Origin of the sequence: Acinetobacter sp. Ac_3412 (assembly GCF_013072675.1) — a bacterium.
In the GTDB taxonomy this organism is placed as follows: domain Bacteria; phylum Pseudomonadota; class Gammaproteobacteria; order Pseudomonadales; family Moraxellaceae; genus Acinetobacter; species Acinetobacter higginsii.
The window spans coordinates 1-57,671 of record NZ_LXUJ01000011.1; the positions used below are offsets into that span (position 1 = coordinate 1).

At 43.7% G+C, this 57,671-nt stretch carries 53 protein-coding genes (1 of these 53 running past the window's edge); 29 read left to right on the forward strand and 24 right to left on the reverse strand.

Annotated elements, in window-relative coordinates; all coding sequences use genetic code 11:
* The first annotated feature begins 87 nt into the window (after positions 1-87).
* The 4 genes from A7P54_RS12765 to A7P54_RS12780 are packed head-to-tail and all read left to right on the forward strand — an operon-like array spanning position 88 to position 1,862.
* Positions 88-552: a GNAT family N-acetyltransferase gene (locus A7P54_RS12765; RefSeq protein ID WP_005201751.1), complete on the forward strand. Its 465-nt coding sequence runs from the start codon at positions 88-90 to the stop codon at positions 550-552.
* A gap of 34 nt (positions 553-586) precedes the next feature.
* Positions 587-988 (forward strand): cytidine deaminase, encoded by a 402-nt coding sequence (locus A7P54_RS12770; RefSeq protein ID WP_004656887.1) that lies wholly within the window; start codon positions 587-589, stop codon positions 986-988.
* A 51-nt stretch (positions 989-1,039) separates the two neighbouring features.
* Positions 1,040-1,540, forward strand: a complete 501-nt coding sequence (locus A7P54_RS12775) for a GNAT family N-acetyltransferase (protein WP_033134192.1) — start codon at positions 1,040-1,042, stop codon at positions 1,538-1,540.
* 10 nt (positions 1,541-1,550) lie between these two features.
* Positions 1,551-1,862 (forward strand): ankyrin repeat domain-containing protein, encoded by a 312-nt coding sequence (locus A7P54_RS12780; protein ID WP_005201748.1) that lies wholly within the window; start codon positions 1,551-1,553, stop codon positions 1,860-1,862.
* Positions 1,863-2,151: 289 nt separating this feature from the next.
* Here the strand turns inward: A7P54_RS12780 and A7P54_RS12785 are convergent, their stop codons facing one another.
* Positions 2,152-2,847 carry a TIGR04219 family outer membrane beta-barrel protein gene (locus A7P54_RS12785; RefSeq protein ID WP_004803376.1) on the reverse strand — a complete coding sequence of 232 codons (696 nt, stop codon included), beginning with the start codon at positions 2,845-2,847 and terminating at the stop codon, positions 2,152-2,154.
* A gap of 132 nt (positions 2,848-2,979) precedes the next feature.
* Here A7P54_RS12785 and A7P54_RS12790 point away from each other — a divergent pair, with 132 nt between their 5' ends.
* The 3 genes from A7P54_RS12790 to A7P54_RS12800 all read left to right on the forward strand — a co-directional run bounded on the left by A7P54_RS12790 (position 2,980) and on the right by A7P54_RS12800 (position 6,432).
* Positions 2,980-4,422, forward strand: a complete 1,443-nt coding sequence (locus tag A7P54_RS12790) for an aldehyde dehydrogenase family protein (RefSeq protein ID WP_171549817.1) — start codon at positions 2,980-2,982, stop codon at positions 4,420-4,422.
* A 377-nt stretch (positions 4,423-4,799) separates the two neighbouring features.
* Positions 4,800-6,278: a sodium-dependent transporter gene (locus A7P54_RS12795; protein WP_005201740.1), complete on the forward strand. Its 1,479-nt coding sequence runs from the start codon at positions 4,800-4,802 to the stop codon at positions 6,276-6,278.
* A 10-nt stretch (positions 6,279-6,288) separates the two neighbouring features.
* On the forward strand, positions 6,289-6,432 hold the full coding sequence (locus A7P54_RS12800) for a methionine/alanine import family NSS transporter small subunit (protein WP_005201738.1): 144 nt from the start codon (positions 6,289-6,291) through the stop codon (positions 6,430-6,432).
* 42 nt (positions 6,433-6,474) lie between these two features.
* On the opposite strand, the gene rsmB is transcribed toward A7P54_RS12800, so the two are convergent.
* Positions 6,475-7,782, reverse strand: coding sequence for a 16S rRNA (cytosine(967)-C(5))-methyltransferase RsmB (gene rsmB, locus A7P54_RS12805; RefSeq protein WP_171549818.1), 1,308 nt, complete (start codon positions 7,780-7,782; stop codon positions 6,475-6,477).
* Positions 7,779-8,741 carry a methionyl-tRNA formyltransferase gene (gene fmt / locus A7P54_RS12810; protein ID WP_171549819.1) on the reverse strand — a complete coding sequence of 321 codons (963 nt, stop codon included), beginning with the start codon at positions 8,739-8,741 and terminating at the stop codon, positions 7,779-7,781. Before fmt ends, rsmB begins: the two co-directional genes overlap by 4 nt.
* A 209-nt stretch (positions 8,742-8,950) precedes the next feature.
* Between fmt and ilvD the strand changes: the two genes are divergently transcribed.
* The 3 genes from ilvD (at position 8,951) to A7P54_RS12825 (ending at position 13,025) form a co-directional block, all read left to right on the forward strand.
* Positions 8,951-10,780 carry a dihydroxy-acid dehydratase gene (gene ilvD / locus A7P54_RS12815; RefSeq protein ID WP_171549820.1) on the forward strand — a complete coding sequence of 610 codons (1,830 nt, stop codon included), beginning with the start codon at positions 8,951-8,953 and terminating at the stop codon, positions 10,778-10,780.
* A gap of 143 nt (positions 10,781-10,923) precedes the next feature.
* Complete coding sequence (locus A7P54_RS12820; protein WP_171549821.1) at positions 10,924-12,213, forward strand: hypothetical protein; 1,290 nt, start codon at positions 10,924-10,926, stop codon at positions 12,211-12,213.
* 80 nt (positions 12,214-12,293) lie between these two features.
* Positions 12,294-13,025 (forward strand): sulfite exporter TauE/SafE family protein, encoded by a 732-nt coding sequence (locus A7P54_RS12825; RefSeq protein WP_354667340.1) that lies wholly within the window; start codon positions 12,294-12,296, stop codon positions 13,023-13,025.
* Between the two features lie 12 nt (positions 13,026-13,037).
* On the opposite strand, the gene A7P54_RS12830 is transcribed toward A7P54_RS12825, so the two are convergent.
* Together A7P54_RS12830 and A7P54_RS12835 are read right to left on the reverse strand one after the other, a co-directional pair.
* Positions 13,038-13,928 carry a LysR family transcriptional regulator gene (locus tag A7P54_RS12830; protein WP_171549822.1) on the reverse strand — a complete coding sequence of 297 codons (891 nt, stop codon included), beginning with the start codon at positions 13,926-13,928 and terminating at the stop codon, positions 13,038-13,040.
* Between the two features lie 106 nt (positions 13,929-14,034).
* Positions 14,035-14,937: a LysR family transcriptional regulator gene (locus A7P54_RS12835; protein WP_171549823.1), complete on the reverse strand. Its 903-nt coding sequence runs from the start codon at positions 14,935-14,937 to the stop codon at positions 14,035-14,037.
* A gap of 123 nt (positions 14,938-15,060) precedes the next feature.
* Here A7P54_RS12835 and A7P54_RS12840 point away from each other — a divergent pair, with 123 nt between their 5' ends.
* Positions 15,061-15,807, forward strand: coding sequence for an SDR family oxidoreductase (locus A7P54_RS12840; RefSeq protein WP_171549824.1), 747 nt, complete (start codon positions 15,061-15,063; stop codon positions 15,805-15,807).
* A 52-nt stretch (positions 15,808-15,859) separates the two neighbouring features.
* Here A7P54_RS12840 and A7P54_RS12845 read toward each other — a convergent pair whose 3' ends face one another.
* The 3 genes from A7P54_RS12845 to A7P54_RS12855 form a co-directional block, all read right to left on the reverse strand.
* Positions 15,860-17,155, reverse strand: coding sequence for a solute carrier family 23 protein (locus A7P54_RS12845; RefSeq protein WP_004803411.1), 1,296 nt, complete (start codon positions 17,153-17,155; stop codon positions 15,860-15,862).
* Positions 17,156-17,465: 310 nt separating this feature from the next.
* Positions 17,466-20,147: a phosphoenolpyruvate carboxylase gene (gene ppc / locus A7P54_RS12850; protein ID WP_171549825.1), complete on the reverse strand. Its 2,682-nt coding sequence runs from the start codon at positions 20,145-20,147 to the stop codon at positions 17,466-17,468.
* An 84-nt stretch (positions 20,148-20,231) separates the two neighbouring features.
* Positions 20,232-20,855, reverse strand: a complete 624-nt coding sequence (locus tag A7P54_RS12855) for a TetR family transcriptional regulator (RefSeq protein WP_171549826.1) — start codon at positions 20,853-20,855, stop codon at positions 20,232-20,234.
* 151 nt (positions 20,856-21,006) lie between these two features.
* Between A7P54_RS12855 and A7P54_RS12860 the strand changes: the two genes are divergently transcribed.
* The 6 genes from A7P54_RS12860 (at position 21,007) to A7P54_RS12885 (ending at position 28,690) form a co-directional block, all read left to right on the forward strand.
* On the forward strand, positions 21,007-22,107 hold the full coding sequence (locus tag A7P54_RS12860; RefSeq protein ID WP_005209642.1) for an efflux RND transporter periplasmic adaptor subunit: 1,101 nt from the start codon (positions 21,007-21,009) through the stop codon (positions 22,105-22,107).
* A gap of 2 nt (positions 22,108-22,109) precedes the next feature.
* Entirely contained in the window at positions 22,110-25,238 is a 3,129-nt protein-coding gene (locus A7P54_RS12865) for an efflux RND transporter permease subunit (protein ID WP_171549827.1), read from the forward strand.
* Between the two features lie 132 nt (positions 25,239-25,370).
* Entirely contained in the window at positions 25,371-25,748 is a 378-nt protein-coding gene (locus tag A7P54_RS12870; protein WP_016162512.1) for a hypothetical protein, read from the forward strand.
* A gap of 145 nt (positions 25,749-25,893) precedes the next feature.
* Positions 25,894-27,006 (forward strand): molecular chaperone DnaJ, encoded by a 1,113-nt coding sequence (gene dnaJ, locus A7P54_RS12875; protein ID WP_004803417.1) that lies wholly within the window; start codon positions 25,894-25,896, stop codon positions 27,004-27,006.
* 115 nt (positions 27,007-27,121) lie between these two features.
* Entirely contained in the window at positions 27,122-27,943 is an 822-nt protein-coding gene (gene dapB, locus A7P54_RS12880) for a 4-hydroxy-tetrahydrodipicolinate reductase (protein ID WP_005201708.1), read from the forward strand.
* Between the two features lie 96 nt (positions 27,944-28,039).
* The gene (locus A7P54_RS12885) at positions 28,040-28,690 is read left to right on the forward strand and encodes an START domain-containing protein (protein WP_004803420.1); all 651 of its coding nucleotides are present in this window, start codon (positions 28,040-28,042) and stop codon (positions 28,688-28,690) included.
* Positions 28,691-28,729: 39 nt separating this feature from the next.
* Here the strand turns inward: A7P54_RS12885 and A7P54_RS12890 are convergent, their stop codons facing one another.
* Positions 28,730-29,917 carry an MFS transporter gene (locus tag A7P54_RS12890; protein WP_004803422.1) on the reverse strand — a complete coding sequence of 396 codons (1,188 nt, stop codon included), beginning with the start codon at positions 29,915-29,917 and terminating at the stop codon, positions 28,730-28,732.
* 1 nt (position 29,918) lies between these two features.
* Positions 29,919-30,725 (reverse strand): 2,5-didehydrogluconate reductase DkgB, encoded by an 807-nt coding sequence (dkgB, locus tag A7P54_RS12895; RefSeq protein ID WP_171549828.1) that lies wholly within the window; start codon positions 30,723-30,725, stop codon positions 29,919-29,921.
* 138 nt (positions 30,726-30,863) lie between these two features.
* On the opposite strand from dkgB, the gene A7P54_RS12900 reads away from it, so the two are divergent.
* On the forward strand, positions 30,864-31,766 hold the full coding sequence (locus A7P54_RS12900) for a LysR family transcriptional regulator (protein ID WP_005186146.1): 903 nt from the start codon (positions 30,864-30,866) through the stop codon (positions 31,764-31,766).
* Here A7P54_RS12900 and A7P54_RS12905 read toward each other — a convergent pair.
* Complete coding sequence (locus tag A7P54_RS12905; RefSeq protein WP_171549829.1) at positions 31,714-32,124, reverse strand: hypothetical protein; 411 nt, start codon at positions 32,122-32,124, stop codon at positions 31,714-31,716. The genes A7P54_RS12900 and A7P54_RS12905 overlap by 53 nt on opposite strands.
* Before the next feature lie 90 nt (positions 32,125-32,214).
* Between A7P54_RS12905 and A7P54_RS12910 the strand changes: the two genes are divergently transcribed.
* Positions 32,215-33,630, forward strand: a complete 1,416-nt coding sequence (locus A7P54_RS12910; RefSeq protein ID WP_171549830.1) for a PLP-dependent aminotransferase family protein — start codon at positions 32,215-32,217, stop codon at positions 33,628-33,630.
* On the opposite strand, the gene A7P54_RS12915 is transcribed toward A7P54_RS12910, so the two are convergent.
* The 7 genes from A7P54_RS12915 to A7P54_RS12945 form a co-directional block, all read right to left on the reverse strand.
* Complete coding sequence (locus A7P54_RS12915) at positions 33,627-34,652, reverse strand: NAD(P)-dependent alcohol dehydrogenase (RefSeq protein WP_004803430.1); 1,026 nt, start codon at positions 34,650-34,652, stop codon at positions 33,627-33,629. The genes A7P54_RS12910 and A7P54_RS12915 overlap by 4 nt on opposite strands.
* A 36-nt stretch (positions 34,653-34,688) precedes the next feature.
* The gene (locus A7P54_RS12920; RefSeq protein ID WP_005317146.1) at positions 34,689-35,243 is read right to left on the reverse strand and encodes a DNA-3-methyladenine glycosylase I; all 555 of its coding nucleotides are present in this window, start codon (positions 35,241-35,243) and stop codon (positions 34,689-34,691) included.
* Between the two features lie 36 nt (positions 35,244-35,279).
* Complete coding sequence (locus tag A7P54_RS12925; RefSeq protein ID WP_005317147.1) at positions 35,280-35,525, reverse strand: hypothetical protein; 246 nt, start codon at positions 35,523-35,525, stop codon at positions 35,280-35,282.
* A 9-nt stretch (positions 35,526-35,534) separates the two neighbouring features.
* Complete coding sequence (locus A7P54_RS12930) at positions 35,535-36,071, reverse strand: M23 family metallopeptidase (RefSeq protein ID WP_005317148.1); 537 nt, start codon at positions 36,069-36,071, stop codon at positions 35,535-35,537.
* A 37-nt stretch (positions 36,072-36,108) separates the two neighbouring features.
* Positions 36,109-37,146 carry an A/G-specific adenine glycosylase gene (mutY, locus tag A7P54_RS12935; RefSeq protein ID WP_005317149.1) on the reverse strand — a complete coding sequence of 346 codons (1,038 nt, stop codon included), beginning with the start codon at positions 37,144-37,146 and terminating at the stop codon, positions 36,109-36,111.
* Between the two features lie 217 nt (positions 37,147-37,363).
* Positions 37,364-38,101 (reverse strand): dienelactone hydrolase family protein, encoded by a 738-nt coding sequence (locus A7P54_RS12940; RefSeq protein ID WP_171549831.1) that lies wholly within the window; start codon positions 38,099-38,101, stop codon positions 37,364-37,366.
* Between the two features lie 165 nt (positions 38,102-38,266).
* Positions 38,267-38,425 (reverse strand): DUF1328 domain-containing protein, encoded by a 159-nt coding sequence (locus tag A7P54_RS12945; RefSeq protein WP_004656956.1) that lies wholly within the window; start codon positions 38,423-38,425, stop codon positions 38,267-38,269.
* 186 nt (positions 38,426-38,611) lie between these two features.
* Between A7P54_RS12945 and A7P54_RS12950 the strand changes: the two genes are divergently transcribed.
* From A7P54_RS12950 to A7P54_RS12980, 7 genes are all read left to right on the forward strand, one after another.
* Positions 38,612-39,064 (forward strand): YcgN family cysteine cluster protein, encoded by a 453-nt coding sequence (locus A7P54_RS12950; protein WP_004803439.1) that lies wholly within the window; start codon positions 38,612-38,614, stop codon positions 39,062-39,064.
* 107 nt (positions 39,065-39,171) lie between these two features.
* Complete coding sequence (locus A7P54_RS12955; protein WP_171549832.1) at positions 39,172-40,335, forward strand: PQQ-dependent sugar dehydrogenase; 1,164 nt, start codon at positions 39,172-39,174, stop codon at positions 40,333-40,335.
* Positions 40,336-40,360: 25 nt separating this feature from the next.
* Positions 40,361-41,548 carry a class C beta-lactamase gene (gene ampC, locus A7P54_RS12960; protein WP_171549833.1) on the forward strand — a complete coding sequence of 396 codons (1,188 nt, stop codon included), beginning with the start codon at positions 40,361-40,363 and terminating at the stop codon, positions 41,546-41,548.
* A gap of 82 nt (positions 41,549-41,630) precedes the next feature.
* The gene (locus A7P54_RS12965) at positions 41,631-42,905 is read left to right on the forward strand and encodes a replication-associated recombination protein A (protein WP_032857357.1); all 1,275 of its coding nucleotides are present in this window, start codon (positions 41,631-41,633) and stop codon (positions 42,903-42,905) included.
* Positions 42,906-43,009: 104 nt separating this feature from the next.
* Positions 43,010-43,894: an aromatic amino acid DMT transporter YddG gene (gene yddG / locus A7P54_RS12970; protein ID WP_171549834.1), complete on the forward strand. Its 885-nt coding sequence runs from the start codon at positions 43,010-43,012 to the stop codon at positions 43,892-43,894.
* Between the two features lie 127 nt (positions 43,895-44,021).
* Entirely contained in the window at positions 44,022-45,140 is a 1,119-nt protein-coding gene (locus A7P54_RS12975; protein WP_171549835.1) for an acyltransferase, read from the forward strand.
* Between the two features lie 147 nt (positions 45,141-45,287).
* On the forward strand, positions 45,288-47,027 hold the full coding sequence (locus tag A7P54_RS12980; RefSeq protein WP_171549836.1) for an amidohydrolase: 1,740 nt from the start codon (positions 45,288-45,290) through the stop codon (positions 47,025-47,027).
* Positions 47,028-47,063: 36 nt separating this feature from the next.
* On the opposite strand, the gene A7P54_RS12985 is transcribed toward A7P54_RS12980, so the two are convergent.
* From A7P54_RS12985 to dapA, 4 genes are all read right to left on the reverse strand, one after another.
* Positions 47,064-49,472, reverse strand: coding sequence for a TonB-dependent receptor (locus tag A7P54_RS12985; protein WP_171549837.1), 2,409 nt, complete (start codon positions 49,470-49,472; stop codon positions 47,064-47,066).
* 241 nt (positions 49,473-49,713) lie between these two features.
* Positions 49,714-50,433 (reverse strand): phosphoribosylaminoimidazolesuccinocarboxamide synthase, encoded by a 720-nt coding sequence (purC, locus tag A7P54_RS12990; protein ID WP_005201682.1) that lies wholly within the window; start codon positions 50,431-50,433, stop codon positions 49,714-49,716.
* A gap of 35 nt (positions 50,434-50,468) precedes the next feature.
* Entirely contained in the window at positions 50,469-51,071 is a 603-nt protein-coding gene (locus A7P54_RS12995; protein WP_005201681.1) for a hypothetical protein, read from the reverse strand.
* A 15-nt stretch (positions 51,072-51,086) separates the two neighbouring features.
* On the reverse strand, positions 51,087-51,980 hold the full coding sequence (dapA, locus tag A7P54_RS13000) for a 4-hydroxy-tetrahydrodipicolinate synthase (RefSeq protein WP_005317184.1): 894 nt from the start codon (positions 51,978-51,980) through the stop codon (positions 51,087-51,089).
* Positions 51,981-52,271: 291 nt separating this feature from the next.
* Here dapA and pncA point away from each other — a divergent pair, with 291 nt between their 5' ends.
* The 3 genes from pncA (at position 52,272) to A7P54_RS13015 (ending at position 54,318) form a co-directional block, all read left to right on the forward strand.
* A complete protein-coding gene (gene pncA / locus A7P54_RS13005) occupies positions 52,272-52,904 on the forward strand; it encodes a bifunctional nicotinamidase/pyrazinamidase (protein ID WP_171549838.1) in 633 nt (210 codons plus the stop codon).
* Positions 52,905-52,995: 91 nt separating this feature from the next.
* Positions 52,996-53,460 (forward strand): Lrp/AsnC family transcriptional regulator, encoded by a 465-nt coding sequence (locus A7P54_RS13010; RefSeq protein WP_004803451.1) that lies wholly within the window; start codon positions 52,996-52,998, stop codon positions 53,458-53,460.
* 219 nt (positions 53,461-53,679) lie between these two features.
* A complete protein-coding gene (locus tag A7P54_RS13015) occupies positions 53,680-54,318 on the forward strand; it encodes a YitT family protein (protein ID WP_004656984.1) in 639 nt (212 codons plus the stop codon).
* Positions 54,319-54,516: 198 nt separating this feature from the next.
* On the opposite strand, the gene glmS is transcribed toward A7P54_RS13015, so the two are convergent.
* Both glmS and glmU read right to left on the reverse strand, forming a co-directional pair.
* On the reverse strand, positions 54,517-56,355 hold the full coding sequence (gene glmS, locus A7P54_RS13020; RefSeq protein ID WP_171549839.1) for a glutamine--fructose-6-phosphate transaminase (isomerizing): 1,839 nt from the start codon (positions 56,353-56,355) through the stop codon (positions 54,517-54,519).
* 12 nt (positions 56,356-56,367) lie between these two features.
* Positions 56,368-57,671, reverse strand: the 3' portion of a protein-coding gene (gene glmU, locus A7P54_RS13025) for a bifunctional UDP-N-acetylglucosamine diphosphorylase/glucosamine-1-phosphate N-acetyltransferase GlmU (RefSeq protein WP_171549840.1). It continues 61 nt past the right edge of the window; only the last 1,304 of its 1,365 coding nucleotides appear in the window; its start codon lies beyond the right edge, outside the window; the stop codon is at positions 56,368-56,370.

Sequence of the window (57,671 nt, forward strand, 5' to 3'; positions counted from 1 at the left end):
AGGTTGGGGTGTTTTTTATTGCGTGAAGGAAATAAGTAGAAGAAATCGGCTAAAATCGGTTAAATCACTCTCAAAATTAACAATATAATGAAAATTTCTTTGCTCGTAGATCACCCAGAAGCGATTGGAAAAATTGCAAAGTGGTACTATAACGAATGGGCTTATCTCTCTTTACAGATTACCGAAGAAATGATGCATCAAAAGGTGCTGGAAAAATCAGCTAATCGTGATGTTATTCCTTTAGCAATCGTAGCTCATCATGAAAATGAATTGATCGGTGCCTTAGAACTGAAGCTACGAGAGAATAAAAACTATCCAGAATATGAGCATTGGATCGGTGGGATTTTTGTTGATCCTTTATGGCGAGGGCAAGGTGTTGCCAGCCAAATGATTACGATGGCACAAGAAAAAGCCAGAGAATTAGGCGTAACCATGCTGTATTTACAATGTGAAAGTCATAATATTTCACTATACCAAAGACATGGTTTTAAAGTGCTACATCAAGCCAATCACCATACGGTAGAAGCAACTATTATGAGATATCAACAATAAGAATTGCGAAGTTATGACTTTGTTTGGAGATACGATGGAACAAAAGTTATTTCAAGCTGCGAAAGTTTTTATGGAGAGCCGTTATCCTAAAGGCTGGGGTGGTGTTGCTGCACTCGCCACTGAGAGTGGCAAAATTTTGATTAGTGTTGCGCCTGAAACACGAAATGATGCTTTATCACTTTGTATGGAAGTCGGGGCATGCTTGGAGGCACATAAAATCAATGAAAAAATTACACATTCCCTCTGTATATGTAGAGCGTCGGAACATTCAAATATTCTAATTTTAACACCTTGTGGAATCTGCCAAGAGCGTCTTTCCTATTGGGGAGGAGATGTTCTAGTGGCAGTGAGTACAGCTGAGAACAAATTATTATTTAAATCCTTAAGAGAATTGATGCCCTACCATTGGTCGATGGTGAATGGAGTACAGCTTTGATGCGGTATAAGCAAAAGTTGTCCGTATTTAAAGAATTAGGATAGTAAGTATATGCTGAGTTATCGTCTTCTCTGCTCTGATAGTGAAACTGATATAGCCAGTATTCAAGCTGTATTTGAGGCTAGTCCAAATTATTTTAAACTTATTCAAGGATATAGTGCAGAGAAAAATGCTGCTCGAAACGATCTAAAAGCTGTACCGAGTGGACATCCATTTACTGCAAAGTTTTTTTACGCGATTTATCATAAAGAACAGATAATTGGTTGTATTGATCTTCTGCGAGGTTATCCCGAGTCATCAATAGTATTTATTGGACTGCTATTATTTATAGAGTCTCATCAATGTTTAGGCTATGGCCCGCAAGCAGTCCATTTTATTTCGGGTCTTGCGAATACTTGGGGATGTGATCGGTTGAGAATTGCAGTGGTTCAATCAAATGAACCTGCATTTGCATTTTGGTCAAAGGAAGGTTTTGTAGAACTTTATCGTAAAGAACTCAGTGAATATGTTGCTCCCGTCATTGTTATGGAGAAACTGCTAACTTTTAAATGAGAGGAACTAAATGAAACTCAACTCTTTTTCACCACTGCCTGAAGATGATGCAGAATTACATCTTCCTGAGCTGGTGTATTGGGCATCCCTTGGTGATTTGGAACAAGTAGAGCAACTATTGGCCGAGGGGATAGATCCAAACCAAACCGATGATGACGGTTATAGTGCATTACAGGCTGCTGCAGAGAACGATTATTTGGCGGTGGTGAAGCTACTCGTGAGTAAGGGTGCAAATGTGGCGTATAAAAGCGAATATACGGCCCTACAGCTTGCTGAAATGGCAGAGCATAGCGAAGTGGTTGCGTATCTTAAAAGTCTTTAAATCACCTATAAACATGATAGATAAAAAGAAGCCCCATCATCCTGACGGGGCTTCTTCATATTCAGTTTATGTCGTTGATATCCTATTAACGACCACGTCCTGTGCGTTTTATTATTCTCAATGAGACTTCCTGTCTCTCTATGATTTATATGATAGGCGAAGAGTTTGTATTGGGGTATTCGCCAATCACTGCGATTGTTGTAGGTTTTGGCTTACATTAAGGAGGAGAGCTTAGTGATTGGATATAAAAAACGGAATCTAAAGATTCCGTTTCTCACTTTATTACGATTTAGAAATGGATATCTAAGCCGATATAAGGACCTTTAAAGTTAAATTTAAGGTCATTTTTTTCGTAATCATCTAGTTTGACATCGAGGATACGATAGCCTGCTTTTAAGCCAACATCGACCAAGAGATTATCAATAAAGTTGTATTGTAGTTCGGCTTGGGCATCGGTGATTTTAGCGTCGTTAAAGTTGCTATATAGCAATTCAGCTTTAGCGCTTAAGCCTGTGAAAGGTAGTTTTACCCCAGCTGATCCATAAATGACAGGAACCGTTTTATCGATATCAGTTTTGCTTAGGCCTAGTGTTTTTACATCACCGTTCAGGTTAGTGGCACCTAGACCAACATCTGCATTTACGATGGTGTCTAAGATTTCATAATACAAAATGAAGTCGGTATGATCGATATTCAGATCATAAACAGGCTGACCTGCAACTTCATTTTCAGTTTGTGATTTTAAATTTACATAGCGAATTTTTGCATTTGGAATCAGTGGAATCGGGTGTTCAAATGCAAGCGAGACTTGTGCAGAACCTTTACGATCAAGGTCTTGATCTGGTGCAGAAGTTTGCGCAGCCATATTGGCTTCACCATTGTAATTCCAATAGCTAAGATCGCCTTTTACACCAATCATATCCGCTTGCGCCAGACCACAAAAGCTTGTCCCTAAAGCAAGCATTGATATTTTTAATATTTTCATTGCATTGTCCTAATCAGTATCAAAAACCGTAATGAATTGTTGTGAATTCATCAGCGAATGGGCGAATCATATAGTGATCTTGGAAAATATGCAGTAGTCTAATTTTAAATTTTTATAACGGGATCAAGAATAATGACAGATACAACAAGCGTGCGGGATTATCCACTGTATGTCGCGGGAAAAGCGGTAAGCACGGGGCAATGGCTTGAAGTACATGATAAGTATCGAAATACCGTCTATGCTCGTGTTGCTCTGGCCGATGCCAAAGTACTTGAAAAAGCCATTTCTGCTTCAGTAAAAGCAGAACAGGAAATGGCAGCATTAAAGCCCTTTCAAAAACAACAGATCTTATTGCATTGTGTAAAGCGCTTTAATGAACTGCGTGAAGAATTGACTGAAATCCTGATTGCCGAAGGGGGCAAGCCGCGAGGTGCAGCAAGTGCAGAAGTTGAACGTCTGATTAATACCTTCCAATTGGCAGCAGATGCAGTGACGCAGCTGGACGATGGCCGCATGTTGCCCTTGGCGGTGACACCTGCAGCAGCCCGTTTTCGAGGTATGGTTAAACATGTGCCAATTGGTGCGATTTCCTTAATCAGTCCGTTTAATTTCCCTCTGAATCTGGTGGCACATAAGATTGCGCCTGCGATTGCAGCAGGCTGTCCTTTTGTTTTAAAACCTGCCAGTTTGACTCCAATCAGTGCATTAATGATCGCCAAGGTATTAGCTGAAACAGATCTACCGAAAGGTTCATGGTCGATCTTGCCGTGTGACCGTCAAGCAGCAGATATTTTGGTGACCGATGATCGCTTTAAATTACTCAGCTTTACAGGTTCAGATCAAGTCGGTTGGGATATGAAAGCACGTGCAGGTCGCAAGAAAGTCACCTTAGAACTAGGCGGTAATGCTGCGGTTCTGATCGATGCAGATACCGTGATTGATGAGGCACTTATAGATCGTTTGATTAGTGCCGCTTACGGGCATGCGGGGCAGGTCTGTATCAGTGTGCAGCGGATTTTAGTTCATGCTGATATTTATGCAGAAGTGAAAAAGAAACTGGTCGCAAAATTGAAAAAAATCAAAGTGGATGATCCTGGTTTAGCAACGACATTGGTTGGGCCAATGATTAAGGAAGCTGAGGCTGTTCGCCTAAAAAAATGGCTGGATAAAGCCGAGAAAAAAGGAGCAAAAATACTCACAGGAGGAAGTTTACAAGGCATGTTGTTTGAACCTGCTTTGCTGGAAAATGTAGATGCCAAGCTGGAAATCTATAAAGATGAAGCCTTTGGTCCTGTGGCGATCCTCGAAAAATTTAAGGATTTTGAGCAGGGTATTGCCACCATTAATCAAAGTCGTTTTGGTTTACAGGCGGGTGTATATACGCAGAATCTGAATAAGATGCTGTATGCATGGGATCATTTACATGTCGGAGGTGTGATTATTAACGATGTCCCAACTTTCCGTGTCGATAATATGCCTTATGGCGGCGTGAAGGATTCTGGCCTTGGTCGGGAAGGGATTCATTCTGCAATTCGGGATATGCAAGAGGAAAGGTTATTAGCCATCAAACAATAAAAAAGATTGTGGCCCAAGCGGAGTTTTAGCTTCGCTTGATTGTTTTATGTACTTGATTTTTATAAGTTGACTGCAAGGTCAAAATTACAGTCTGTTGAAAAATAATCAGTTGTTTAAAAAAGATGACTTTTTCTTTCAGAATTTACAGTAAAAAGAAATAAAAACAGGTATTGTTCGGCTATTAAAAGCAGAAAAACAAAGCCCAATCTTTAAGGAAGATGGTTTGGTTTTTGCTTTGTTTGTCCATGTAAACGGAGACCCACAAGGTTGAAATTTCATGCAAGCAAAACAAGATTTTTTATGGCACTTTTCATGTCTGTTGGATAATAAAAACCTAACACAGCATGGAATAGCCAGCAGGACAACTTAGGTGTTTTATGGCAGATTCTCGTGAAAACTGGACATCACGATCTGGTTTTATTATTGCAGCTGTTGGTTCAGCTGTAGGTTTAGGTAACATTTGGCGTTTCCCTTATGTTGCTTATGAAAATGGCGGCGGGGCGTTTCTTATCCCTTATTTACTGGCGTTGATTACCGCTGGTTTACCTCTTTTATTCTTGGATTATGCAACAGGTCATCGTGCGCGTAATTCACCACCAAAAGCATATCGTGCGCTATTTAAAGGCGGTGAGACACTCGGTTGGTGGCAAGTCTGTGTCTGTATCATCATTGGTTTGTACTATGCCAGCGTACTGACTTGGGCAGGTAGTTATGTCTACTTCTCAATTGGTCAGGCGTGGGGCAGTGACCCAGAAAGCTTCTTCTTCAATACGTATTTGCAGACCTCGAAAGCAACTGGCTTCGATCTACAATTTGTGAGTCATTTGTTCTGGCCAATCGTTGGTATTTGGGCACTGACTTTAATCATTTTGTATGGCGGTGTGAAGAAGGGTGTTGAATTATCGAATAAGATTTTCATGCCGTTGTTATTCGTCTTGTTTACGGTTCTTGTGATTCAGTCATTACGTTTACCTGGTGCGGTAGAAGGCTTAAATGCATTCTTTACTCCGAACTGGTCAGCGATGATGAATTATAAAGTTTGGTTAGCTGCCTATGGTCATACTTTCTTCTCGTTGTCTGTTGGCTTCGGGATCATGGTGACCTATGCCTCTTACTTAAAACCTAAAACTAACTTAACTGGTTCAGGCTTGATCGTTGGTTTTGCCAATGCATCAACAGAGATTTTGGCGGGTATTGGTATTTTTGCGGCATTGGGCTTTATGGCACATGCGGCAGGTAAAGAAGTACACGATGTTGTGAGTGGTGGTATTGGTCTAGCATTCATCGCATTCCCTAAAATCATTTCAAGTTTAGGGGCGGGTGCAGATTTATTTGGTTTCTTATTCTTCTCTTCGCTATTTGTTGCGGGTATCTCTTCCATGGTCAGTATTTTGGAAGTGCCAATCGCGGCAATGCAGGACAAGTTGAAATGGGGCCGTACCAAAGCTGTAACCATTATTGGTGGTGGTAGTGCACTTGTTTCAGTGATCTTATTCTCAAGTGTAAATGCGATTAAACTGGTGGATATCGTCGATCACTTCATCAATAACATCGGTATTATTGGTGGTGCATTGATCTCGATCATTAGTATTGCTTGGTTTAAACGTTCTGCCTTGCGTGAACTACGTGATCATGTGAATCGTATTTCGACGATTCAATTGGGCAAAGGTTGGGATTTCACTTTAACGGTGATCACATCGTTGATTTTATTAACCACCTTAAGCATGACCGTATTTAACTTGGTGAAAAACGGTTACGATAGTTATAGCATGAGCTTACAAGGCATTTTTGGATGGGGCAGCGTGATTTTCTGTGCTGTCGTTGCAATTGTACTCAGCCGAATCAAAGATCGCTAGGAGAACAAATATGAATACTTCAGCAATCGTAATGATGGTGATTTCAATGGTGTTTTTATGGGGTGGTTTAGCATTGTCTATTCTGCACTTATCCAAAAACCCAGAAGAACTCGATGAGGTTCTGGAAGAAGTCAAAGATCAGCATACGCTTTAAAAATAGATTTAAAAAAAGCAGGCCTAAAGCCTGCTTTTTTTATTATGCCAATTTTTTAATCAGGCAATAATAGAAACCATCACCAGCATGTGCAGAAGGGAACAGCTGACGACCATGGGTCTGTTCAAGGCCCCAATCGGCTTCGATTTTAATTTCTTCTGCATCCGCATGCTCTGCAAAGAATGCCGCCATTTGCTGCTCATTTTCAGCTTTTAGAATCGAGCAAGTGATATATAGCAAAGTGCCGTCGACTTTAAGCTGTTGCCACATCTGCTGCAAAATCTGTTGTTGTAACGCAACGGTTTGCGCGATATCGGTCGACTGTCTAAGCAGACGAATATCGGGGTGGCGACGAATCACACCGGTTGCAGAACAAGGCGCATCCAGCACGATACAATCGACGGGTTCTGGTGCCTGCCAAGTCGTTGCATCAGCGGTAATAATCTCAACAATGTTCTGATCTAGAGCAAGACGTTCTAAATTTTCAGAAACACGCAGTAAACGTTTGGCATCATGATCAAGCGCAATCAATTTTTTAGGGTTAAAGCGCTCAAGAATATGCGCAGTTTTACCCCCCGGTGCAGCACAGGCATCGACAACAACTTGGTCATCTAAGTTTGGTAAAAGCGTCGCACACAATTGTGCATGTTCATCTTGAACAGAAAAACCGCCTTCTTCGAAACCGGGTAAATGGGTAATATTGCCCGTTTGTTCCAGAACAATACCCACATCTGAAAGCGTGCAAGGACGAGCGTCAATCTGTTCTTCGTCCAAAATTTCTAGATATTCGTCGCGACTGACTTGGCGTTCATTAATACGCAGGGTCAGTGGCGCGACTTGTTTTAAGGCTTGGCATAGCGGCTCTACTTGCTCAGGCCAATCTTTTTTGAGTCGTTTGAATAACCAGCTTGGTAAACCATGGGTATTATTCAACGCGGTTTGAAACTCATCTGTTTCACGTGAAACACGACGCAGAATCGCATTGACCAAACCACTCATTGGCTCGAAACCGAGTTGCTTAGCCGCATTTACAGTTTCTGAAATCGCAGCATGTACTGGAATACGCGTACATAAAATTTGATATAAACCCAGATATAAACAACTTTCTAGTGCTTCATTGTCTAATGGTTTTGTGAGCAAGGGTAAGGTAATGGCTTTTAACGAATACCATTGGCGTAAACAACCTAAAGTAAGCTCGTGATATAAACCACGGTCACGTTCAGAAACGATATTGATATGTTGATTCAAAACAGAAGACAAAGATTGCCCATTTTGAACCGCCAAAAGTGTTTTGATCACCTGCGCACGCAGATTCAAATTTTTTGCAGATGATTGATTCGATTGGTTCATGGGAGAATTTGTCCAAGATGTAATTTTTGAGTTTGGGCAATTTGAACTGGATTGAGGGCTTTAGCACCTGGCCATTGCAAACTGGTTAAGCACACTGCGCTATTGTCGCCACAGGCAACATGCACGCCTTGTTTATCGATCGCAAGGATTTCACCGACTTGTGCATCGGCTTTGCTGAGCTGCGAAAGTGTAGAACCCCAAACACGTAAGGCATTGTTTTCATCGAGCTGAATAAAAGCGACTGGCCAAGGATTGAAGGCACGGATATTACGGTCGATTTGCACTGCGCTTTGCTTCCAGTCAATACGCGCTTCTGCTTTGACTAACTTATGCGCATAGACTGTCAGTGCCTCATCTTGCACTTCACGTTTTTCAATAAAATCCTGCAAGCTTTGTTCTGATTCAAGCACGGTACAAATCGCTTCAGCACCTTGAACAGCCAATTTGTCATGCAAGCTGGCGGTGGTATCTTCCGCAGTAATTGGGCAATAGGTTTTATACATCATATCGCCAGTATCTAAGCCAGCTGCCATTTGCATGATGGTAATCCCTGTTTCAGTATCCCCTGTGGCAATGGCACGTTGAATCGGGGCAGCACCACGCCAGCGGGGTAGCAATGAACCATGAATATTTAAACAACCGTATTTCGGGGTATCCAAAACCGCTTGCGGTAAAATCAAACCGTAGGCTGCGACCACCATCACATCTGCGCCAAGTGCAGCAAGCTCTTGTCGGGCTGCTAAGCCTTCTTCTGTAGACGCTTTAAAATTCAAAGGTTGATAAACAGCTAAACCGTGCTCAAGTGCTAATTGTTTAACAGGAGAAGGTGTTAATTTTTGCCCGCGTCCTGATTTACGGTCAGGTTGGGTATAAACCGCAATGATCTGGTGGGATGTTTTTAATAATGCCGCCAATGCGGTTGCCGCAAATTCAGGCGTACCAGCAAAAATGATTTTCACAAATGGAATCCAAATAAAACTTATCTCAAATTATAAGCGAAAAAGCCACGAGCCCCTAATTCACGGACTGAATTGCTTTTGTGCAAAAAAGATAGGCCTGTTGGTCATCTGTTAAACGATAACTTGTAGTATGATGCAAAGAGCTCAGTATCATTTCGCCAGAGAGAAAGTCTTATTTTTCTCGAGCACACACTTGTTGGGAATACAAAATGCCTGATTATCGTTCGAAAACATCAACACATGGAAGAAATATGGCGGGCGCGCGTGGTTTATGGCGTGCGACTGGTATGAAAGATGAAGATTTTGGCAAGCCAATTATTGCGGTGGTCAACTCATTTACCCAGTTTGTTCCCGGTCACGTGCATCTTAAAGATTTAGGTCAACTTGTTGCGAGAGAAATTGAAGCTTCTGGTGGTGTGGCAAAAGAATTTAATACCATTGCTGTCGATGACGGCATTGCCATGGGCCATGACGGGATGCTGTATTCACTGCCATCACGTGATTTGATTGCCGATTCTGTGGAATACATGGTCAATGCCCATTGTGCCGATGCCATGGTGTGTATCTCGAACTGTGACAAGATCACACCGGGAATGCTGATGGCTGCGATGCGCTTGAACATCCCAGTGGTGTTCGTGTCTGGTGGTCCAATGGAAGCGGGTAAAGTCAAATTCCGCGGTGATGAAAAGGCGATTGACCTGGTTGATGCCATGGTGGTTGCAGCAGACGAAAGCTATACCGATGAAGAAGTTGCGGCATTTGAACGCTCGGCATGTCCGACGTGTGGTTCATGTTCAGGGATGTTCACGGCTAACTCAATGAACTGCTTAACCGAAGCTTTAGGTTTGTCTCTACCGGGTAATGGTTCGATCGTTGCGACGCATGCCAACCGTGAAAAATTGTTCTTAAGAGCAGGTCGTTTAGTGGTTGAACTGGCGAAACGTTATTATGAACAGAATGATGACAGCATTTTGCCACGCTCAATCGCAACCAAAGCCGCATTTGAAAATGCCATGACCTTGGATATCGCAATGGGTGGTTCAACCAATACCGTATTGCATTTGCTTGCGGCTGCACATGAAGCAGAAGTTGATTTCACAATGGATGATATCGACCGACTGTCTCGTCAAGTACCGGTATTGTCAAAAGTTGCACCTGCAAAACAAGACGTACATATGGAAGATGTGCACCGTGCCGGTGGCATCATGGCGATCTTGGGCGAACTGGATCGTGCGAATTTACTGAATACCTCTTGCCCAACTGTGCATGAGCCTACGCTGAAAGATGCATTAGACAAGTGGGATATTATCCGTACTGAAGATGCGGACGTTTATGAATTCTATCGTTCGTCTCCGGGTGGTATTCCAACGCAAGTGGCATTCTCGCAAAACCGTTATTATTCAACTTTAGATGGCGACCGTGAGAAAGGCGTAATTCGTAATGCTGAACATGCGTTCTCTCAAGATGGTGGTTTAGCCGTTCTTTACGGCAACATCGCTCTAGATGGCTGTATCGTAAAAACAGCGGGTGTGGATGAGTCGATTCTTAAATTTACCGGTACAGCACGCGTTTTTGAAAGCCAAGATGCAGCGGTTGAAGCGATTTTGGATCATAAAATCGTTGCGGGCGATATCGTAGTGATTCGTTACGAAGGACCACGTGGTGGACCAGGGATGCAGGAAATGTTGTATCCAACCAGTTACTTGAAGTCGAAAGGTTTAGGTAAAGACTGTGCCTTGATTACCGATGGTCGTTTCTCGGGCGGATCATCTGGTTTGTCGATTGGTCACGTGTCTCCTGAAGCAGCAGAAGGTGGTGCCATTGGTCTGGTTGAAGATGGTGATACCATTCAAATCGATATCCCGAATCGTACCATTCATCTTGATATCGACGATGCAACCATGGCGCATCGCCGTACCGTGCAAGAAGCCAAAGGTTGGCATCCAGCAGAAGAACGTAAACGTAAAGTGTCTAAGTCATTGAAGATTTACGCAATGCATTCGACCAGCGCAGCCAAAGGCGCAGTACGAGTTTTGTAATCCCGTTTAGTCCCTCTTTCAATTAAGGGGGACTTTTTTGTTATTTTATAAGATACTGAACAGACTTATTGACTCACTTGTTCCAACCCAAGTTTGAGTATATCGATTCCTATTTCACTTTATGACCATTAGAGGCTATCGACATGTCTTTGTTACGTCGTTGGTTTGATCCCCTCCGATCGAGTTGGTTCTATCAGAAACCTTCACGTCAGGCGGTGTTACCCACGGAACAGGGTTTAAGCATTTACCTGCGTCTAGACGATGTTTATAGCTATCTTGCGGTACAACAACTGGATCAGCTCAATGAAATCCTGAGTGATGAGTTGAAACCTCTAAAAGTGATTATTTCAAGGCAGGACGCAGAGCCTCCGAATGGCATGTCCATGCAGGAATGGCTCAGTTACTGTTTAAATGATGCCAAGATTCTTGCCAAGCAACATCGTTTTGGCTTTGATGACACCCCAGAAATCCCCAGCGCAGAAGCATTACAACAAGCTGAAACCATTCTTCGAAACACCCCCTTACGTGAACAGAACTTCTTACATTTACTGGAAGATGTGTTCCATATGCTGTGGCAACAACAATACGGCAAATTACGTACCCTGTATGCCATGGCCAGTCGGCACCAAAGCCCTCAAGATTATCCTGAATGCATTTTTAAAGATGTGCCCGTTGCCGCCAGCTATTTCGAATTTGGTGAGCGGAAATATCAAGCGGTCGATGATTTATTGCGTTTAACCCGCCGTCTAAAACAGCAAAAATTGCTGACGGGAAATCCTATTTTTCTGATCAATCATATCGAATGGCGCGAGCATTTGATTAATGATGGTGAGGCGCTCAATGAAGTGCAGGCCATGCATCCCGAGCTAGATTTATATATCGCGCTTGAAGATCCAATGAGCTGGTTATTATTGGCCTATATCAAAGAAGAACTGGCCAATTATTATAATATCCAGTTGAAGGTTTATCCCTTGAGTTATCACGGGCGAGACTGGTTTGACTGGAGCTTGGCGACTCGTGTTTCCAAGCGCACCCAAGTGGCATTTACCCCATTCTGCCGTCCAACCAAGGAAGCGACGTATGAAATGGCACGACTGTTTTATAGTGTGCCTGAAGAACAGCAGGTGGATTGTATCCATCAGATTTTTGAAGGGGTATGGACGCGTGGTAAAGACTTGTCGTTTAAGGCCCATTTTCAGCGCATGCAAAAGCGTTTAGAGATTGGACAAATCACTGAGCAAGATGTGGAGGCATTACTGAAACAGAATGATGAACTGTGTCAGCAAAAGCATCAGCCAGATTTTCCTGTACTGGAATTACGTATAGATGGACAGAGCTATGTTTTTAATAGTCTGTATCGGGTCTGGATGATTGAAAGCATTATCAGCAATGTGTTGGAAGATAAATATAGAACCGCCTCAAGCTCTGCCTGAGGCCCGCTCCCAAAAATAAGAATAGGGCAAACTTGGCTTTTTTCGTAGCATAACTCCGATGCAAGATCGGAGATTCGGGCGTGACTTTTTTAGCAATTATTGTGATGGTATTTGTCTTTGCGGGCATGATTAAAGGCATGATCGGCTTAGGTTTACCTGCGGTCTCCATGGGACTGCTCACGATTGCCATGAGTCCATTTCAGGCTGCTTCACTGCTGATTGTTCCGTCCATGATCACCAATATCTGGCAACTGTTTGCTGAGGGTCGGGTTTGGACCTTTGTGCGCCGCTTCTGGTCTTTGTTGCTTGGAATTGTGGTTGGATCAGTCTGGAGTTTTTTACCCACTTTAAGCCAAAGCCATGGCCAAAGCAGTGAAATTCTATTGGGTACGATGCTGATACTGTACGGGCTTTATGGTTTATGCGTTAAGAATTTGCCTCACTTGGGCAAATATGAGCGTTGGCTCTCACCTGTGGTCGGTTATATCGGTGGGGCGGTGACCGTAGCAACAGGTGTAGTGATTATTCCCGTAGTGCCTTATTTACAGTCTTTGCATTTAAAACGGGATGAGCTGGTTCAGGCTTTGGGCTTAACCTTTACCGTGTCCACCATTTGCCTCGCCGTATTTTTACAGCATAACCCGATGGCAGGCATCGCTCTGGATTATCGCCTATCCATCGTAGCTTTGATTGCGGCTTTAATGGGTATGTGGTTGGGTAAAAAAATCCGCTATCAATTGAATGAGCAGCGCTTCCGCCGCCTATTTTTTATGGGGTTGGTCGCATTAGGTGCGTATATGCTATCGCATTAATTTGGGGCTGAACTAAGGTCGATGTTGCAATAAAAAATCCGCAAACTGTTGATAAGTCTCGGGCAGTTGACTGAAATCCTGTGTTGCCAACAGCAGTTTCCGATTGGCCCATGCACCGAGTAGTTGTACGGTGTGGAAATCATAGTCGGGTTCTAAACGCTGTGCAGCACGGGCAGGCATAATCGCGATGCCAACACCTTTTGCCACCACTTCAGCAATCGCAGCGAAATTAGGCAAACGCAAACGGTATTGGATATTAAAACCGAGCAACTTGGCTTGGGTTTCGATGGATTGCTGCAAAGAATGATGCGGCATCAATCCAATAAAACCATAGTTTAGGGCCTCGACCAAATTCAATTGTTTGTGTTGGGCGAGAGCATGTGAGGCTGGGCAAATCAGCACCAAGGGATCACTGGCAAATTCTTGGGTCTGCAATGGGCGAATATCAAAGAAACTGGAAACCAAGCCGAGTTTGGCCATGCCTTTGCCGAGCGCCGCAATAATCTCTGAACTTTCAGCTTCATGCAGATCGATATTGATGTCTGGATGACGCATCAGATATTGCGGTAACAGCGGTGGCAGATATTCACTTTGTGCGGAGGAGTTGCACCACAGGGTTATGGATTCGGGTTGTTGTTGCCGAAAGCGTTGCATCTCTTGTTCAAGTTGGTCTTTTTGTCGGAGCAAACGTCGTGCATGTTCGGCTAAGGCATGACCTGCACTGGTGAGCTCAACACCTGTGGTGTGTCGAATGAATAAAGGCGTATCGAAATATTGTTCAAGTTTTTTGATGCGTTCACTGGCCGCTTGCAAGGAAATTGCAGAACGTTCTGCTCCTTTGGTCAGACTGCCTGTAGTGATGATATGCAGAAATAGCTGTAAATCAAAAAAATCAAAACGCATGATGGCAACGCATTGAAATGCAAAAAATCATCATACTAAACATCACTTAAATAAAGATAGTGGACTTAAGTGCAGCAAAAGCTCTTTTTGGTGAGGGGCGAAACGTTTAAGCCTGATCCAAAGGATGATCTTTAAACAACTGTACCATCCATTCAATAAATACCCGTTGTCGAGGTGAAACCCGTGTTTTTGAGGGGTAAAGCAAAGAAACAGGTAAAGAAGGAACAGCATATTGGGTTAACACAGGGCACAGCTGACCATTTTCGATTTGCTTTAAATGACCATAACGTGGCACTTGAATAATACCAAAGCCTTGTTCTGCCGCAGCAGAGTAGGTCTGCGCCCCATTGACCTGAATTAAGGAAGTTAAGTCATAAAACTCAAGCTGATGATTGATGATGAATTCTAAGGGAAGCGCTTTTTGTCGTGCGCTGGAGTAAAACCCCACCATAAAATGCTGTTTTAAATCACTCAGCGTATTCGGAGTACCATATTTTTTGAGGTATGCAGGGCTCGCGAGAGTGACTTGCGGGATCAGCCCTAAAGGTCTTACCACCAGTTCGTTATTATTTAAATGACCAATCCGAATCACACAGTCGATGCCTTCTTTAATCAGATCAACATAGCGATCACTTTCAGTCAATTGTAATTGAATTTGTGGATATTCTCCGAGAAACTGATGTAGTTTGGGCAGAATAAAATGCGCAGCAAAGATACCGTGAACCTCGACCTTTAAGCTACCTTGCGGTTTGGCATGTAAAAAATCATGATCTGATTCATCAATATAAGCCAGAATATATTTACAGCGTTGATAGTACAGATGGCCTTCGTCGGTCGGATTCACTTGTCGTGTGGTCCGAAACAGTAAGCGGGTATTCAACTGCATTTCCAACTGTTTAATCGCATCTGTCAGGGTCGAGCGTGGTAAGTTCAGGATCTGTGCTGCTTTGGTAAAACTTCGCTGTTCAACCACATGTACGAATGCCGACATTGCATTTAACTTGTCCATAGGCTTGATTCTTTTGTTCGGTCTATCCGTATAAAGAAGCCGAAATTTGATGGATTATCTTGTTCTCACTGAACAGTATCATAGATCGTATTCCGTGATAAGTTGAGTTGGACGAGGTTAAAAATGAATACACCAGCAAATGATAAAAAAGTGATTTTGATTACAGGTGCATCTCGAGGTATTGGTGCTTTTACCGCGGCCTTATTGGCACAGCAAGGCCATCAAATCGTGATTAATTATGCGCGCAATGATTTAGAAGCAAATCAGCTGGTCGAAAAAATTAAAGCTGCGGGTGGGACCGCAAGCGCATTTAAAGCAGATATCAGCCAGTCGCATCAGGTTGAGCAGCTATTTGAATATGTCATTCAACACTATGGGCGAGTGGATATTCTGATTAATAATGCGGGCATCATGTGCTTGCAAAAAATTGAAGCTTTAGATGATGAAACCATTGAAAAGGTTCTAGCAATTAATTTAAAAGGCAGCTTATATAGCATGCGAGAGGCGGCGAAACGACTTGAGCAGGGTGGGAAAATTATCAATCTTTCCAGTAGCGTGATTGGTATGAAGCTGGAAGGGTATGGCATTTATACCGCATCTAAAGCAGCCATCGAAGCTTTGACCGCAATCCTCGCCAAAGAATTAAGAGGAAAAAATATTACGGTTAATGCAATTGCACCTGGGCCAACAGCGACGGAGCTATTTTTTGAGGGCAAGAGCGAGGCATTGATTGCACAGTTGGCCAAAGCAGCCCCTTTAGAGCGTTTAGGCACAGTGGAAGATATTGCTGCGGTGCTTGATTTTGCCGTGAGTGATGCCAGTAACTGGATCAATGCACAGGTGATTAGAGCCAATGGTGGCATTATCTAGTCGAGGCATCTTTCCCAAAATAAAAAAGGCAGCTTACGCTGCCTTCAAGGTTTTAGTTTTTATCTTTTAGACTGAATAACAGGTTCAGGAAAATCGCAGCAAAAGTTGCGGTTCCAATACCACCTAAATTAAAGCTACCAAATAACAATTCAAAGTTGCCTGCACCTAAAATAATAGTGACAGAGGCAATGATCAGATTTTTATTGTTTGAGAAATCGACTTTGTTTTCGATCCAGATTTTTGCACCGGCAATGGTAATCAAACCAAACACCACAATTGAAGCACCTGTCAGAACTGCGGTTGGAATCGTACTAATCACTGCGCCAAACTTTGGAGAAAGACCCAAGAAAATAGCAAACACACCAGCGATCACGAACACGATGGTGGAATACACGCGGGTCACTGCCATTACCCCGATGTTTTCACCATAAGTGGTCATACCTGGTGCACCGACACTGCCCGATAAAGTGGTGGCCAAACCATCGGCAACAAAGGCTTTGCCCAATTGCGGAGTCAGGTTTTCGCCAGTCATTGCACCCACTGCTTTGATGTGTCCCAGATTCTCTGCCACTAAAATCAGTGCGACTGGTGCAATAATCAAAATCGCATTTAAATCAAAAGTTGGATGTGAAAAGCTTGGGATACCAAACCATGGCGCTGCTGCGATTTGGGAGAAATCAATCGGTTTGCCATAGCCTAAAACATTGGTGGCAATGGCATAAAGCGCATAGGCAATCAGTAGGCCAACGAGTAACAATAAACGCTGTAATAGCCCTTTGGTAAAGACTGCAATGATGCCCATACTTAGTACAGTGATGAGCGCCATCCACATCTCAAACGGTTGACCAGCAACCCCTTTAATGGTGACAGGTGCAAGGTTGAGACCAATGATCATCACGATCGCGCCAGTCACAACGGGTGGCATCAGTTTTTCAATCCAGCGTGTACCTGTCAGCATCACCGCAAAACCGATCAAGGCATAAAAAATACCACAGGCGACGATCCCGCCAAGTGCAACCGAAAGGTTAGGATTGGCCCCAGAGCCCGTGATATGTCCTGTTGCCGCAGCAACTACACCGATAAAGGCAAAACTTGAACCTAAATAGCTTGGTACGCGTCCACCAGTGATCAGGAAGAAAATGATGGTACAAATCCCTGACATTAAGATGGCAAGGTTTGGGCTAAAACCCATTAATAAGGGTGCAAGAACCGTTGCACCAAACATTGCAAATGCGTGTTGAACCCCGAGCACCGCACTTTGTAAGGGCGGTAAATATTCATTTGTCGCAACAGGGCGATGATCGATCTTCCCCTGATACGGCTGCCATTTTGGAAACCAACTTGACATAAATTAGACTCATTATGTGATATCAGCGCGTATGATACCCTGTCTTAAAACGAGCTTTCACCTATAAGCCATTGAGAATATTGCCAGAACAGGCATTATGGGTTTGTATTTTTACCTTTTGGTAAAATTTGTTTCAAAATAAGCTAGCGGTTTTATTATTTATTTTTGTGCTGATGCTTTGAAAAGTTAACTCTTTTATTTTCAAAATATTTTTTGAATTTTTTCTGTTTTTAAAATTTAGATGGCATATTTTGCCAGTCTTGCCATCAATAGGCAGAGTTCCTATTGATGGCAAAGTCGAGTTTAGTGCTTAACCTGTATTACGCAGACCCGCAGCAATCCCTGCAATACTGACCATCAAGGCATGATCGACAGGGCTGTGTTCGGTTTGGTGTTCAGCCAGATATAAACGACGACGTTTCATCAACTCCGCTTGTAATAAATGCAGTGGCAATAAATACGGTTTACGCACCTGCATGGATTGATCTAAAACCTCATTGTTGCTGAGCAGTTTAGATTCACCCTTTAAGCGCAGCAGGGTATCCACCGCATTTTGCAGCCGCTGGCGTAACTCCACGCCAAGCACCTTTAAGTCCTGATCTTGGGTCAGATGTGATTCATAATACAGGGCAATATCGGCATCAGACTTAGACAATACCATTTCCAGCATATCAATCAGGGTTTGGAAATAAGGCCATTGTTCCAGCATCTCATTCAAAGTGTTTTTATGCTGCTCATGCACTTGATTAATCGCCGTACCTGTACCTAACCAAGCAGGCAGCATCAAACGGATTTGGGTCCATGCAAACACCCATGGAATGGCACGCAGTGATTCAATACCGCCACTGACTTTACGTTTGGCTGGGCGTGAACCCAATGGCAGCATTTGCAGTTCCAGTTCTGGTGTAACTGTCCGTAGATAGCTGACAAAGTTTGGATTTTCACGCACAGTTTGACGATAGACCTTGACCGATAAATCAGTCATTTGATTCATCAAGTCACGCCATTGTTTTTTCGGTTCCGGTGGTGGGAGCAAAGTCGCTTCTAAAGTTGCAGCGGTATAGATTTCCAGATTTTGCAGCGCAATACCTTCTAGACCGAATTTGAAGCGAATCATCTCACCTTGTTCAGTCACTCGAATCGCACCTGAAATTGAGCCTGGTGGCTGCGAGAACAGGGCTTGTTGCGTTGGCGCACCACCACGACTGATTGAACCACCGCGACCATGAAACAAGGTCAATTGCACGCCATGTTGTTTGGCAATTGCAGTCAATTCTTCTTGGGCGCGGTATTGCGCCCAGTTGGCGGACATAAAGCCTGCATCTTTGGCAGAATCTGAATAGCCAATCATCACCTCATGTTTGCCTTGAATATGCTGTTTATACCAATGCATATTGAACAAGGTGGTCATGGTTTTGGCCGCGCCATCCAGATCTTTCAAGGTTTCAAATAAAGGCACGACGCGTAGCGGATGTTGAATCCCAGCTTCCTTTTGCAACAATAAAACTGCGAGCACATCACTTGGATATTCTGCCATCGAAATGATATAGGCACCCAAGCTCTCGGTTGGCTGTTCCGCCAAGGTACGCATGGTGGCAAATACTTCCAGTACGTCTGGATGCTGAATCAGGCTGCCTTCAGGTTCATTGAAGAACTTCGGTAATAATGGACGTTTGCTTTGCAGCTCTTGGATCAGGAAGTTTTGACGTGCTTGTTCTGTCCATGATTCAAAATTGCCAAGACCCAGATATTCAGTAATGGCAGAAATGGCCTGACGGTGACGGCCCGATTCTTGACGAATATCCAGCTTGAGCAGTTCTATGCCGAAACAGTTGACCCGATAAATGAAATCCAGCAATTGTCCATTGGCGATTTCGGCTAAGTTACTGTCAATCAACGAGCGATAGCAAAGCAGTAAAGGGGCTAATAGTTCATCTTTATCTTTGATGATATTGCTGTCATCGGCTTCAGCCCCTTGTAAGCGTTGTCCCAACCAATAGCGGGTGGCTTTTAAACGTTCACGGGTGTCGCGCAGATATTCACGATACGGTTCAGGGTGTTCATAGCCCAATGCCTGAGTCAGTTCTTCAGAACAACTTTGAATCGACAGTTCCCAACGCAGATTTTCAATATCACGCAGATACAAATCAGCAGCTTGCCAACGTGATAGCCACAGCACTTCTTGGGTGACTTGATGGGTGACATTTGGATTGCCATCGCGGTCACCGCCCATCCATGAAGCAAAACGGATCGGTGCAATGCTCAAAGGTAAGGCATGCTCACAATGCTGCTGCGTGAGTTCATTCAGTTCACGTACGAATTTCGGTACTGCATTCCAGAGCGACTGCTCGATGGTGGCAAAGCCCCATTTGGCTTCATCGACAGGAGTTGGGCGATGCTGACGAATCTCATCGGTTTGCCATGCTGAGCTGACCAATTGCTTCAGGGTAGCGATGGTCTGTTGGCGTTCTCTTGGTGTCAGTTTTTGTTGATCTAACTGTGAAAGACAGTCAGTAATATCATCATATTTTTGAATGAGGGTGCGACGGCTGACCTCGGTTGGGTGTGCTGTCAGTACCAGTTCAATTTTTAAATCACAGATCTGTTGGAATAATTGCTGTGCATTGATTTGTTGGGTTTTGAATTTTTCGAATAAATGTGGCAGCGGGTTTGGGCTAGGCGCGTGCTCATCAAACTCGGCCTGACGACGGCTGCGCACCACATGATATTGTTCAGCAATATTGGCGAAATTGAGAAAATGTGAGAATGCGCGGGTTAGCGGCAAAATCTCTTCATCTTTTAAACCGAGAAACAATTGTTCGAGCTGTTTTTCTGCTTCGATCTGGCCGTCACGTGCACCTTTGGCTAATGCGCGAATTTGCTCAATCTGATTAAACAAATCTTGCCCAGCATGTTGCTTTAAGGTCTCTCCGAGTAAATTGCCCAGTAAGCGGACATCTTCACGTAATGGAGCAGTGATTTGCTGAATCATTCTAATTCTCCTGTTGTTCTCATTCGACTATAGCGCGATTGAGAGACATTCCAAGAGCAGAACGTAAAAAAATGTGAATTTTCTCTAAATTGTCGGTTGATATTTAAGCATAAAAATTTCGATTGCATGTTCAATCATTTGATCGATTTCAGTTGCGCTTGGCACAGGGGCTAGACCCAGCAACACTTGCTGATGACGAATACCCAACATCAGCGAGATGATTAACTCAGTTTGCTTGAGTGGTTCATCTGCGCGAATAAATTTAAAGGCGATCGCCTGTTCAAAGAAATCACACCAGACATTGCACATGCGGGTATGTGATGCATCAAAAAATTGTTGGGTTAAGGGGCTTTGTTCTGCGGCTAATTCAAACAGTAGGCAATCTAATTTCAGTGCTTCAGGCAGATAAATAATACTCAATGCACGCTGACACATGAGCACCAGTGCCTGTTTAAAATCAGCATCTGCGGTCAGTTCAATCTGTTTGGTTCGAATTGATTCTTCACAGCTTTCTTCAATCGCGCAGATAAACAGATTGCCCTTATCTTGGAAGTGGTTATACACCGTGAGTTTGGTCACACCCGCTTCTTTGGCAATCTGATTCATATTGGTGGCGTGATAGCCCATTTTTAAAAATATAGATTTTGCAGCCTGTAAAATCTTGGCTCTTTTTTCTAAATCTTTAGGGCGACCACTGTTGATTTGCACGTTACCGTTCTCTTTTAATTAATTTAAAAATCAAAATTCTAGCTTTAATTTTTAATTAGTGTACTCGCGGGTATATTAATTAAAAAATAAACAATCTATGATAATGCTCATATCACGCCTTAAAAATCAATTTGAATAAGAGCGCAAAGAGATGAATCAGATCAATCGTATCATATTGGGGTTACTCATTGTCAGTAGTGTACTCCTCAGCGCATGTCAAAAAGAGGTGCCAAAGACTGAGGAAATTCCCTATGTCATGGTGACGCAACCGAGCAGTAATCATGTCGATCAAAAAAGCTATGCAGGGGATGTGCAGGCGAGACAGCAAACTGCTTTGGCCTTCCGTGTCGGGGGGCAGATTACCGAACGTTATGTTGATGTGGGTGATCGGGTCAAAGTGGGACAGGTGCTGGCGAAATTGGATGTTAAAGATGCGCAGTTGCAGATGAATGCAGCCAAGGCCCAATTAGACAGCGCGCAAGCAGCGGCAAAGATTGCGGCTGAAGAATATCAGCGTTATCAACAGCTTTTACCAGTCAATGCGGTCAGTCGTTCACAATTTGATGCAGTCAAGAATCAATATGAAGCTGCTCAAGCAAGCCTGCAACAAGCCCGTTCAAACTATGAGGTGTCATCCAATCAAACCGGCTATAACCAGTTGGTTTCCAATAAAAATGGCGTGATTACTCAACGTCAAATCGAGATTGGACAGGTGATCGCAGCAGGGCAAGCTGTTTATCAGTTGGCGATTGATGGTGAACGTGAAGTGGTGTTCGGGGTACCTGAGCAAGCGGTCAGTACTATCAAGGTCGGGCAACCAGTATGGGTTACTTTATGGTCGCAACCAGATGCGCGTTTTGCAGCCAAAGTCCGAGAAGTTTCACCTGCGGCTGACCAATCTCGAACCTTTACTGTGAAAGTTTCTTTACTTGAAGGGCAGTCGACGATTCAACTCGGACAAAGTGCACGGGTATTCTTTGTCGCAAATGAAAATAACGTGTTGAGCGTACCGCTATCCAGTGTGACCGCCAATGATCAGCAAGCGTATGTTTGGGTGGTGAATGCCAATCAAAGCATACGCAAAGTACCTGTGACTCTAGGCACTTATGGTCGAGATAGTGTGCCAGTTGTGTCTGGTTTAAAAGCAACGGATTGGGTTGTGGTCGGTGGTGTACATTTACTGCGTGACCAGCAAAAAATTCACCCAGTTGATCGTGATAATCGTGAAGTCACTGTAAAAGCGGGAGGTTAAAGATGAAATTTAACCTTTCAGAATGGGCACTCAAAAATAAGGGCATTATCCTTTATTTTATGCTGTTGCTCGGCATCGTGGGCATCATGTCTTATTCCAAACTGTCGCAAAGTGAAGATCCGCCGTTTACCTTTAAGGTGATGGTGGTACAGACTTATTGGCCTGGGGCAACCGCAAAAGAAGTCTCGACGCTGGTGACGGACCGAATCGAAAAGGAATTGATGACCACGGGGCAGTATGACCGCATCATGGCCTATTCACGGCCGGGTGAGTCTTTGGTGACCTTTGTGGCGAAAGACAGTTTGCCGTCCAGTGCTATTCCTGACGTTTGGTATAACGTGCGCAAGAAGGTTAACGACATCCGTTCGCAGTTGCCGAGCGGTGTACAAGGACCTTTTTTCAATGATGAGTTTGGAGACACCTTCGGCAATATCTATGTACTGACAGGCAAAGACTTTGACTATGCGGTGCTGAAAGAATATGCCGACCGCTTGCAGCTGCAGTTGCAACGGGTCAAAGATGTGAACAAGGTCAATCTGGTGGGTCTGCAAGATCAAAAAATCTGGATTGAATTATCAAATACCAAAGCGGTACAACTGGGTGTCCCTGTCACGGCCATTCAGGAAGCCATTCAAAAACAAAATGACATGGCGGGTGCAGGGTTCTTTGAAACAGGCACAGACCGTATTCAAATCCGAGTCAGTGGACATTTGCATAGTGTCGAAGACCTGAAAAAAATGCCGTTGTTGGTGGGGGATAAAACCATTCAACTGGGTGATGTGGCTGAAGTCTATCGAGGCTTTAGTGAACCTGCTCAGCCACGTATGCGTTTTATGGGCGAAAATGGGATTGGTATTTCGGTTTCGATGCGTAAAGGTGGCGACATCATTGCGCTGGGAAAAAACTTGGAAACTGAGTTCAATCGTCTACAAAAAACCTTACCTTTGGGTATGAAACTGCAAAAAGTTTCTGATCAGCCTGTGGCGGTACAACGCAGTATTCAAGAGTTCTTAAAAGTCTTGGCCGAAGCCGTGATCATCGTGTTATTGGTGAGCTTCTTCTCGCTGGGTTTCCGTACTGGTTTGGTGGTGGCACTGTCTATTCCGCTGGTATTGGCGATGACTTTTGCAGGCATGAATCTATTTGATGTCGGGCTGCATAAGATTTCCTTGGGGGCATTGATTCTGGCCTTAGGGTTGCTGGTCGATGATGCCATTATCGCTGTTGAAATGATGGCGATTAAAATGGAGCAGGGCTATAGCAGATTGAAAGCGGCAGGTTTTGCGTGGCAAACCACAGCCTTTCCAATGTTGACAGGAACCTTGATTACCGCAGCAGGCTTTTTGCCGATTGCGACAGCTCAATCGGGGACAGGTGAATATACCCGTTCTATTTTCCAAGTGGTGACCATTGCGCTGATTGTGTCATGGATTGCGGCAGTTTTATTTGTGCCTTATTTAGGTGAAAAACTCTTGCCCGATTTCACCAAACAGCAGCAACAAGCGGCATGGTATCTACGTTTATGGGCGCGACTGCGTAAGCAACCTGCACCTGTGGTAGAAGCACATGGTCAGCATCACGATCCATATCAATCCAAGTTTTATCAGGCCTTCGGTCGTGTGGTTGAAATCTGTATTACCTATCGTAAAACCGTGATTGCAGTGACAGTAGGCATCTTTGTATTGTCAGTTGCGATGTTTAAGTTAGTGCCGCAACAATTCTTCCCTCCATCGAATCGTGCAGAAATTTTGGTGGATCTAAAACTTGAAGAAGGGGCATCACTAACCGCAACTGAACAGGCGGTACACAAGGTGGAGCAGTTCCTGTCCAAGCAAAAGGGCATTGATAACTATGTGGCCTATGTGGGAACAGGGTCACCGCGTTTCTACTTACCGCTAGACCAACAATTACCGCAAGCCAGTTTCGCTCAATTCGTTGTGTTGGCTTCCTCCCTTGATGATCGTGATGAAATCCGTCGCTCTTTAGACAAGCAGATTAAGCAGTTATTGCCTCAAGTGCGGACAAGGGTATCGTTATTGGAAAATGGTCCACCTGTGGGTTATCCATTGCAGTATCGTATCTCGGGTGAAGACCTCGGCACCGTACGTCAATGGGCGCAAAAAGTGGCCAAAGTCTTAAGTGAAGATCCAAATACCACCAATGTGCATCTGGATTGGGGCGAACCGAGTAAAATCATTGCAATCGAAATTGACCAAGATCGTGCGCGTCAAATGGGCGTTTCCAGTGTGGATTTAGCCAATTTCCTGAATGCTTCGGTGACGGGTGCGGTCATGAATCAATATCGCGAAAAACGTGAATTGATTGAAATTCGGTTACGTGGTGATAAATCTGAACGTGTTGAAGTCGCATCTTTAGCAAGTTTGGCGGTGCCAACCAGTAAAGGCACAACAGTTCCGTTGGCGCAAATTGCCAATATTGAATCCCGCTTTGAAGAAGGTTTAATTTGGCATCGTAATCGCTTGCCAACTATTACCGTGCGTGCTGATATCCGCACGCACTTACAACCTGCAACTGTGGTGCAACAGTTGGCTGATCAGATGCAGCGCTTACGTGCAGATCTACCAAGTGGTTATCTACTGGAAGTGGGGGGGACGGTAGAGGAGTCGGCTAAGGGGCAAAACTCAGTCAATGCAGGTATGCCACTGTTCTTGGCCGTGGTGATGACTTTATTGATGATCCAGCTGCGTAGTATGTCACGGGCAACCATTGTGTTACTGACAGCACCATTGGGCTTGATAGGTGTCGTTGCGTTCCTATTGTTATTCAATAAACCCTTTGGTTTTGTGGCGATGCTTGGCACCATTGCCCTGTCAGGGATGATTATGCGTAACTCACTCATTTTGATTGATCAGATTGAGCAGGATATTGATGCGGGACATACACCTTGGGAGGCGGTGATTGGTGCAACCATGCGTCGTTTCCGTCCGATTGTGTTGACGGCACTGGCAGCGGTGCTGGCGATGATCCCTTTATCACGCAGTATTTTCTTTGGTCCGATGGCGGTTGCAATTATGGGTGGTTTGATTGTTGCCACTTTATTAACCCTATTTTTCCTGCCTGCACTGTATGCGGCATGGTTTAAGGTGAAGAAAACAACACAACTATCGTAATTATTTTGTGAATAAAGGTGCGAAAGATTGAAAATTTCAATATAGTAGCACCTATATTTTAAGACCAAAAAATAATTGAATTTCATAGCATGACAAATTTTGCATAATGCTGTGAATGAGGTGATAGAGAGCATGGGGCAAGACGGTATTGAGCAGCATCGCCGCTATGTGGCGATTTCTTATGTGTTCATGTTTCTTGCATTATTTACGATAGTGTTTGCTGTATTTGCGTACCTATTAGCACGAAAAGTTGCGATTGTGGATAATGCCGAAGTATGGATACATGCGCATGCGCTCTGGATTATGCGTAATGTGATGTTGTTTTTACTGATGGCTTTCTTTGCAGCGTTATGGTTTATTCCACTGTTCTTTTTTGCTTGGGATAGTGCACTCTGGGTGACTGCAATGACGGTCGCAGGTGTGGTATTTAGTTCAATTGCATGGTTATTTTTATTGAATGCTTGGCTGAAAGGTATTGCGAAGTACTTCAAGAATAAAGCTGTTTTCTAAAATTATCGCTTTTTTATTGCAATAGACCTTGTAAATTTATCGTACAGTCCCTATTAAGGCTCTGTTGACTTTTTATTTTGAAAGTCGGCAGAGCCTATTTGTTTTTTTTAGATTTAAATAAATTCCGTGAGGAGCATCGCCAACCATGGCTAAACGTGATTATTATGAGGTTTTAGGCGTTTCGAAAACCGCAAGTGATGATGAGATCAAAAAAGCCTATCGTAAGTTGGCGATGAAGTATCATCCAGACCGTAACCCTGACAACGCTGAAGCAGAAGAAAAGTTCAAAGAAGCTGCGGAAGCCTATGAAGTCCTTTCTGATGAAGAAAAGCGCAGCATGTATGATCGTGCTGGACATAGTGCTTTTGAAGGTGGCTTCGGTGGTGCAGGTGGCGGTTTCGGCGGCTTTAGTGCAGAAGATATTTTTAGTCAGTTTGGCGATATCTTTGGTGGTGCGTTTGGTGGCGGTGGCCGTCAACAACGTCAACGCCGTGGTTCAGACCTTCGTTATGTCATGGAACTCACACTAGAAGAAGCTGTAAAAGGCGTGAAAAAAACCATTACTTTTACTGCCCCAGCGCCATGTGAAACCTGTGATGGAAAAGGATCAAAAAATCCAAACGATGTTGAAACTTGTCGCACCTGTCATGGTGCAGGTCAAGTACGTATGCAACAAGGTTTCTTCTCCGTTCAGCAAACCTGTAGCACCTGTCGTGGTCAAGGTAAAATCATCAAGAATCCATGTAATAGCTGTCATGGTTCAGGTGTTGCAGATCGTCAGCAAACCCTTGAAGTTACTATTCCAGCAGGTGTGGACAATGGTGATCGCGTACGCTTAACTGGTAAAGGTGAAGCGATTCGTGATGGTCAAGCTGGCGATTTATACGTTGAAGTCGTGGTTCGTGAACACGAAATCTTCCAACGTGATGGCGCAGATCTTTATATGGATGTACCTGTCAGCATTGCAGATGCTGCTTTAGGTAAAGAAATTGAAATCCCGACGCTTGATGGTCGTGTCAGCTTAAAAATTCCAGAAGGTACACAAACCGGTAAATTATTCCGCTTGCGTGCTAAGGGTGTTCGTCCTGTACGTAGCAGTATGGTCGGTGATTTACTCTGCCGTATTGTGGTTGAAACACCTGTGAATTTAAACAGTCGTCAGCGCGAATTATTGAAAGAATTACAAGCGTCTTTTGATGGTGATGGACATGCTGCCTCTCCAAAGAAAAAATCGTTCTTTGATCGTTTATTTGATTAATTAGACACCAATAAAAAAACCTGCTGCGGCAGGTTTTTTTATTGGAAATTTTTAGCGCAAGCACAGAGTTTTGCTATAGTAGCTGAATTGTTTAAATAAAAGACTGGGAAAAATTATGTCATCTTCTCCACGCATTGGAATCTTGGGTGCAGGCGGACGCATGGGGCGTATTCTGATTCAAGCGGTACAACAAGCAGGCTACCAACTGGCAGCAGCTGTTGAGCGTCCTGAAAGCAGCTTGGTGGGTGCAGATGCAGGGGAACTTGCAGGCATTGGCAACATCGGTGTCAAGATCGTGGGAAGTTTGAGTGAAGTGCTGAAAGACTGTGATGTGGTGATTGATTTTACTGCACCAGTTGCAACTGAACAGCACTTAAAATTATGCCGTGAAGCGGGTGTGGCCATGGTGATTGGAACCACGGGAATGTCAGATGAGCAAAAGGCATTCCTTGATGAAACAGCAACACAGACACCTGTGGTGTACGCTGCCAATTATTCAGTTGGGGTGAACGTTTCGATTAAATTACTGGAACTCGCAGCGAAAGTATTTGGCGATACGGTGGATATCGAAATCATTGAAGCACATCACCGCCATAAAGTGGATGCACCATCAGGTACTGCCTTTATGATGGGTGAGGCGATTGCCGATACCTTAGGTCGTAACTTGAAAGAAGTGGCGGTTTATGGACGTGAAGGTTATACCGGTCCTCGTGATCGCCAGACCATTGGTTTTGAAACCATTCGTGGTGGCGATATTGTCGGTGAACATACAGTGATGTTTATTGGTGAAGGTGAGCGTGTGGAAGTGACACACAAAGCCACCAACCGGATGAACTTTGCTTCAGGTGCAGTCCGTGCAGCGGCGTGGGTGGTTGGCCGTGAAGCGCGTAAATATGATATGAAAGATGTTTTAGGCTTTAACGAGATTGACGTTTAAAACGTTCCTTTTTTGTACTATAAAAGAGCTTGTTGAGCTTTCTTTCCGAGAGGAGTGAAACAAGCTCTCGCCCTTATTACAACAATTGAGCATGACATGAATAAAAAACATATCGTTCTTGCCACATTGCTCAGTCTCAGCAGCTTTGCAGTGACTGCAGCAACAGATACAGCCAAACTCAGTTTGCATCGGAACAATATTAAGGTTTGGACGTACCAAACAGAAAACAATCCGATTATCCAATATAAAGCTGAAACCACATTTGATGTGCCTTTAGAACGTGCTGTAGCAGTAGTACTGGATGTAGAACGTACACCGCAATGGGTGCCGTATGTGGGCAAGGCACAAATGCTGTCACGTGATGATAAGAAAGGTGAATTCACCTTGTATATGGTTCTGGACTTCCCATTTCCTTTAAAAGACCGTGATGTGGTGATTAAAGGCAAAATGACTAAGAATGCGGATGGCAGCATTAGTATTAAAAACAATGCTATTCAGAATAATTACCCTGAGCAGCCTGATGTGGTGCGGTTAAGCAAATACGCAGGTGACTGGACGTTCCAGCGGTTGGCAAATAACAAAGTTAAAGTGACGACCAGTGGCTATGCCGATCCAGCAGGGGCAATTCCATTGAGCTTTGTGAATATGTTTGTGCAGCAACAACCTTATCAAATGCTGATGAAAATGAAAAAAGAGGTGAATAATCCTTTATATGCGCAACCGAAGTTACCAGATTTATTGAAATAATAAAAAAGCCTGATTTAAATCAGGCTTTTTTATTTGAGCTTAAGCTTGAGGACATTGTTGTAATGGCGTCTCGGGTTTGCTTGCTAATTTCATTTGAATGAAAACCAAGATTAAACCAATAGCTGCGAGTACGGCACCAATCATGGAGACTGCCGCATAGTTTAAACCGAAGCTTAAGACGGCACCGCCTGCTGCGGCACCAATGGCATTGCCTAAGTTAAATGCGCCAATATTCACTGAAGAAGCAAGACCCGAGGCTTCATGTGCTACCGACATCACGCGCATTTGTAATGGCGGAACGATCGCAAAGGCTGCTGCACCCCAGATCACCAAACCGATTGCTGCACCCAATTGGCTTTGGGCAAGGATTGGGAAGATGACCATCAACGCGATCAACAAGACCAAGAAACCAATCAAGGTTTTATCAATCGATAAGTCTGCAAACTTTCCACCGAAATGGTTCCCGATTGAAAAACCAATTCCGATCAAGACCAGCATCATGGTGATAAAGGTCGGAGAGGCGTGGGTGAACTCAACCAGACTTGGTGCGATATAGGTATACAAGGTAAACATCGCTGAGGCACCAAATACGGTTGTGAGCAATGCCAATACCACGGGGAGACGAGTGAGAACACTTAACTCCATTTTTACATTTGGCTTTTGTCCAACCGATCCGACCGGAAGGGCCTTCCAAAGTGACAGCATGGTGATGACACCGAGGGCTGAAATCGCGAAGAAAGACATTCTCCAACCAATGTTTTGCCCCACCCATGTTGCGAGTGGTACACCACCAATATTGGCGATGGTTAAGCCCATAAACATGGTGGCAACCGCACTGGCCTGTTTATTTGCTGGAACAACACTGGCTGCCACCACAGAACCAATCCCGAAGAAAGCACCGTGGTTTAAGCTGGTAATTAATCGAGCACCCATTAAACTCATGTAATTGGGTGCAAAGGCTGCGATCAGATTCCCGATGGTGAAGATTGCCATGAGTAGAATTAGGGCATTACGACGGGCAAAGCCACCAAACCATAAGGTCATGATCGGTGCACCGAGCATCACGCCAAGTGCATAACCTGTAATCAACATGCCCGCACTTGGAATCGATACCCCGAGATCATTGGCAATATTGGGCAACAGCCCCATTGGAGAGAACTCTGTTGTTCCAATTGCAAATGCACCAATCGCCAGTGCCAGCAAAGGAAGGTTGATGCGGCTGCTCATGTTATTTGTCCCATTCAGGCGCAAATGGTTCAGGACTGACTTCTCGACCATTACGTTCAAGTTGAGCGATCAGCTGCATTTCTTCTGCACTTAAAGTTAAGTCTTGTGCTTTTAAGTTGCTGATCAGATTTTCACGTTTAGTTGATGATGGAATCACCGCAAAACCATTTTGTAAGGCCCAAGCCAAAGCGACTTGTGCGGTGGTTGCTTGATGCTGTGCAGCAATCTCAATTAAGGTTGGGTCCTGCAGTACTTTGCCATAAGCCAGAGTCATGTATGAAGTCACATCAATATTTTGCTCACGTAAAAAATTGACCAAGGTGCGGTTCTGCAAATAAGGACTGAGTTCAATCTGGTTGGTGGCAATGTGTTCTACACCAATGCTATCAATCGCTTGTTGGGTCAAGGCGATATTAAAGTTTGAAATCCCGATTTGTTTAGTCAAACCCTGTTGTTTCGCCTCTAATAACAATTGCATCACGCTTGGGATGGAGACACCCAGTGCTGGAGCTGGCCAGTGGATCAAGGTGAGATCAACGGCATCAGTACGTAGTTTTTGCAGACTGTCTTTTAAGCTGGGAATGAATTTATCATCAGCAAAATTGTCGACCCAGATTTTTGTAGTGAGGAACAGGTCTTGACGAGCTACACCACTTTCAGCAATGGCTTGACCCACTGCTGCTTCATTTTCATAAACCTGTGCGGTATCAATGGCACGATAACCCACTTCCAGGGCGGTTTTAACTGAGTCAATGACTGCTTGATCTTTAAGACGGAAAGTACCTAAACCGAATTGAGGAATACGCATATTTTTCACCTAATCTTTTTTCATGCCCAAAAGAGCTGTTTTGTGGATGGCTGTTATTTTGCGATGATTATTGTTGCTAAAACATAGATGAATTTGCAAAATACAGTTGACTAAATATCAATAATTGAGAGAGTGGCAATGAAATCTACGGTAGAAGAATTGCTTGCTTTTATGACCATCGTCGATACAGGTTCATTTATTGCCGCTGCTGAACGACTGGGACAGACGGCATCTGGGCTCAGTCGCTCGCTCAGCCGTTTAGAGTCCAAGCTCGAAGTGACCTTACTAGAACGGACCACGCGAAAATTAAAGCTCACCCAAGAAGGCCAGCAGTTTTTACAACAGGCCCGTAAAATCCTGAGTGATTTGAATGCCGCCGAAGAAGCATTACAAAAATCAGATCAAGATACTTCGGGGGTGATTCGGATTGACTCAGCCACACCTTTTATTCTGCATGTGATTACGCCATTGGTACATAAGTTTCGGCAGTGTTATCCCAATATTGAGGTCGAGTTGAATAGTAATGATTTGGTGATTGATCTACTCGAACATAAAACCGATGTGGCGTTTCGTTTTGGTGAATTACATGATTCCAGCTTACACGCCAAATTGGTGTGTAAAAGTCGTATCTATATTGTTGCCAGTCCCGAATATTTACAACGCAAGGGCACGCCTTTACAGCCTCAAGCATTGCCTGAACATGATGTGATTGGTTTTACCCGTCCAACCTATATCAACACTTGGCCGATTAAAATTGAGGGTGAGTATTTTCAAGCACAACCTAAAGTAAGAGCGTCCAGTGGTGAAACCGTCCGACAACTGTGTTTACGTGGGCAGGGTATTGCTCGGCTATCTGAATTTGAAATCTGGCAGGACATTCGAGAAGGGCGTCTTGAGGCCCTATTTGAAGATCAAATCGAACATTCTTATCAAAGCATCCATGCTGTTTATTATCAACAAGAGCACTTGCCGAAACGTGTCCGTTTATTTATTGAGTTTTTGACTGAGCAACTAAGTCAGGGTTTTTCGGTTTGCCAATAGCATCATTTTGCAGTTGTACATTCAGCACTGGAATTGATGGTCCGTTTTTTTGTATCACTGAAACAACAATATGTTGCTGTTGTAACTTGCATTCAAGTTCGACCGTTGGCAGAAAGTTGCTTGAGAGCATCAGACCATTTTCATTGGGCTTCTTATAGGTCATTTTGATGATACGAGTCTGCTCTGGTGCCTCACTTTTCTCCATTTTCCATAACTCATAGGTCGGTTGGTTCTGAATTTGCAGATAGCCCTGAGAAAGCGATTTACACACTTGTTGTTGCTGGTAGGTGGCTTGGTCAGTCAGATTGCAGCCTGTAAATAAAACGGCGCTTAATATAAATAAGATATTATTTTTCATGGTCTTATCCTTTGGCTGTTGATTTTTATAGCTTAAAGGTGTTGTATAAACCAATACAGATACAGAAATTTATAAAAAAGCAGTACAGATATGACTTTTCACTATCAGCGCTTGGCAGAACAATTGGCTCACAAGATTTATCAGCATGAGTTACAGCCTCAACAAAAGTTGAGTTCTTTAAGGGAATTTGCACGTCAGCAAAGTATTAGTTTAAGTACGGCACAGCAATGCTATGAATTGCTGGAAGCAAAAGGGCTGATCTATGTAAAAGCCAAATCAGGCTATTTTGTCAATTCAAGACAATATCAAAGTGCCGTACCAGACAGTCCGAACTTTGAGTCCAAAGCCCGGCAGGTTTCAAATTTAGACCTGCAAAACCAGATTCAGACGGCCTCAATTCAGCATCATTTAACGCCGTTGGGAGCAATCCAACTGTCTCCTCATTTGATTCCTGTCGATGGATTGCGTCGTTCTTTACAACGTGCTTTGAAACATTGCCAGCCTGAAGATTTTTTATATTGTAATAAACAGGGACATCAGCAACTGCGTCAAGCGTTGTCAGACCATTGGCGTGAAGATGGAATTTATGTTGCAACAGAGGATATTTTTATTAGCAATGGCTGTATGCCAGCTTTATCCCTGTTAATCCAACAGATTAGCAAAGAAGGCGATAGTATTTTAATTCCAACCCCGACCTTTAATGGTCAGTTGCAAATGTTGGCCAGCCTCAAGCGCAACATTATCGAAATCCCAGCGGATCATCGTGGTGTTGATCTGGAGCGTTTAGAATTTTTCATGCAGCAGGGCAATGCCAAACTGTGTTTGCTGACCGCCAATTTCCAGAACCCTTTGGGTTATTGTCTTAGCAATGAACAGAAACAACAGATCGCGCTACTGGCACAAAAATATCAATGCTTTATCTTGGAAGATGATATTTATGGCGAATGCAGTTTCCAAAAGGAACGACCTATGCCGATTCGTTATTGGGATCAGGACGGTTATGTGATCTGGTGTGGTTCGGTCTCTAAATCATTATCAACCGCCTATCGGGTCGGGTGGTTCTGTTTAGGGCGACAGTTGCAACATTTACGTCCACAGTTGCTGGCCAATAACGTGGGGGTGAATACGCCGTTACAGTTAGGTTTAGCCGATTTTATTTATAGTCGTGGTTATCGGGAGCATTTAGACCGACTCAGACCCAAGTTGATGCAGCAAGTAGAGCAGTACCGAGCGTACATTTTAGAGCGTTTTCATGGCATTCCGATTGCGCTGAGTCAGTCACAAGGTGGCTATGCTTTATGGATGCAACTTCCAGAAAGTATCACGGGTTTGGAACTGTATTATTTGGCGCAAGCACAGGGGATCAACATTGTGCCGGGTGAAGTGTTTGGTGAAGACCGTCGTTATCAGCATTTTATCCGCTTAAATGCGGGCCATGCCTTAACAGCAGAAATCCGCCAAGCGATTCAACAGTTGGCGGATTGGGTTCGAACAAGCCTGAATTAATCGAAATCCGCTTTGAGCACAATACGATAACGCGCTTGGCCTGAATGCAGACGTTCAATCGCTTCATTCAGTTGCGACATCGGAAATAGCTCAATCTGTGGCGCAATGTTTTTACGTGCGGCAAATTGCAGCAGTTGGCGTAGCGCCAAAGGTGAACCTGTAGGCGACGCAGTCACCGATTTGGCGCCACTCATGATTGCCCCGACGGCAACAGGGATCGGTTCCAAAGTCACGCCTAGGAAATGTAGACTACCTTTGGGCGCCAAAGTATTGAGATAGGCTTGCCAGTTTAGGGTGACATTGACCGTACTGAGTAATAAATCAAACTTGCCACGTTGTGCTTTGATGGCTTGGGCATCACGGCTATTGACCACGTGATCGGCCCCCATGGCTTTGAGTTCTTCAGTTTTTTCTGGGTTAGAGCTGAAAGCCGTAATTTCACAGCCCCATGCTTTGAGTAACTTAATCGCGATATGACCTAAACCGCCAATACCAATCACACCCACATGATGGGTCGCTTGGATTTTGTGCTTGAGTAAAGGATCAAATACCGTGATACCACCACAAAGTAGCGGGCCAGCACTTTCAGGATCTAAATCGTCTGGAAGGGGAATGACCCATTGCCAACCTGCACGGACTTTATCTGCAAAACCGCCTGCATGGCCAATGATGGTTGCTTTTTTTTCACCAGTACATAGGACCTGATTACCCCCAATACATGGATCACAGGCTTGGCAGGTTTCAGCTGTCCAACCAATACCTACCCGTTGACCGAGCTTCAACCCTTTGGCTTCTGATCCCAATGCAATGATAGTACCAATGATTTCATGTCCAGCCACCGCAGGGTAAACCGATGATTGCCACTCATTATTAATCACGGATAGATCGGAGTGGCACAGACCACAATATTCAACTTTGACTTCAACTTGATGGGCTTGTAATTCTCCCGCATCAAATTGGTACGGTACCACTTGCTCGCCTGCTTGCATTGCAGCATAAGCGCGAATTTGATTATTGCTCATTGGAACTCCCATTCAAGGAAAATCGATGATGATTTGTTATTTAAATTGGCAATGATTTTCGTGGTCATTGACCATACCAACCGCTTGCATAAAAGCATAACAGGTGGTCGGGCCCACAAATTTAAAGCCACGCTTTTTTAGGGTTTTGGATAGTTTTTGGCTAAGTTCAGTTTGTGCAGGTGCTTCGCGGTAATTCGCCACATCATTATTTTCGGTTTGATGATCGACAAAACTCCATAACCAAGCAGGGACATCTTCGACTTCATCCTTAAGCTTGAGCCAAGCAATAGCATTGTCACGGATGGCTTTGAGCTTGCCGATATGACGAATTAAACCTGCATCACTGAGCTTGAGTTCCAGTTGATCATCTGTGAGTGCTGCGACGTCTGCGATGGAATGTTGAAAGAAATGTGAGCGGTAGTGTTCGCGTTTTTTCAGTACTGTGATCCAAGAAAGTCCTGCTTGTTGTCCTTCCAGACAGAGCATCTCAAACAAATGGGTTTCATCATGTTGCGGCTTGCCCCATTCCTGATCATGGTAGGCAATATAGAGAGGATCATCGGAGCACCAGCCACAGCGTTGAGTCGACATATTTGATGCTCCTTGTTGTTATTTGAACAGTATAATTTAAAGTTGGAATGCCACCCATTCATTTGGGCGAGTATCCCAATAATACAGTTCTGCGTTATTTAAATCAGTAAACTTAAGCCAAAAGTCTTTACCTGATTTATCGGCAAAGCCGGTACTAATTAACAAAGCATCTTCGGTAATTTCCATGATCCAACCTTGATAGCTGGTACCACCCATGACGATTTTTTGCTGATTTCCAGACTCTGCAAATTCAACCAGACGTTCAATCAATGCTTCTGACATTGTAGATTCCTAACGTAAATACGGGTATGGATTGACTGCACCACGCCCTTTGCCATTTAAATAAATTCCGTAGTGTAAATGCGGAGAGGTATAACGAGCATTGCCGGTATTTCCTACATAACCGATCAGATCACCTTTACGCACATAGTCGCCAACATTGAGGCCGCGCTTATGACCATCCAGATGCGCATAATAGTGCCAAGAGCCTGCTGGACCCATGATCCAGATCACTTTGCCACCTAAATTATTATTACGTAAATCAGCAACTAAGCCTTCGGTCGCACTATACACTTTCGTACCACGCTCTGCCATGATATCGATGCCTTCATGACTACGCCCCTGACTTCGTGCCGCGCCCCAAGTATCCCGTAATTCGTTTCGACTCACACCTTTGACAGGCACAGGGAGGCGGCTGTCTAAACGCATGCTCTTGAGCTTGTTCACCTGAGCATTGGGTAAGGGGGTAGGTTTCTTTGGGGTGGTGGCACATGCTGATAGTAAAATCATCAGCATACCTAGAACCGTATAGGAAATCGAATGACGCACACAAACTCCTTGCGTTTGATATACAGCGTTTTGGGCGTTAAGCCTTTTGTTTGGCTGTAATCAATTTTTTCATGGCTGTTGGAATGCCTTTGGCAATCGCATTTTCTGGACTTAGCCATATGCCATTTAATTCGATACTCAACTGTTCTTTTTGATCGTGTTCCACGTGGAACAGTTTTTCATGCAGTAACCAAGTAAAGTGAGTAAAGCTATGGCTAATCTGCAATGATGATACTTGAGCTTGTAGTTTGAAGTGTTGCTCAATCTGTTGTAATTCGGTTGCTTGTTCAATGATTGGAAGACAATACAATCCTCCCCATAGGCCATGCGCTTCACGTTGTTGCCACAGCCATTCATCTCCAGATTGGATCAGTAACACATTGGCTGTTTTGACTGGAACGGGTTTCTTAGCCTTTTTGAAAGGGAGTTCCTGTTCCATGCCTTGTTGATAAGCTTGGCAATGCTGCTGCATTGGGCAGTATAAGCACAGCGGTTTTTTCGGGGTACAAACGGTTGCCCCTAAATCCATGATTGCTTGGGTATAATCATGATTGCGCTCTTCTGGGCAGAGATCTTCCGCAATTTGCCAGAGTGCCCGTTCATGTTGTGGCTTGGATAGATCATCTTCGATGGCGAGGAAACGTGCCAGTACACGTTTCACGTTACCATCCATAATCACGCCGTACTGACGTAAGCCGAGTGACATGAGCGCACCAGCGGTGGAGCGGCCAATGCCTGGCAGCTCAATCCATTGTTCGAGTGTTTCTGGAAATTTCCCTTGTTGACTGACGATGCCTGCCGCTTTATGCAGATTGCGTGCGCGGGCATAGTAGCCGAGGCCTGCCCAATAAGGAGCGACATCATCCCAACTGGCTGTTCCTAGGGTTTCTACGCTCGGGAAGCGTTCAATAAAACGGTCGAAATATTGCAGTACAGTTTTGACTTGCGTCTGTTGCAGCATGATTTCTGAGACCCAAACTTTGTACGGATCATCGGCCACTTGCCATGGTAGGTCATGACGACCGTGTTGGTCGAACCATGTAAGTAGTGCATCAGAAAATGAGAAGTCAGACATGAATCAGAACAGTAAAAAGCAGAGGCGTAGTATAGCGGAAATAGGGAGAGGAGTTGATGTATACAAACAAATTCGTTATTAAATGCTGATTAAGATTGGCTTTTGCAAAGGCGACATCCATGTCGCCTTGCACGAATAGAAATTTTCTAGGATTTAAACAAACGATATATTCGCTCAATTCCATGTTGATGGTTTTTTTAGAGATCGTCTTTTCAAATCACTTTAAATGTTTATCTAACAGCTCATACATCGCGTCAAGACTTTGACGTTCTGCTTCCGCGTTATAGCCTAAGTCAACATTGTTGGCCTTGGCGCGCTCATCTGCAAGAGGGTTACTAAAACCATGCTTGGCATCTTCAAAAATAATCACCTCATGATCCACAGCAGCATCATGCATTTCCTGACGGAAGCTTGCCACATTATCCAAGGTCACCATGCTGTCGAGTTCACCATGCAGGACTAAAATCTCGGCTTTAACTTTGCCTTTCTCAGCAGGCGCTTTCGGACTCAATATCGCATGGAACGTAGCAACGGCTTTGATATCTGCACCTGAACGCGCCAAATCTAGCACCACTTTACCGCCATAGCAGAAACCAACCGCTGCCAATTTGTCGGCATTCACTTCTGCTTGAGCTGCTAAAGCATTTAAGCCTGCTTGAGCACGGTCAACAATGGTATCGGCATGCTCAAAAGTTTGATTCATCCATTCAGAGGCTTGGGGCACATTGGTTGTAACTTTCTTATCACCATACATATCAATGGCTAAAGCGGCAAAACCATGTTCTGCAAGTTCACGTGCACGTTGTTCTGTGTATGCATTGCGGCCCCACCATTCAGGGGCCAAAATCACACCTGCAACAGGCATATCAATTGCTGGTGCAGCGAAATAACCAATGAGGCGTTGACCATCGGGAGCGGTATATTCAATTTCACGTGTGTTAATCGGGAAGCTCATTCTATAATCCTGATCTGTATTTTTAGAATGCATTGATTAAAACATAAAAAGGAAAATGGATGGCATCGTAAAAACATAATAAATACGCTTGTTTTAGCGATGCTCAAAAATGAAAAAAGAAGAATACCAAGATTCTTCTTTTTATGTTTGGGTAGGTCAAAACGACTAGACTTTGCCTCTGGATAAGAAGCCAACGATTGCTAAGATGACGGCAACAACCAATAAGATTACTGCGAAATCTTTGGATAAACCTGCTACACCACCAAAACCTAATAAACTGGCAATGAGTGCGATGACTGCAAAAATAATGGCCCAACGGAACATGTCGTGTCCTCCTAATTTTTCGTTATGTGTCCACTATAACGTGTGTTTTTTGCACAAAATGTGGTGTTTATGTGGTTTAAATGTTTAATACAGAAGTGTTAAATCAATTAAAAGAGATTGAAGTCAGCAAAGCAAAGATGAATGCTATAATAAGAAGTTCATTTTTTTTAATATTGAAAGCTCTGTATGTCCGTCGAACTGCGCCCCAACTTTTGGAAACACTATCCGCTTGATCAGCTCAGCAATGCGGAGTGGGAGGCATTGTGTGACGGCTGTGGTTTATGTTGTTTGATCAAGTTAGAAGATGAAGAAACCGCAGAGGTTGCCTATACCAAAGTGGCATGTAAATTACTGGACTGTAAAACCGCGCGTTGTTCCGATTACCCTAACCGTCAGCAGCAAGTGCCTGATTGCATCCAATTAACCCCAGAGCGACTCAGCACCATTTCGTGGTTGCCACCGAGCTGTGCCTACCGTCGGTTAAGTGAAGGTAAGAACCTGCCTTCATGGCATTACCTCAATACAGGTTCACGTCAAAGTGTGATCAAGGCAAAGAAGTCCGCTGCAGGGCGTTGTATTTCAGAAACTGAAATCGATGAAGAACAAATTGAAGATTATATTGTGCGTTGGATACGGTAATCGCGGTTAGCAAATCAATAAGACATGATGATCATAAAAACAACATTTTTGCAGTATTTTTATTGGCGATGTTCCCTAAGATGAAGAATAAACGAGGGAGATAAGCCATGAACAAACTGTTGATGACGCCTTTGCTCTATAGCGGCATTTTATTGCTGGCCGCGTGTGGTGCCAACGAAAGCAACTCTAAAACCCCAGAACAAAATACAGCACAACAAGCGTCAAGTCAGCGCATTGCACAAAAGTATCGGATTGAGAGCGTTGCTGAATTTGATGAGCCGTGGGCGATTGCAAGTTTGCCAGACCAACGTTTATTGATCACTGAGCGCAAAGGGCAATTAAAATTATTTGATCCCAAAACCAAGAGCAGTATCAATATTGCTGGCGTTCCAACCGTCAGTTATGGCGGGCAAGGTGGTTTAGGTGATGTCATTTTGCATCCTGATTTTCAGCAGAATCATGAATTATATTTAAGCTATGCCAGCAAAGGTCAGGGTGGCTATGGTGCAGAGATTGCACATGCAAAACTGGATTTATCTGATCCCAAGCAACCCAAGCTCACGGATTTCAAAACTATTTGGCAACAAGTACCGAAAGTGTCAGGGCAAGGTCATTATGGTCATCGTATGCAGTTTGGTCCCGATGGCAAACTTTGGGTCAGTTCGGGTGAGCGCCAAAAGTTTGACCCTGCACAGGATTTAAACAGTAATTTAGGTAAGGTTTTGCGTTTAAATCAGGATGGAACACCGGCAGAAGGCAATCCGTTTTATCAGCAAGGTGGTGTCACTGCGGAGATTTGGTCACTGGGCCATCGTAATCCATTAGGAATGGCGTTTGACCAGCAAGGGCAACTGTGGGTGGTCGAAATGGGACCCAAAGGCGGTGATGAATTAAACCGGATTGTAAAAGGTGAAAATTATGGCTATCCCGTGGTTTCAAATGGTGATCACTATTCGGGTTTGCCCATTCCCGATCATCATACCCGTCCAGAATTTAAAGCTCCTGAAATCGATTGGACACCTGTGATCTCACCGTCTAGCTTGATCATTTATTCAGGTCAGCAATTTCCTTTGTGGCAACACAAAGCGTTGATTGGTGGCTTATCAGCCAAAGCAATTATCGTGGTGGATTTAAATGCCAAACCTGTCCAAGAAGTGCAAAGGCTAGAAATGAAACAACGTATTCGTGGCCTACACCAAGCCCAAGATGGTTCAATCTGGGTGATCGAAGATGGACCGAAAGCTAAACTACTTAAACTGCATGCCAATTAAATTTTAACTTCAAGTGATACACATCATGAATCAGCCGAAAGCCTTTTCTATGACTTTAAAAAAACTATTTTTACTTACAGGACTGTTGTCCTGCAGTTCAGCGCTTTGGGCTGGAAATTTGACCGAGCAACAAGTTCAAACCATTGTTGATCAGCAATTTAAGCCTTTATTGGCACAATATAAAATTCCAGGTATGGCTGTTGCTGTGACCTTGAATGGTCAACATTACTTTGTGAATTATGGGCTTGCTTCTAAGCAAAATCAGCAAGCAGTGAGCAACAGTACTTTATTTGAACTTGGTTCGGTCAGTAAGACCTTTAATGCGACTTTAGCAGGCTACGCACAGGCACAAGGACAACTGTCTTTATCGGATCATCCTGCCAAATATTTCCCTGAACTGAAAAATACTGCGGTCAATCGTGCCACGATCTTGAATCTGGGGACCTATAACGCAGGTGGTTTTCCGTTGCAGTTCCCCGATGAGGTGGTGCAGCAGCAAGATATGATCAAGTATTTTCAGGCATGGCAGCCGAAGACAACCATCGGCGCTGCGCGTCAATATTCCAACCCAAGTATCGGTTTGATGGGCTATGTCACCGCCTTGGCAATGAAAAAACCGTATAGCGAATTGATTGAAAAAACCTTACTGCCACAACTAGGCATGACACAAAGTTTTATTCGAGTACCTGAGCAGCACATGTCGCAATATGCATGGGGGTACAAAGCCGATCAAGCCATGCGTGTTTCACCAGGTATGTTTGATGCAGAAGCTTATGGGGTGAAAAGTAGCAGTGCGGATATGCTGAAATTCCTTGATGCGCAAATCAATCCGCAGCAGTTCAAACAACCGCTTCGCCAAGCGATTGAAAATACTCATGTGGGCTATTTTAAAGTGGGTGCAATGACCCAAGGTCTGGGCTGGGAACAGTATGCCTATCCAGTAGCACTTGAAACACTGTTGCAGGGTAACTCGAGCAAAATGGCTTTAGAAAGTCATGCAATCACAGCGATTAAACAACCGAAGCTTGCCACGCCTGCGACCTTCTTTAATAAGACAGGAGCAACCAATGGTTTTGGTGCCTATGTGGCCTTTATTCCGCAGCAAAAAATTGGAATCGTGATGTTAGCCAACACCAATTTCCCTAATGAAGAGCGGATCAAAGCCAGCTATCGGGTGATGCAACAGTTGGTTCAGAACGACAGCGCGCAATAGAATGTCGCGTGAGTGCAGATTCAAATTGTAGATTTGAGCCAGACACAATAGACTAGGGTAAAAGATCATAAAGCCAGTGATGATGTCAGATACGCATATTCCTTTACCTGAACGTTTACGTCCTCGTGACTTGTCCGAAATTATCGGACAAGATCATTTGCTGGGTGAAAATGCCCCTTTACGTCAGATGATTGATCAAGGGCATCTGCCTTCGATCATCTTCTGGGGGCCTCCAGGGGTCGGAAAAACCACGATTGCATTGTTATTGGCTCAGGCTGTGGATCGTCCTTTTATCAGCTTATCTGCACTCAATACCGGCGTGAAAGAACTCCGTGAAGTGATTGCGGAAAGTGGGGACTTGTTGACCCCTGTGGTGTTTATTGACGAGATTCATCGCTTCAATAAATCGCAGCAAGACGCCTTACTCAATGCGGTTGAGAAAGGCAAAATTACCTTGATTGGGGCAACCACAGAGAATCCTTCTTTTGAAGTGAATAGTGCCTTGTTGTCCCGCTGTCAGGTGTATACCCTGAATAATCTGAGTGCTGAGGCGATTCAAACCCTACTGAACAAAGCGATTCAAACGGACAAGTTCTTAAAAGAACGTTTTATCCAGATTGAAGAATATGATGCGCTGATTCAGTTTGCGGCAGGTGATGCACGTAAGGCGCTCAATCTGATTGATTTGATTGCCAGTACCTTTGAGCCTGACATTGAGAATATCGTAACCAATGCCATCGTCGTTAAAGTTGCGCAGCAAAATATTGCGCGTTACGACAAATCAGGTGAGCAGCATTACGATCTGGTTTCGGCATTTATCAAATCGATTCGTGGTAGTGATCCAGATGCAACCCTGTACTGGATGGCACGCATGCTGAAAGGTGGCGAAGATCCAGTCTTTATTGCACGTCGTATGTTGATTGCCGCATCGGAAGATATCGGCAATTCCAATCCAAATGCCTTGTTATTGGCGGGAGAGTGTTTCCGTTCAGTCCAAGCGGTGGGGATGCCTGAAGCGCGTATTATTCTAGGCCAATGTGCCGTGTATCTGGCCACTAGCCCGAAAAGTAATAGCACCTATCTCGCGATTAACAAAGCCTTAGAGTTGGCAGAAAAAACCGCAAACCTGCCTGTGCCTTTGCACTTACGCAATGCACCAACCAAGTTGATGAAGCAGCAAGGTTATGGCGTGGATTATCTGTATCCGCACAACTATCCTGAACACTTCGTGTTACAGGACTATTTGCCTCCAGAATTACGCGGTACCAAACTGTATGAACGAGCCTTAAATAAACGTGAGGTCGAAGGCGAACGTTTGCAGCAACGCCGTTGGCAGCAGGAACAACAGCAGCAGTAATCAAAACTCGGTGAATTCACCGATCATTTTCAAATTGCCCAGAGCAAGATTCCGAATCGCATCGATAGATTTTGCTTTGGCCTCAATATGCTATTTGTATAAAAATGAACGCAAAAAAAGCAACACTGATTGGATTGGTCGCGATCTTGCTCTGGAGTTTGATCGTTGCCTTAATTAAGGATGTCAGTAGTCATTTTGGCGCAGTGGGTGGTGCAGCACTAATTTATACACTGGCCTCAATTTTTCTGTTTTTCTCGGTCGGTTGGACCAGCCTCAAAAGCTTTCCCAAAACCTATTTGATCTGGGGCAGTATTCTATTTGTTGCCTATGAAATTTGTTTATCACTTTCGATTGGCTATAGCAGTAATAATCGACAGGCGATTGAAGTGGGGATGGTCAATTATTTATGGCCGACCTTTACTATGGTCGCTGCCATTATTTTTAATCAGCAAAAAGCCAATGTCCTGATTATTCCTGGCTTTATCATTTCCATTTTGGGCATCTGTTGGGTGCTTGGTGGAGAGCAAGGTTTTGATTTGGCCAGCATGCTGCAAAATATTCAGCACAATCCATTTAGTTATGGGCTGGCCTTTATTGGAACATTACTCTGGGCTGCCTACTGCACGCTCACAGCGAGAATTGCGCAGGGAACTAATGGCATCACCCTATTTTTTATCCTCGTCTCGGTGGTGCTGTGGATTAAATATGCATTGATGGGGGGCGGCAGCTTTGATTTTGATTGGCCTTCTTCAATTTCACTATTTTTTGCGGCAGCAGCGATGGGCTTTGGTTATGCCGCTTGGAATGTTGGGATTTTGCATGGCAATGTAACGTTATTGGCAGGTGCATCCTATTTTATTCCAGTTTTATCTGCGTTTTTCTCGGCAATTCTACTTAGTACGCCATTAGGCCTTTCTTTCTGGTATGGCGCATTTATGGTGTGTTTAGGCTCGATTCTATGTTGGCTAGCAACGCAGAGAAAACACTAAAACATTGTCTGGTTTTATGGGGTCTTGCTGATGCGCTGAACAGTCACTGTATTTTTGTAAGCGACCTCTAGACACTACAGATAAAAGGTCGCATCATCCCGCTTATCAAGGATGATCAAGCTCCACCATGACCACAAACAAAATTAATGCTGCGGAAAGTATCCGAGGCTTGGCATGTCTCGCCGTTGTGTTGTCACATCTATCACTGACCTTTTTTCCGCAACTGCATAATTTTGATGTCAGTGCTGTACCGCGATATGATTTTTTTACGCAGTTACATCACTCGCCCTTGGCCTTCTTTTATTCAGGTACAGGCGCGGTTTTTGTGTTCTTTGTTTTAAGTGGTTTTGTACTGACATTATCCAGTTTTAAAAAGCACAATACCGCAACGCAATTGAAAAATTCCTTGATTAAGCGCTATCCACGTTTGGCCATTCCAGCTTTTGTCTCTTGTATTGTCGCTTATCTGGTGTGTTTTGTACCTGTGGATGTGTCGCATGTTTCCGAATGGGGAGCCGCACTGGCTAACCCACATCCGCAACTGGGTACCGCCTTATATGAAGGCAGTATTGGCGCATTCTTATTTGGCGATTCCAGTTATAACTGGGTGCTGTGGACCATGCAAATTGAGTTGCTTGGGTCACTGGTGATTTATCTGGCTTGCTATCTCTATGGCAAGCTGCCAATTCTATGCGGTCTATTTCTCATCATCAGCATTGTGACCGCGTATATGATCTCGCAAACCGTGTTGCTGGGCCTTCTCAGTTTTGTTTTGGGGATGGGACTATTTCTCTATGCCGCAGAACTGAGTACAGCAGTTTCGGTACTACTATTTTTGTTGGGATTGTATTTTTGTGGCGCACACAACAGCAGCAATAGTTATCAGTTTTTTACTCAATTTTGGGGCGAGCAAAGCTACGATTATCTCAACTTTATTGGTGGCTTTTGCATTGTTTATGCCGTACTAAAAGGCAAATGGCTAGCACAGTTTTTTGATCGGTCTGTTTTGGTATTTCTAGGCAAAATTTCATTTTCAATTTATTTAATTCATCTTGCTGTACTTTATGCTTTGGGGATTCCATTGTTTAATCTATTGCATGTGCAATGGGGACTCTCCTATTTAAGTGCAGGACTCTTGGCAAGCCTATCGAGTGTGTTATTGAGCATTGTGTTGGCACAGCCGTATAGTCATTATGTCGATGATCTTGCGATTAAAGTCTCCAATAAATTGGCAAAAATGTTTTAACTGTTGTGCCATGCCGCGTACATAGGGGATGCGGTGGATCACTCAGAACTTGACCAAACATTACAAAAATAATCTGTGAATGCTTTCTATTACCAACGGAATCAGCTTTAATCAAAAAAGACATAATAAAAATATGGGTTTTAATGCATGAACCGTACTTATCTCAAATACTGTGCCTTATTTACTTCTATTTCACTGGCTGTTGTGGGTTGTGCAACGACGGCAGGGCCTGTCACTGCAACGGAACAACTGTTTTATGGTGGCCCGATTCTGACCATGGCGGGCAACAGTCCTGAATATGTAGAAGCCCTGTTGGTGAAAGATGGAAAAATTCGTTTTGTGGGCTCAAAACAGCAAGCTGAACGCTTGGCGGATAAAAAAGTTCAATCGATTGATCTAAACAATAAAACCTTATTACCGAGTTTTATTGATGCGCATAGTCATGTGAATATGGTCGGTTTCCATCAAATGGTGGCTAATCTCTACCCCATGCCTGATGGTCAGGTCTCCGATATCAACTCTTTGGTGAATGTGCTGAATAGTTGGAAAGTCCAAAATCCATCCGTAATTAAAACCATGGGCGGCTGGATTTTGGGGAATGGCTATGATGATGCACAACTGAATGAGCAGCGTCATCCGACGGCAACCGATCTAGATCGGGTCTCTCAAGACCAACCGGTGATGATTTTGCATCAATCGGGGCATTTAGCATCAGTCAATCACAAAGCACTGGAATTACTGAAGATTAATCAAAATACTCCAAATCCAGCGGGTGGTGTGATTCGCCGTGAAGCCAACTCAAATATTCCAAATGGCGTGTTAGAAGAGTCCGCGTTATTTACCGCAATTGGCTCAATTTTTAAAGATGTCCCCCCTGCAGTGATGTTCCAAATTGCAGAAAAAGGCATTGATGCCTATGTAAAAAATGGTTTTACCACGGTACAGGAAGGGCGGGCCGATCAGGGCACCACTGAAATGTGGCATGCTTTAGCCAAGCAGAATCGACTGCCAATTGATGTGGTTTCTTATCCCGATATCACCACCAGCCAAGACTATATGTTCAAGCAAGGCAGCCAACGACAGTATGATCATCATTTTCGGATTGGTGGAGTGAAAATCAGTTTAGATGGCTCACCCCAAGGCAAAACCGCTTGGCTGACCCAGCCTTATCTGGTACCACCTGAAGGTAAAGATAAGACGTATAAGGGCTATCCTGCCATAAGTAATGATCAGCAGGTCAAGGACTATATCAATTTAGCCTTTAAGCAAGGTTGGCAGGTGCTTGCGCATGCCAATGGTGATGCCGCGATTGATCAATTTATCGGGGCAGTGAAAGATGCGACCGCGAAGCAAGGTAAAGCCGATCGTCGTAGCGTATTGATTCATTCACAAACGATTCGTGATGATCAATTGGATCAGCTCAAAGCCTTAGATATTATTCCGTCCTTCTTCTCGCTACATACCTTTTATTGGGGTGATTGGCATCGTCAGCAAACGCTAGGCGAAACCCGAGCTGCCCATATTTCGCCAACTGCAACAGCTTTAAGAAAGCATCTGATTTTTACCGAACATCATGATGCCCCTGTGGTGCCACCAAGCAGTATGATGATGCTGGATGCGACCGTGAACCGAGTAACGCGGAGCAATTATGTTTTGGGGGCAGATGAGCGCATTAGCCCTTATCTGGCATTAAAGTCGATGACAGATTGGGCCGCGTATCAGTACTTTGAGGATCAGACCAAGGGCACTTTAAGCCAAGGTAAATTGGCGGACTTGGTCATTCTGAATCAGAACCCGTTGACTGTACCCAGTCGTGAGATTAAAAGCATTAAGGTATTGGCCACTTATAAAGAAGGCAAACTGATTTATCAGAATGCGCAGAATTAAACTGAAAACCGAGCCAGATGGCTCGGTTTTTAATTACTACCAACGATAATTGATCTTGCCGTAATAGAACGCGCCATTAAAGCCAAAAGGTGAGAACTGACTATAAGGCAAGCTGCCGCCAGTCGGCTGGTTGATATCGTAGACATCTTTATCAGGATATACATCGGTAATATTGTCGCCACCGACAGTGAAGTTCCAGTTTTGATATTGGTAAGACAACGCTAAATCCAGTAACCATTTGGCTGAGAATTTTTGGTCTTTGGCTTCGCCAGAATTACTAAAGGTTTTAAAGCTGCCATAACGTGTGAGATTGGTATTCACAGTGAAGTTTCCAAGCTTATAGTCATTCGCCAAACTGAATTTATGTTCAGGGGTACTGCCAGCCAATAAACCGTATTGCTCTCGACGATCCAGACGCGTGAGGTTAATGCCTAACGCATCTAAGATGGCTGGATTGCCATCCACATGCGTCACTTTATTTTTATTGTAGTTGTAGGCCAGTGAAGTATTTAGTTCGCCATAAGGTAATGCAGTCCATTTATAGGTCGCCACTAAGTCAACACCGCGCGTGCGGGTATCGCTGGCATTGTTGAAATAACGAATCGTGTTGAAGTTGGTGTCGGTGATTCCTTTTGAATTCAGATATTGGCGAACGGTCGCACTGCTGGCATTGATATTGGAGGACAGACTAATCCGATTATCAATGTCGATTTGATAAGCATCCAAAGTCACATACAGTTGATCTGTAGGTGTCAAGACCAAACCCACACTATAGTTTTTAGATTTCTCTGGTTTAAGTTGTTCCGCACCAAGCAGTTGAGCAACGTATGACGTGGTGGGGAAGGTGCCTGCTTCAGCAAATTGACCATTGATCAGCTGCGAAGAGGTTTGGGTGAAATATTGTTGGGCCAAACTTGGGGCTCGGAAACCGGTAGAGGCACTACCACGTACAGCAATCGCTGGATGGATGGCATAGCGCAAAGACAATGAGGCATTATCGGTGTTACCAAAATCATTATAATATTCATGGCGATAGGCTGTAGATGCTGAGAGTTTTTCAGTTAAATTGGCCTCTAAGTCCAGATAAGCCGCATAACTGTCGCGTGACCATTCGCCAGCATCGGCAGAGCGAAAGCCCGCTAAACCAGAAGAGCCACTTTTATAATAGGAGGCTGGATCACCTGCTTGGATTTGATATTTCTGATTCAAATATTGTGTACCAAAGGCAACATTCAACGGACTCGCCAATGCGGAAACATCAAACTCACGAGAAAGATCAACATTCACTACCGTTTGAGCATTTTTCAGTGTGCCATTTTGGAAGCCGAAAGGCGTGGTAGCAGTGTCTTTATAGAGATCGACATTAATGGTCTTGGTATCGACATCATAACGATTTAAACCATAATTCACCGAGGCATCATAATGCCATGCAGACCAATCGCCTTTGATCCCTGCAACTGCGCCAAAATCATCGAGTTGGCCCTGAATGATGGGTAGATAGCCATTGGGAAACAGGGCAGGAATATTATTGGAGGCATTGCTTAAACGATAGAATCCAGCAGTTTCTGCATTACGATGGCTATAGGTCGCAAAAGAATACAGCTCGGCATGATCACTGAGGTCATAACCTAAATTCAAGGCGGCTTTGACTTCATCGGAATCCGGATCCCCAAAACGGAACGTACGCTGTCCATAGGTACTTGATTTGGGATCACGCAGGTCAGGGCCAGCACGATTGGTGGCTTGGCTATCCTGCCATTCCCCTGAAAAGATCGCATAGCCATAATTATTCAGTTGGGTCCCACCCGAAACAAAGGATTGTTTTTGTTCACCATCACCCTTGTTATAAATCCCGTATTTAATCCCAGCTTCACCATGTGTAGGGTTGGATTTCAAAATAATATTAATCACGCCTGCAATCGCATCGGAACCATAGCGAGCCGATGCGCCTTCACGCAGTACTTCGACACGACTAATCGCTGAGATCGGAATGGCATTTAAATCGGTTGGGGCAGAGCCACGACCAATGGTTCCGCCAAGGTTAATAAAGGCACCTGTGTGGCGACGTTTTCCATTGACCAAGACCAGCACCTGATCTGGTGCAAGTCCTTTCAGTTGAGCAGGGCGAACCAATTCAGTTCCATCCACTACAGTGGGGCGTGGAAAATTAATTGAAGGGATAATTCGAGATAGCGCTGTGCCAAGTTCATTGGAGCCGGTGCGTTCAGTCAGTTCTTTGGCACTGATCACATCAATCGGCTGTAAGGACTCTGTTTGGGAACGATTGTTGGCACGGGTGCCTGTGACCACAATGGTGGCGAGTGTTTTGACTTGTTCGGGTTCTATTGGATTGTTCTCAGCCGCATGAACATTGCTATATAGGGCAAGCAGAATAAGACTACTACTTAGACTTAAAGGAAAAGTCTTTAAAATGGGAGCATTCATTTTGATCTTCTAACTCAAGTTTTGTAAACATTTGTGAACATGGTAGGAGGATCAAAATATTTTCAAAAACAATATAAAAACATAAGGTTAGAAAAAAATTTGCAAAGCTTATTCTATGAGTTTTAAGCTTATGATTTATATGGTGTTGATATTTAAAATGATGTTCATTATTTTGAATAAAGAATAAAAAACCAGCCCGATTGGGCTGGTTTTTTATTTAGAAGTAACAGCTTAACTAGGCTTAGATATCGTCTAAGTTAATACCTAAACGAGAAGCAACTTCTTCATAAGCTTCAACCACACCACCTAAACCTTGGCGGAAACGGTCTTTATCCAGTTTTTTCTTGGTGTCTTTATCCCATAAACGGCAACCGTCTGGAGAGAATTCATCGCCCAATACAATACGGTCATGGAACACACCAAATTCAAGTTTGAAATCAACCAGAATCATATTACCTGCATCGAATAATGCTTTAAGTACATCATTCACTTGGTATGTGAGTTCTTTCATTTTTTCAAGTTGTTCTGCAGTTGCCCAACCTAAAGCAATTGCTTGAGATTCGTTGACCATAGGATCGCCAAGCGCATCATCTTTGAAGAATAATTCGAATGTTGGCGGAGTTAATTCCTTACCTTCTTCAACACCTAAACGACGGCACAATGAACCCGCTGCATAGTTACGAATCACACATTCAACAGGAATCATCTGAAGTTTTTTAACCAGCACTTCAGTTGGAGAAAGCAATTTTTCAAAATGCGTTTCGATACCTGCAGCAGCTAATTTGTCCATGATAAAGGCGTTAAAACGGTTGTTGACCTTGCCCTTACGATCGAGTTGCTCGATTTTTTCGCCATTGAATGCCGAAGCATCATCACGAAAGACCAAAATCAGGTGATCAGCGTTATCTGTCTCGTATACAGATTTAGCTTTACCAGTATAGAGCAAGGTTTGTTTTAACATGGAGGAACCTTTTGAAAAAAATGCCTAGTAAACGACTAGGCTGGCCAATTTTGGTAAATCTGGGCTAACACTTCAGTTGCAACTGCTGGTTCTGCAAAAGTCGTGTCGAGTTTGAAGAGGGCAATGGTATTGCTTGAGCCAACCGCAGAAAGCTTCAACAGGTAGTTTTGTTCACCGACCTTAATCGTTGCTTCGTAGCCATGATCTGCTTGAGAGATGACTTTGTAGTTGAGGGTGCTCACGGTTGCAAAGGCATATTGCCAAGCAGTTGCTGTTGGACCTTCCACTTTCAGTAATGGGTTTTTATTCCCATCCATCACCAATTGTGGACGGCCTAAAGTCGTTGCTGCTGCTTCAGTGGTATTGCTTGCAGTTTTCATTGACTCTGGACGAGGCAATGCATAACGGTTGCCAGTTGTGTTCTCAAATGTTGGCGCATGTTGAATCGCTAGTGGATCAACCGTCGGTGCTGGATACAATGGCGTGAATGGTCTTACCGTTGCATTCTCAGGGAATTTGAGTGGTTCAAGCGCTTGAGCTTTTTTATAATCTAAAGAATGATTATTGAGGGCAAAACGACCACAACCAGCCAAACTTAAAGCTGAAATGACAAGGACAACACCAAGACGTAATTGCATCATAAATTGCTCGTATTAAATAATGCCCGCAGTTTTTAAATCTGTGCGGAGCGGTTCACGATATTGTTCTGCAAGAGCGGTTAAAGGCAGGCGTAGACCTGTACTAATGTATCCCATCTCATGCAACGCCCATTTCACAGGAATTGGGTTTGATTCGCAAAACAAAATATTGTGTAGATTTGCAATTTGTTGATTCAAACTTTGTGCTTTGGCTTGATCGCCAGCTAAAGCTGCTTCACAAACTTCGCTCATTTGTTTTGGTGCAACGTTAGCAGTAACCGAAATATTACCTTTTGCACCAAGCAAAATTAATTCCCAAGCAGTTTCATCATCGCCTGAATAAACTGCGATTTTATCATTTAGACCTTCGATGAGGGCTTGACCACGTGGCACATCGCCTGTTGCATCTTTAATCCCAACAATGTTTTTAACATCGGCAAGACGAATGACGGTTTCGTTTTGCATATCAACGCCAGTACGACCAGGGACATTATAAAGAATTTGTGGAATATCAACTGCTTCAGCAATCGCTTTATAGTGTTGATATAAGCCTTCTTGTGTGGGTTTATTATAATATGGTGTCACGAGCAATGCCGCATCTGCACCGAGTTCTTTAGCAGCTTTGGTTAATTCGATGGCTTCGCGTGTTGAGTTTGCACCTGTACCCGCGATAATTGGAATGCGTTTATTGGCTACACGAATCACTTCTTTGATGACTTGTGTGTGTTCTTCCATGCTTAATGTAGACGCTTCGCCCGTTGTGCCAACAGCAACAATACTATGTGTACCTTGTTGGATGTGCCACTCAACGAGCTTCTCAAGACTCTTCCAATCTACGCGACCATCTTCAAACATAGGGGTGACGAGTGCGACAATTGAGCCTTGAATATTCTGTGCTAGCTGAGTCATTTTAAAAAACTATCCTATTTTCCCATCCGAGATTGAATTAGTTGAAACGAAATATTGGATGGTTGCAGTATTTTGATTCGTCGTCCAATAATGAATTCGATTGAATGACAATTATGCAAATTATGACTGATCGGCGGCATAAGAACAATATGCTTTAGTCAAACAGCCGAAAACTTTAATTCATCTTTTACTTGAATGATTTTCATCTTATGAAAAGTTTGTGTCTGTTTGGCTAGTCAGAAACAATGAGGCAGCGTATTGTACAAGGAGCGATCTAGGTTGAATAATGAGATGCAAAACGATTCAAAACACAGCGCATTAATTGTTGTCGATGTGCAAAATGGATTTACCCCAGGTGGAAACTTGGCAGTCACAGGTGCCGATCAGATTATTCCTGTGATTAATCAATTGGCGCATCAGTTTGAAACGGTGGTACTGACTCAAGACTGGCATCCTGATCAACATATTTCTTTTGCTGACAATCATGTGCATAAAGTGCCTTTTGAAACGATAGAGTTACCTTATGGCACGCAGGTGTTATGGCCAAAGCATTGTGTACAGGGGACACAGGATGCCGAATTTCACCCTGATTTAGATATTCCAACGGCACAATTGATTATCCGCAAAGGCTTTCACGTTAATATTGATAGCTATTCAGCCTTTATGGAAGCCGATCGTAAAACCCCGACGGGATTAAAGGGCTATCTTCAAGAACACCAAATTAATACGGTCTATATTGTGGGCATTGCCACTGATTTTTGTGTGGCATGGACAGCCTTGGATGCCGCGCAAATGGGTTTCAAAACCTATGTGGTTGAAGATGCCTGTAAAGCGATTGATTTGAATGGTTCATTACATAGCGCATGGCAAAGCATGTCAGCACACGGGATTCAGCGGATTCAGTCTGCTGCAATTTTGGCATAAGCTTGAGCTGATTGATCTAAAGGCGTTACACTTCTCAGGTTGATGCACCAGCATCAGTTCAATTATGCCTTAAACCTAAGCCGAGCGTTTTATGACCGTCGAACTTGATGATTTTGATCAAAAAATTATCCATCATTTACAAATGAATGGACGCTTGGCCAATCAGGAATTGGCTGAATTGGTGGGTTTATCGACCTCGCAATGCTCACGCCGTCGGGTTCAGCTTGAACAGAAGAAAATTATCACGGGTTATTATGCCCAAATCGCATTGAGTGCCGATCCTGCGCCGATCATGGGTATTATTGAAGTGAAATTGCAGAATTATAGTGATGCAACGCATGATCGTTTTGTTGAATTCTTGATGCACGAACCTGCTGTGAAAGATATTCATAAATTAACGGGCAGTTATGATTTTGCCCTTAAAGTGGCAGTTAAGAATCTGGATGAGATGGTCAAATTGATTGGAATTTTATCTTCCAAGAACTTTGGTGTCAGTAATCTCAATACTTCAATTGTATTGGAAAAATTAAAAGAAAACGGAATTGCGATTAAATAAAAACAGGATTTTATAGTCGTTTGATCTGAGACAAAGTTAGAACAAAGCTGATCGAAGCGCATAGACTATTCGAAATGGATTATTTTGAATATAAATTGCATTTATGGCAAAAATATAAGAATAAATTGCGAAATTTTAATAAAAATGATCAAATATGCCGTGTCTTTCTTTGAAAGATCTCTCTCCCTTTAGCTGTTCTCCTATTTGAGTTGTACCGTTATGAATACCGAGCAAAATGTATCTCTGGTAAGTCCAGTCATGCCTGTGATTGAGCAGCACTCTAAAATTGAAGATGCATTGGCAATGTTGATCGGAACATTCATTCTGTCTTTTGCAATGACTTTATTGCAGCAGGCAGGCATTATGACGGGAGGGACAGCAGGTCTATCTTTGCTGATTCACTACATTACTGATCTGAAGTTCGGCGTATTATTTTTCCTGATCAATATTCCATTTTATTATTTTGCCTATAAAAAGATGGGCATCGCGCTGGTGGTGAAAACTTTTATTGCCGTTGCATTATTGGCAGGATTTACTGAAATTATTCCACAGTTTTTTCATCTCTCCGATGTCAATCCAATCTACGCTACGATTTTTGCCAATGTCTTGATGGGTGTGAGTTTTTTGATTCTATTTAGACATCGTTCGAGCTTGGGTGGTATCAACCTATTGGCGTTGTATTTGCAGGAACGCTTTAAAATTCCAGCAGGAAAAGTGCAAATGGGTATTGATGTGGTGATTTTATTAACCTCATTGTTGTTTGTGGACTGGAAGCTGATTTTGATCTCGATTTTTGGTGTCATTATTTTGAATTCAATCATTTTATTAAATCATAAAACCACACGTTATGTGGCTTGATGCATGCGTATTTCTGCTATTAACCTGACTGTTGCAGAACACAAGCTATATCGATCATGAGACGCTAGATGTGATCTAGCCTATGAAATGGCTGAAGTCATAACAAGCATAATCATAAAAAAAGCGCCATAAAGAATTTCTTTATGGCGCTTTTTTTATAGTCAGGGTCGTACAAACAACGCTGATAGCTGTATCGAATTACTCGACCGTAACACTCTTGGCGAGGTTACGTGGTTGATCGACATCAGTACCACGTAACACGGCAACATGATAAGACAGCAGTTGTACAGGCACGCTGTAAACGATCGGTGCTAACCATTCATTTACCGCTGGCACATGAACCACGTGTTGACGATCTTTACCGTGAATACCGCTATTTTCATCTGCAAAGACAAATAATTCACCACCACGGGCTTGTACTTCTTCCATGTTCGATTTGAGTTTATCGAGCATGTCATCTTGTGGTGCCAAGATGACCACAGGCATTTCATTATCCACTAATGCCAATGGACCATGCTTCAACTCACCTGCTGCATAACCTTCCGCATGAATATATGAAATTTCTTTCAGTTTCAATGCGCCTTCTAATGCGATCGGGAAGTGTGTACCACGGCCCAAGAATAAACAGTGATTTTTCTCAACGAATAATGCCGATAAACGTAGAATTTCAGTATCACCTTGTAAGGTGTCTAAAATCACTTTTGGACAATGCCAAAGTGCTGTTGTGATCTCATTCAATTGAGCATCAGACAAGCGATTTTTGACTTGACCAATTTTTAAGATCAATAACATCAATGCTGCAAGCTGGGTGGTAAAGGCTTTGGTTGAAGCCACCCCAATTTCGGGACCAGCAAGCGTCAGTAAATGGTGATTTGTTTCACGCACCATTGATGAGGTTGCAACGTTACAAATCGTCATGGTGCTGATGTCAATATTATTGGCTTTGGCACGTTTTTGGGTTTCACGTAACGCGGCTAAGGTATCGGCTGTTTCACCAGATTGTGAAATACAGATATACAGCGTATTTGCCACAATCACTGGGCTGCGGTAACGGAACTCACTTGCAATCTCAACTTGGCAAGGGACACCAATCAGTTGTTCAAACCAATATTTGGCAATCATCCCCGCATGGTAGCTGGTCCCACAGGCAATGATCTGGATTTGCTGAATCTTGTCAAAATCGGCATTGGCATGATTGAGGAAATCTTCACGTAAGCTATTGCCGTTCAATGCTTGAGAAATGGTTTGCTGAATCGCTTCAGGCTGCTCATAAATTTCTTTGAGCATGAAGTGCTTATATTCGCCCTTAGAGGCATTGCTGACCGTTGCATCTAACTCTTTGACTGGACGTTGTACAGGCTCGCCGTTGACAAAAACTTCAATACTGGTACGGGTTAAACGCGCAATATCACCTTCTTCTAGATAAACGAAGCGATTGGTGACTGGTAATAAAGCCAATTGGTCGGAACTGATAAAGTTTTCACCAATACCGACACCAATCACCAGGGGCGAACCTTCACGAACCGTAATCAGCTCATCTGGATGTGCCGTGTGCACAATCCCAAGTGCATAAGCACCCTTAAGGCGTGGTGTAATCTTTTGTACTGCTTCCAACAGGCTATCTGTTTGCTTTAGCGCATCGTTAACGAGGTGAGCAACAACTTCAGTATCGGTTTGCGAGGTAAACACATAACCTAAAGCTTGCAATTCATCCTTAAGGTCTTGGTAGTTTTCAATGATCCCGTTATGAACCACTGCAACATCACCCGAAACGTGCGGGTGTGCATTATTTTCTGTCGGTTTACCGTGAGTTGCCCAACGTGTGTGTGCAATCCCGACATTTCCAGTTAAGTGCTGTTCTGACACGGCTTCAGCCAAGTTGGCAACTTTACCAACACGACGTTCACGTAAGATTTTTTGATTATTGAGTAATGCTAAACCAGCAGAGTCATAGCCACGGTATTCAAGGCGTTTTAGTCCTTCAATCAGAATATCGGTTACACAACGTTCAGCAACGCCACCAACAATACCACACATAATATTATCCTCTTATTTTTTCAGCTTTTGGGGACGTTGATAATTTGCTTTTTCAAACTGTTTTGATCGTTCGACAGCCAAACTATGCTCAGCTACATCTCGAGTGAGGGTTGATCCTGCACCTGTTGTAGCACCTTGACCAATTTTAATTGGTGCAACCAAGGAGTTATTGGTTCCAATGAATACATTGTCTTCAATAATGGTACGGTGTTTGTTGGCACCATCATAATTACAGGTAATGGTACCTGCACCAATATTACAGCCCGCGCCAATATCTGCATCACCTAAATAAGTAAAGTGATTGGCTTTTGAGCCTAGACCCATATTCGTATTCTTTACTTCAACGAAGTTGCCGATATGTACGTCATTGGCAAGGTTTGCACCTGGACGTAAACGTGCGAAAGGCCCAATTTGGGTGTTTTCGCCGACAATCGCATTCTCAAAAATACTATAGGGTTGAACTTTTGTACCTGCCGCAATACGGGTATTTTTTAGAATACAGCCTGCGCCGAGTTGTACGTTATCGCCCAGTTCACAGTCGCCTTCGATGATAACATTGACATCAATTTGTACGTCTTGCCCACAGCTTAAGGTACCACGTAAATCAAAACGATTTGGGTCAATTAAGTGAACACCTTGTAGCATCAATTCTTTGGCTTGCTGCTGTTGGAACTGACGTTCCAAGGTCGCAAGTTGTAAGCGGTTATTCACACCTTCAACTTCAAACGCAAGCTCTGGTTCAACTGAGGCAACTTCTAAGCCATCCGCAATTGCCATCGCGACAATATCAGTGAGGTAATATTCACCTTGCGCATTTTCATTAGAAAGTTGAGGCAACCATTCATGAAGTTTTGCATTGCTGACACAATAAATGCCAGTATTAAATTCTTTAATTTGGCGTTGTGCTTCGTTGGCATCTTTATGTTCAACAATGGCCTGAATTTTACCATCTTGGCGAACAATCCGGCCATAACCTGTTGCATCATCGACTGTGAGTGTCACTAAGCCAATGCCTGTTTGAGTGGATGCATCCAATAATTTTTGTAGCGTATCTGCCTGAATACAAGGTACATCGCCTGATAAAATCAGTGAAACACCTTCTTGTGGTAAAACAGGTAAGGTCATTTGTACTGCATGGCCTGTGCCTAATTGTTCTGCCTGCTCAACCCATTCAATCTGTTCTGCTGCAAAGCTTTTTTTAACCAGCTCACCGCCATGTCCATATATGGTAATAATGTTTTGGGCATTGAGTTTTTTTGCGGTTTGAATCACATGTCCAAGCAGAGGACGACCTGCAAGTGGTTGTAATACTTTTG

Coding starts and splice junctions, on each gene's coding strand:
- A7P54_RS12765 (WP_005201751.1), top strand. CDS start 88: ATGAAAATTTCTTTGCTCGTAGATCACCCAGAAGCGATTGGAAAAATT.
- A7P54_RS12770 (WP_004656887.1), top strand. CDS start 587: ATGGAACAAAAGTTATTTCAAGCTGCGAAAGTTTTTATGGAGAGCCGT.
- A7P54_RS12775 (WP_033134192.1), top strand. CDS start 1,040: ATGCTGAGTTATCGTCTTCTCTGCTCTGATAGTGAAACTGATATAGCC.
- A7P54_RS12780 (WP_005201748.1), top strand. CDS start 1,551: ATGAAACTCAACTCTTTTTCACCACTGCCTGAAGATGATGCAGAATTA.
- A7P54_RS12785 (WP_004803376.1), bottom strand. CDS start 2,847: ATGAAAATATTAAAAATATCAATGCTTGCTTTAGGGACAAGCTTTTGT.
- A7P54_RS12790 (WP_171549817.1), top strand. CDS start 2,980: ATGACAGATACAACAAGCGTGCGGGATTATCCACTGTATGTCGCGGGA.
- A7P54_RS12795 (WP_005201740.1), top strand. CDS start 4,800: ATGGCAGATTCTCGTGAAAACTGGACATCACGATCTGGTTTTATTATT.
- A7P54_RS12800 (WP_005201738.1), top strand. CDS start 6,289: ATGAATACTTCAGCAATCGTAATGATGGTGATTTCAATGGTGTTTTTA.
- rsmB (WP_171549818.1), bottom strand. CDS start 7,782: ATGAACCAATCGAATCAATCATCTGCAAAAAATTTGAATCTGCGTGCG.
- ilvD (WP_171549820.1), top strand. CDS start 8,951: ATGCCTGATTATCGTTCGAAAACATCAACACATGGAAGAAATATGGCG.
- A7P54_RS12820 (WP_171549821.1), top strand. CDS start 10,924: ATGTCTTTGTTACGTCGTTGGTTTGATCCCCTCCGATCGAGTTGGTTC.
- A7P54_RS12830 (WP_171549822.1), bottom strand. CDS start 13,928: ATGCGTTTTGATTTTTTTGATTTACAGCTATTTCTGCATATCATCACT.
- A7P54_RS12835 (WP_171549823.1), bottom strand. CDS start 14,937: ATGGACAAGTTAAATGCAATGTCGGCATTCGTACATGTGGTTGAACAG.
- A7P54_RS12840 (WP_171549824.1), top strand. CDS start 15,061: ATGAATACACCAGCAAATGATAAAAAAGTGATTTTGATTACAGGTGCA.
- A7P54_RS12845 (WP_004803411.1), bottom strand. CDS start 17,155: ATGTCAAGTTGGTTTCCAAAATGGCAGCCGTATCAGGGGAAGATCGAT.
- ppc (WP_171549825.1), bottom strand. CDS start 20,147: ATGATTCAGCAAATCACTGCTCCATTACGTGAAGATGTCCGCTTACTG.
- A7P54_RS12860 (WP_005209642.1), top strand. CDS start 21,007: ATGAATCAGATCAATCGTATCATATTGGGGTTACTCATTGTCAGTAGT.
- A7P54_RS12865 (WP_171549827.1), top strand. CDS start 22,110: ATGAAATTTAACCTTTCAGAATGGGCACTCAAAAATAAGGGCATTATC.
- A7P54_RS12870 (WP_016162512.1), top strand. CDS start 25,371: ATGGGGCAAGACGGTATTGAGCAGCATCGCCGCTATGTGGCGATTTCT.
- dnaJ (WP_004803417.1), top strand. CDS start 25,894: ATGGCTAAACGTGATTATTATGAGGTTTTAGGCGTTTCGAAAACCGCA.
- dapB (WP_005201708.1), top strand. CDS start 27,122: ATGTCATCTTCTCCACGCATTGGAATCTTGGGTGCAGGCGGACGCATG.
- A7P54_RS12885 (WP_004803420.1), top strand. CDS start 28,040: ATGAATAAAAAACATATCGTTCTTGCCACATTGCTCAGTCTCAGCAGC.
- A7P54_RS12890 (WP_004803422.1), bottom strand. CDS start 29,917: ATGAGCAGCCGCATCAACCTTCCTTTGCTGGCACTGGCGATTGGTGCA.
- dkgB (WP_171549828.1), bottom strand. CDS start 30,725: ATGCGTATTCCTCAATTCGGTTTAGGTACTTTCCGTCTTAAAGATCAA.
- A7P54_RS12900 (WP_005186146.1), top strand. CDS start 30,864: ATGAAATCTACGGTAGAAGAATTGCTTGCTTTTATGACCATCGTCGAT.
- A7P54_RS12905 (WP_171549829.1), bottom strand. CDS start 32,124: ATGAAAAATAATATCTTATTTATATTAAGCGCCGTTTTATTTACAGGC.
- A7P54_RS12910 (WP_171549830.1), top strand. CDS start 32,215: ATGACTTTTCACTATCAGCGCTTGGCAGAACAATTGGCTCACAAGATT.
- A7P54_RS12915 (WP_004803430.1), bottom strand. CDS start 34,652: ATGAGCAATAATCAAATTCGCGCTTATGCTGCAATGCAAGCAGGCGAG.
- A7P54_RS12920 (WP_005317146.1), bottom strand. CDS start 35,243: ATGTCGACTCAACGCTGTGGCTGGTGCTCCGATGATCCTCTCTATATT.
- A7P54_RS12925 (WP_005317147.1), bottom strand. CDS start 35,525: ATGTCAGAAGCATTGATTGAACGTCTGGTTGAATTTGCAGAGTCTGGA.
- mutY (WP_005317149.1), bottom strand. CDS start 37,146: ATGTCTGACTTCTCATTTTCTGATGCACTACTTACATGGTTCGACCAA.
- A7P54_RS12940 (WP_171549831.1), bottom strand. CDS start 38,101: ATGAGCTTCCCGATTAACACACGTGAAATTGAATATACCGCTCCCGAT.
- A7P54_RS12945 (WP_004656956.1), bottom strand. CDS start 38,425: ATGTTCCGTTGGGCCATTATTTTTGCAGTCATCGCACTCATTGCCAGT.
- A7P54_RS12950 (WP_004803439.1), top strand. CDS start 38,612: ATGTCCGTCGAACTGCGCCCCAACTTTTGGAAACACTATCCGCTTGAT.
- A7P54_RS12955 (WP_171549832.1), top strand. CDS start 39,172: ATGAACAAACTGTTGATGACGCCTTTGCTCTATAGCGGCATTTTATTG.
- ampC (WP_171549833.1), top strand. CDS start 40,361: ATGAATCAGCCGAAAGCCTTTTCTATGACTTTAAAAAAACTATTTTTA.
- A7P54_RS12965 (WP_032857357.1), top strand. CDS start 41,631: ATGTCAGATACGCATATTCCTTTACCTGAACGTTTACGTCCTCGTGAC.
- yddG (WP_171549834.1), top strand. CDS start 43,010: ATGAACGCAAAAAAAGCAACACTGATTGGATTGGTCGCGATCTTGCTC.
- A7P54_RS12975 (WP_171549835.1), top strand. CDS start 44,022: ATGACCACAAACAAAATTAATGCTGCGGAAAGTATCCGAGGCTTGGCA.
- A7P54_RS12980 (WP_171549836.1), top strand. CDS start 45,288: ATGAACCGTACTTATCTCAAATACTGTGCCTTATTTACTTCTATTTCA.
- A7P54_RS12985 (WP_171549837.1), bottom strand. CDS start 49,472: ATGAATGCTCCCATTTTAAAGACTTTTCCTTTAAGTCTAAGTAGTAGT.
- purC (WP_005201682.1), bottom strand. CDS start 50,433: ATGTTAAAACAAACCTTGCTCTATACTGGTAAAGCTAAATCTGTATAC.
- A7P54_RS12995 (WP_005201681.1), bottom strand. CDS start 51,071: ATGCAATTACGTCTTGGTGTTGTCCTTGTCATTTCAGCTTTAAGTTTG.
- dapA (WP_005317184.1), bottom strand. CDS start 51,980: ATGACTCAGCTAGCACAGAATATTCAAGGCTCAATTGTCGCACTCGTC.
- pncA (WP_171549838.1), top strand. CDS start 52,272: ATGCAAAACGATTCAAAACACAGCGCATTAATTGTTGTCGATGTGCAA.
- A7P54_RS13010 (WP_004803451.1), top strand. CDS start 52,996: ATGACCGTCGAACTTGATGATTTTGATCAAAAAATTATCCATCATTTA.
- A7P54_RS13015 (WP_004656984.1), top strand. CDS start 53,680: ATGAATACCGAGCAAAATGTATCTCTGGTAAGTCCAGTCATGCCTGTG.
- glmS (WP_171549839.1), bottom strand. CDS start 56,355: ATGTGTGGTATTGTTGGTGGCGTTGCTGAACGTTGTGTAACCGATATT.